The sequence below is a fragment of the Streptomyces sp. NPDC055025 genome, assembly GCF_053608565.1.
In genome coordinates this window covers 1-57,671 of sequence record NZ_JBSGVS010000025.1, presented here as the reverse complement: position 1 = coordinate 57,671, position 57,671 = coordinate 1, and the positions used below count along the sequence as shown (strand labels likewise).

Genomic DNA, 57,671 nt, shown 5'->3' with positions numbered 1-57,671 from the left:
TACCGACGCGATCACCGCGCGGACATCGAAGACCGCATCCGCGACCGCTACAAGAACGGGCACAAGGAGAGGAAGGGCGGCATCCTCGTAGCAACGCAGACCGTCGAAGTCTCCCTCGACGTCAACTTCGACAGCATCCACACCGCCTGCGCCCCCATGGACGCCCTCTGCCAGCGCTTCGGCCGCGTCAACCGCAGCGGCTCCAGGCCACCCGCCGACGTCATCATCCACGCCCCCCAGTACATGCCCCGGAGCAACGAACCCGGCCTCTTCGCGGACGGCGTCTACCCGAAAACACCGGTCGCACTGGCCTGGAACATCCTCCAGCGCCACCACAACGAAGTCATCGACGAAGCGCTCATCACCACCTGGCTCAACGAGATCTACGCCGACACCCTCGGCTCCTGGGGCAAAGACTGGCGCGCCAAACTCGAACTGTCCAAGGAGCGATTCAGCGAAGCCTTCCTGACCTGGACCGAACCCTTCCGTGACCGCTCCGAACTCAAGGACGACTTCGACGCCATGTTCGACGGCAAAGAAGCCGTACTCGAAGCCGACCGAGACGAATACGCCCGCCGTCTCGCCACCGACAACGGCCGACGACCAGGCCGCCTTCTCGCAGAAGACCTCCTGATCCCTATCGCCGCCAAGACCGCGACAACCTGGGACGACAAGCTCAAGGTCAAGGTCATCGACGCCGAATACGACTCGGAGAACGGCCTCGGAAAAATCCACCAGTAAGCCCAGGGATCCGATTAAGCCCCAACCGGGGCACGAAACTTGAAACCTCCATAACCTTCATACCCCCGCAAGGGGTAACAACGTACGCGCTTTGCCTTGCACGCAATACGCCTCATCACCCCACCAGGGTCAACAACGTAATACTGAATTGCCAGTCCTCATCAACCCAGGAGGATTCGCAATGCCAGCGCCTGCTGGCCTGCGTAGTAGGTCCGGAAGGCCGTCATCAACCCAGGAGGGTTCGCAACCCCCGGTGGGCGGAGCTGAAGCTCGCGGCCGTCGGGTCCTTGCCAGGTCGTCATCAACCCTGGAGGGTTCGCAACAGCCATAGGCCCGTGCGTCCGGAGAGAATGGCGCGGGTCATCATCACCCCAGGAAGGTTCGCAACAGCCCCGCGACCTCCGTACCGCAGCGGCGGCATTCCAAGTCGTCGTCAACCCAGGAGGGTTTTACAGCCGGTCTCTAAAGCCGACCGACTGAGAGACCAACATGGCCGAGCCCTGAAAAGGGTTACGACACTCGAAAAGGAGGAACTCGCCACGACCGTCCACCACCGCACGCTCAAGCGCAATGTCAGCTACGAGGAACTCGTCCACCTCGAAGCCCTCAAGATCGTCCGCATGTGCCTCGAAGACAAGCCGTACAAGCCCTTCCGCCCCTGGTGGTGACCAGCCATCTTCGTGATCCTCGTCTACGACACCGCTGTCGAACGCAACCCGAAAGTCCTCAAGACCTGCCGTAAATACCTCCACTGGACCCAGCGCAGCGTCTTCCAGGGCGAACTCACCACAGCCCAGTACCGCGCCCTCATGGCCGCCCTGAACACCACCATCGACCCGGAATACGACAGCATCGTGACCTACACCACTCGCTCCCCCGACGTGATCGAATCCACCACGCTCGGAATCGACCTCGGCGGCCCAGGAGACATCCTCTGAACCGCTCTGACCTGCACAGATGCACTACCGCCGGACCGCTGCAAAACGGCTCACGAAGCAGCCAATCATCGCCGCTCTGACCTGCGGTTTTACCGTCGGGGTCGTCATCAACCCAGGAGGGTTCGCAACGGCATGGGTGCCTCCTGTGGCGGTCGCCCACCAGGGGGGTCGTCATCAGCCCTGGAGGGCTAGCAACTTGAGAGCCTTGAGTGCGCTGCGTAGTCCATCGGCGGTCGTCATCAGCCCTGCAGGGCTAGCAATATGGACAGGGCGAGTTGCTCGGGCCCGTGCTCGCCGGTCGTCATCAGCCCTGGAGGGCTCGCAACGCGGCTACCGGGGCGCCCGCCTGTGGTCCGGGCAGCCGTCATCAGCCCTGGAGGGCTCGCAACATGTGCGCCAGCGCCAGGCCGAGGAGCCGCTCCAGGTCGTCATCAGCTCTGGAGGGCTCACAACCCGGACCCGAGTACGGGCCCGGCGGCCACGGCCGCGTCGTCATTAGCCCTGGAGGGCTCGCAACGTCTCCGTGTAGGTGGGGAATGTCACCGCGGACACCTGTCGTCATCAGCTTTGGAGGGCTCGCAACGAGGGAGCCACCACGAAGTCCGCGACGCCGGCGCCGGTCGTCATCAGCCCTGGAGGGCTCGCAAGACCTGGCCCTCGAAGTCTGGGCACGCTGCAATGGAGGTCGTCATCAACCCAGGAGGGTTCGCAACAGCACTCCGCGACCGCCCTCATGCAGTCGCCCGCCGAGGTCGTCACCAACCCAGGAGGGTTCGCAACGGGCGAGGCGCGTGCTCACCCCGGGGCGTGGACGACGGTCGTCATCAACCCAGGAGGGTTCGCAACCTGCTGTGGCACGGGCCGCACAGCCCTCTGCCGTGGGGTCGTCATCAACCCAGGAAAGTTCGCAACCAGGGTCACCGGTCCGGGGTGTCCTGCTCGGATGCTGCCCTAATCGCCTCAGAAGGATTCGTGCACCGGTCCGGGAGCGGTATGGCGCCGCTTCGAGCGGCCTCAGCCGACAGCCGCTACGTAACACTGATCCGCCGGCCCAAAGAACATGCCCGACACCGATACTCTCTGTCACCTCCGCGACGGCGACAGAGAAGGGGCACCTGACTCGCACCACTGCCGCACCAGTAGAAGCGGTAAGCCATGGCCAATTGCAGCACGTGGCGGCTGCTCCACAGGTCACGCCCAAGAGGCAATTAATTCGCTGACCTGCAAGGGAGCGAACGGGGCGCCTGTGATTCCCAAGCTCAGAGCGCGAGTTCGATTCTCGTCACCCGCTCCACGTGAGAGCCCCAGGCCAGCGGCCCGGGGCTTCATTGTTGTCTGGACCAGTTCAGGCGTCGCACACCAGATCCGCACTACAGGGCCCACGGGGAAGCACGGCAACGAACCGCAGGCCCAAACGAATTCGGCCCCTGCCCAAACTTGCGGAGTCAGGGGCCGATTCCCACTTGCGTGGCGGTGTCAGGATGCGAACCCGGGTAGGACTTAGCCGACAGTTTTCAAGCCTTTTGCGAGAGCGAAGCTAGAACCGTCCGCGGATCTGCTTACCGGTGTCGCTCTCAGGGTGATTCAGCGCGTCGTAGACCTTGTGGCCGGAGTCACGGGCGCCGCCGGCCCAGGAGACGGCGCCCCTGTCGGTTACCTTGGCCGCGATGCCGCCCCAGTACTTCGCCTCTCGCTCCCACTCGATACCCTCCAACATCCGCTCCAGGGTGACGCCCTCGGGCATGGGGTCGGCGCTCCAGGACATGGTGCGGTTCATGGTCGCACCGAGGCCTGCCATGACGGCCGGGGCGGTAACGGCAGTCTTGGCGTGGAAGAGCGCGGCGTTCTCCTGGAGAAACGCGCCCACCGTCTCCATGACCTCGCGCTGGACGACGGCCCTGTCCGGACGGTCGCCGTTCTCGTTGGCGGGGATATCCTCGTGCTCGATACCGGTTGACGCCGCGTGGATACCGGCCTTACCGAGCATAGCCGTAGCGACTAGAGTCCGCAGGACCGACATCGTCATCCACTCCACGGCCTTGTCCGACACCTGGCGCTTGCCGGTAAGGATCAGGCTGGACAGCGGAACCGTCGTCTCACCGGTCGGCACCTTCAGCGACTCCATCAGCTTGCGCGTCACGGTGGTACCGAAGTCGCGGCCATCCATGGACATGGCCAAGGACTTGTCGACCGGAACGCCCTTTAGGTTGCGGTCGTGGAAGATCTGGCGGGCGGCCATGACGCTGATACCGTGGAAGATCTCGAACGACAGCGGGATCGCGCCAAAGTCGAAGTCCTCCAGGTCGTACGCAGCCGGGTTCAACTTAATCCGGTGCCAGGCAGTGACCTGAGTCTCGCTATCGAGAGCGTAGAGGCCGTCCTTGATCGGCAGGGCCGACGAGCCGTCCTCAGAGATGACCAGCGGACGCGGTGACCACAGGGTAATCTGCGGCAGCGACCAAGCGTTGTCGTAGTCCCCTCGCAGACCGGCCGCAATGTAGTCAGCGTACTCGCCGACGTTTTTAGCCTTCTTGCTGCCCGCAGTGCCAAGGAGCCGCTGGATCTCGGCGCGCGTACTGGCGTACTCACTGATCGGCCGTCCGGCCTTCTGGGCACGCTTGGTGGCGTCCTCGACCTCCTGGGGATCGTTGACGATGGCCAGCAAGTTCTCGCAGTCGATGACGCCGTTCGCCATAACCCCTTTGCGGATCTCCCGGAGGTTGACGGGCAGGCCGGTGGTCACCGGCTTCAAGAACGTGGGCATGCTCAAGATCTCCCCCCATGGGCGCCACTTTGACGCGTCGTCACATTTAGACGCTATAGGTCGCATCATCAGCAGGTCAACTGAGGTGGCGAGAATCCTCGATGAACCGTGCCGCAGTCGATGATTATTGGCTGCGGCAGAGCTTATGACCCCGCAAGCGCACTAGCGGCGAGCTATCCTCACCACATCAGTTGTCCGCGGCCATGGTGGAGGCCCCCGCAGAAGCGAGCTTTGATCGGCTCAGGCCGGGGAGGGCCCCGTCGTCGTGGTCAACACCAGTGACTTCCGCTGCGACGCGCTGATCCTGGATCATGACCGGATCCAGGTGGTGCCGCTGGCTGGCCTCACCGAGGCAGCGGCCCGCACCCGCGCGGAGTCCTTCGCAGATGCCGTCGCCGCAAGCCAGGACCCGGCGCGTACGGCGGTGTGGCGCTTGGCGGCCCAGGAGTCGGTGCACGAGACCCCGGGCTGGCTGTGGGACGTCGCTGCCGAGCACGTCCTGGACGCTCTGGGCCTGGTCGCGGTAGCAGCCCCCGACCAGCTCTGGCCCCGGATCTGGCGGTCGCCGAGGGGGGTTCTGGGCACCCTTCCCCTGCACGCCGCCAGCCATCATGGGGAGGACGCCGAGATCGCCCGCACGGTCCTGGGCCGAGCTGTCTCCTCCTACACCCCGACCATCCGGGCGCTTGCCCACTCTCGCGCGCGGTCACATCGTGGCAGCGGCAGGGTTCTCGCGGTCGCGATGGCTCAGACGCCTGAGGCCGCCGCGCTGGAAGGGGCTCTGCGCGAGCTCCGGCAGCTGGTCGCCGGCTACCCGTACACGCTCGCGCTCACCGGACCGGAGGCCACCGGCTCCCGTGTCCTCGCCGAGCTGGCGCACTACTCCGTCGCGCACTTCGCCTGCCACGCGGTGAACGACCCTGCCGGCCCCTCGGCCGGCCGCTTCCTCGTCCACGACCACCTCGAACGTCCGCTGAGCATGCGGGACATCGCCCACCTGGACCTTACCGCCGACCTGGCCTATCTATCCGCCTGCGAGACCGCCCGGACCGGACCCCGGTTCGTCGCCGAGGCGATCCATCTGACCTCGGCCTTCCAGATCGCGGGCTACTGCCATGTAATCGGCACCCTCTGGCCCGTAGCTGACGACGCTGCCGCCGACATCGCCGTCGACGTGTACGACCACTTGCCGCAGCGCCCCGACGGTACCCCCGACTCCGACGACGTCGCGCTCGCACTGCACCATGCTCCACGTAGGCTCCGCCAGACCTACCGCAGAGTTCCGACGCGCTGGGCGTCTCCTCTCCACGTCGGCAGGTGAGGGAGCACTCATCAACCCAGGAGGGTTCGCAACATAGTGGCGAAGCGGGCGGGCTTGGCCTCGGGCTCGGTCCTCATCAACCCAGGAGGGTCGCACACCGGTCCGAGAGCGAGATGGCGCCGCTTCGTGCAGCCTCGGCCAACGGCCGCTACGAACACTGATCCGCCGGCCGAAAGAGCATGCCCGGCACCGACGCCCTCTGTCACCTCCGCTGCGGCGACAGAGAAGTGGCACCTGTCTGGCACCACTGCCGCACCAGTAGAAGCGGTAAACCACGGCCAATTGCAGCACGTGGCGGCTGCTCCACAGGTCACGCCCAAGAGGCGCGAGTTCGATTCTCGTCACCCCCTCCACGACGAATAAACGGGGCCGGGTCCTTGACGGACACGGCCCCGCTGAATCCGACGGAGCGTCAGCCCGCCCAGACCGCGGCCTCGTCGGCCGGAACGGTGGTGGCCAGGCCCAGTTCCTTGCGGGCGGCGACCGACTTGTTCGGGTCGATGTCGGTGAACGCCGGATCGTAGGCGATGTAGAACGCGTCGGCGCCGGCGGCGTTCGCGGCCTTCTTCCAGTTCCCCGCTGCCTTCGTCAGCGTCGCACGGAGCTTGCCGACCTCGGCGCCCTCGATGCCGTCCAGGCCCTTGACGTGTGCGTCGAGGGCAGCCGCGACGGCCTTGGCCTGCGCCTTGTAACCGGCCAGGTCGTCCTCGACGCTGTCCTTCTCGGGCTGGGTCGCCCACAGGGCCTCGTAGACCGCGTTCGAACCCTTGAGGTACGTGGTCTGCTCGAGCTTGAGGGACTTCGCGGTGTCCAGCGAGCCGCTGAACGTGCTCTTCTCCGCGGTGTAGGTGCAGCTCACCGCGCGGTCGCCGGTCGCCCAGCTCTCCTTGGTCGGGGTGTAGTAGAAGAGGGCGACGCCCTTGGGGAGCGCCCAGGTGTCCGGGGCGTGCCTCTGCGCCTCACCCGGGCAGCGGTTGTCCGCGATCGCCGAGACCCCGTCGTCGCCGGGGTACTCCGTGCCCTTGCCCTTGTCGATCGCGAACTCGCCGATGACCTGGCCCTCGTGCGCCTCGTCGCAGGGCACGATCTCGACGGTGTACGCCATCCCCTCGGCCTTGCTGTTCGGGTTGTAGCAGTCGCCGATGTCCAGCGAGAACACCGAGCGCTGGCGAGCCACCTTCTTCGCGCCGTCCTTGGCGCTGTCGACGGCATCGGAGACGTCCGAGCATCCCACCGCACCGATCGCGAGTAGGGCGACAACGGCAGATATGCCGCGAAGAGAACGGTATGGAGCACGGATGGTCATGACGCGTACATCCTCTTATGTGATCTTTATGAGGGGCACGCGCATCGTACGCCCTTCCTGTGGCCCAGCTGTGCGAAGGCCCTCACTTCACCGCGGCGTCTCTGACTCGCGACAGGCCGCGAAGGTTGTATCCGGGCTGCTCGCAGGTGGGAGTCATGAGGGCCCCGTGCCACCGCTGTGGAACTGGGTACTGTTGAGCGTGGAGGGACGCGGGCAAGGGCGGGCGTACCGCGAAGGACAGGTCCTCCGAGCCAAATGCGGCACGCGCACCGTCATACCGCGAACCCGGCCACTGACGAATCGAGGTTCATGACGATCGCCGGGGCGGTCTATACGGCTGGACCGGCGCCGTCGTCCCACTGCCTCGACTCCTCGGTTTGCCGAGTACCCAACAGAGGGAAAGCGTGCCGACGCGCGCACGCGCGAGCGGACGGAGTACTCCACATCCTTCGCGCAAGCGCACCGACCCCGTGATTTTGTGCGTGAAGTGCCTCGCCGTGCTGATCCAGCCACCCAAGCCGTCTTCGCGATCGCCCAGTCGCGGGCCCAACCCCCATCCCAGCCCTTCAGAGCGGTACACCAGGGTCAGAAACGGTCAACGCAACCGGCTCCAGCACCCCTCGCAGACCCGAGTAATCCCTGGTCAGAGCACTGCGGTGCTTCTAGGCGCCGTTGATTCCCAAGCTCAGAGCGCGAGTTCGATTCTCGTCACCCGCTCCACGACAAGCCCCCAGGTCAACGACCCGGGGGCTATCTGTTGTCTAGACCATTTCAAGGCCGCGTGCCATTCGCGTGCCATAAGAGGCCCACTACCGCACTGAATTGCGAAGCGCGATCCCTTGGACGACGACCTCGCCCCTGCACATCTCATGTAGCGAGATCCATTTCGAGTGATGCGCGCCACACGGCAATCAGGTCAGAGTCCAGGGCCACGGCCGAAGACCGGAGTGTGCCCCAAGCGGGCCAGTCTTCACGGAGAACGGCTACCCCTGTCGGCCGGAAATCAGGTCCTGGAGCGATGCTGTCGACGTCCCGCCCCCCACCCCATCGGCACTTCCGCGCTGGCGCTGGGGGCTCGTGCGTGGGGTGTCACATGTGACTGCGATCATCGCGCTGGCCGACGTGAGTACGTTGGTATGGCGAAGCAGGGGTGGGTTCGAATGGATACATGGCGGAGGCTTTCCGCGCTGGTCGAGGAGCGGCTGACAGCAGCGCCGTCCGGTGAGCAGGGCGTTTTCGCAGCTGGAGTCGCGGAGCGCCTGATGGGCTGGCACGAGGCACTGCCAGCGGACGAGCAGGCCCCGTTCACCGTGGGCCTGCGGCCGCTGCTTGATTCGGTTTGGCAGGGGGTTCTTGGCGACTCGACGGCTTTCTCCGCCGTCAAGCGCGGCGTCGCCGAGTACATGCTCAGCGAGTACTGCCACAACGACGGCCAGGACGGCCCTGACGACGCCGACGAGTCGGCTGCTGCGGCAGCGTTGCATGCCGCGCACGCCTACCTGTTCGCCTGTCGGGAGTTCGCCATCTGGACCAGCAGTCGGGCAGTGGAGGCCGTCGACCAGCGTCTTCAGTATGTGGCTGAGCAGGAGACAGACGAACTTCCCGTCGACCCGGATGAGGCACTGGTCTCCGAGTTGCAACGGCAGCTACAGGATCTCGACCTCATCGCGCGCTTCTCGAACGATCTTCGATTCGTCCGGATGGGACTGCCAATCGACACGTCCATCCGGCTCCGCGTCGAACTGCGCACCCCTCTCTCAAGGCGGGATTAACCTCGCGGGAGGGGTGGGCCGGCCACAAGCATCGAAAAGCATTCCAGTTGCGACAAGCGCCCTCGATAGCGGCTCAGGCACGCCAACTGCGGCCTCGCACCACGGCTTGCCGCATCGGAGGGCTGACTCCGACCAGTCGTCGAGACGGTGTGGCGCATTGAAGCGCCGGACCAGCGGGTTGCCGGTCCGGCGCTCCGTGCAGGGTCACACCTCCCGCAAGGCTGGCCCCATGGAGTCACGCGGACGCAGGACGAACGGGTGCACAGTCGCACCCTCGCCGGTGCCCTCCGCCGCCTTCACCTGCTGACGGCGTACGTCGATGTCGGCGGCGAGCTTGCGCTGGTGCTCCTTGGTGGAGTGCTGGTACATCAACTGCGCCTTCTCGGACGACTGACCCGCGCGGACCATCAGGTCCTTCAGCTTGGTGCCGGTGCGGCGGCGAGGGTGTTGCCTGTGTGCCGCAGGTCGTAGAAGCGGAAATCCCCGGGCAGGCCGACCTTGTCGCGCGCCCTGCGCCACTTGCGGCCGAAGGTGGTCCCCCGCAACGCGGCCCCCTTCTCACCGACGAACACCAGCCCGTCGGGGCCGGGCTGGGCGAACCAGTCCAGGTGCCGCCGCACGTCGACGTGCACGAAGGCGGGCAGTACGATCTCCCGCTTACCCGCACGGGACTTGGGGTCCCCCACGACGCGATGACCGGTGTTCAGCTCGGGCGCGGCACGGCGCACCCATACCGATCCGGCGTCCAGGTCGATGTCGCCCTGCCCCAGCTCGGCCAGTTCCTCCGGGCGCATCGAGGCGAAAGCGCCGAGCAGCACCATCAGGCGCCAGCGCAGCCCGATCACATCGGCCAGGGCGAAGACCTGCGCGACCGTGGCGACGGGGCGCTCGTCCGCCTCCTCACAACCCGCGCCGCGGATCCGGCACGGGTTCTTGCGGATCATGTCGTCCTCGACCGCCGTCTCCATGACGGCCTTGAGCAGCCGGTACGACTTGGCGACCGTCGTCGCCCCCGTGGCCTTCAGCCGCTCCGCGCGCCAAGTCCTCACCCTGGACGGGCTGATTACGTTGACGTACAGCTGCCCGAACGTCGGCTCCAGGTGCAGCCGCAGCAGCCTGCGGTACAGCTCCTCCGTGGTGGGCGCGACGCCCCGCTCGTCGATCCACCGCGTGGCGTACTCACCGAACGTCACCTCGCCTGCGGTCGGGTCAATCCAGTCGCCGCGCGTCTGGTCGGCCTGGACCTGGGCGAGGAAGACCTCGGCGTCACGTTTCGTCTCGTACGTCTCCGGAGCCGGACGCAGCACCCCGTCCGAGCCGGGATAGCGCGCTTGGTACCGCCCGGAGGGCAGCTTGCGGACCGCACCGAAGCTGCGGCGAGGCGCCCTCTTCTGCGCGCCTGCCATCAAGCCGCCTTCCCGTACCGGAAACGGCCGCTGCGTACAGGTTCAACGGTGCGTTCTTCCACGTACGCGGCCAGAACGCTCTCCAGGATACGGACGGGCTTGCCGAGCTTGACATACTCGCGGAGGACATGGAGCTGATCGTCAGCGAACTCGTCGGCAACGCCGTCCGACACGGATCAGGGCTCGGAGTGGGAGTACTGCTCGTCGCGCAAGACGATCTCGTACTGCTGGAGGTCTCCGACGGCACCGCCGGACAACCAGCGGAGCGGCAGGCCAAGGCCGAGGATGAAGACGGCCGTGGACTACTGATCGTGCGAGCCCGCGCCAAGGACTGCGGCTGGCGAACCAACGACCGGGGCGGTACGACCGTCTGGGCGACCATGCCACTCCCCGCCAGGAGGGCGGCCTCGTGAAGCCCCGGTTCGCGTGTGAGGGTTTCGCGCTGCGCGAGGCTCCCGGCGGTGGGAACGCGTACGTCCGGCCCGTGCACTGGATTAGCAGGACCACGGCCAACGACACACGTACGGCCGCGCCCTGGGTCGTCGACCGCCCCACCACAGCCGTCGTAAAGGTCGTTGCGGAACTGGGGTCCCAGACCTCCGACGGTTTCGCGGTGGCGTTCCCCCCGGACAAAACGCGCGTTGCCCGCATGCGCCGTATCACTGCGGCCCACCTGCGGCTGGGGAAGGTCCCCGATCCTCAGGCCGAGAACATCGTGCTCGCCGTCTCTGAGCCGGTCATCGATGGCAATCCGACCTGGGCGGTGCTGCGCTGCGCGGACGCCGTGGACGAGACGGGCCGCGGCCTGTTCCTCGTCGCCGTCTTCGCGCGGGACTGGGGCGTCAGCCACGACGGCACGACGACGTGGTGCACATTCCGCGTCCCCGAAAGGAAGCCGTAATGGTCACCCTCGCGGACATCACCCCTGTGGTCTGCGGGCCCGTCTCCACCCAAGAGACGACGATGCACAGGCTCGTTGACACCCTGACCCGCTCGCTCGCGGACGACGGGATCAGCGACGACCTCTACGACGTCCTGAACAAGGTCCTCTGCGAGCAGGCCGGCCCCGCCCCAGCGGCCCCCGGCTGCGAGGAACGAGCTGATGGTTCCTGTGCCCACCGCGGCCGCGCCAAGTCCGTCGCAAGGCTGTTCCGTGAGCTCCGGCGAGCTGGACAATGCCCCTTCTTACGGCGGCTGTGGTTCGGTCGGGTGGACGGGGGGCCATGAAAACCTTTCGACCACGCAGTCTGTGGTGGGTGGAGTTCTCGCCACGCGGGCCTGTGCCGTTCCAGACGGGAACGGCACAGGCCCGAAGTGATGGCGGATCGCCTTCTCAGATGATTCGGCTGGGATACCGCGATCGGTGTGGGGCCGGTACTGCCGGGATCAGACGGTGCTGCCGGTCAGCGCCACGGTTTCGGGGGTGCCGGGGTAGCCGACGACCTGTTCGGTGGCGTCCCACTTGCCGTCGGCGTGGCGGAGGGTGTGCTTGATCTTTCCGTCGGCGGTGACGACGGCTGCCTGGAATTCGCCGTTGACCGCGGTGGCGTCGACGCCGACGGTGGTGTCGCGGCCGAGTTCGTCGCCGAGGTCGCCGAAGTTGCTCCAGGTGCCGTCGGCCTTGCGGATGGCGTGCTTCTTGTTGCCATCGACGGCGGTGAGCACGATCTGGAGGTCGCCTGCGACGCCGGCGAAGGACATGCCGTTGACCTTGGCAGTGAGTCCCGTCTCCAGGCCGCTGACGGAGCCCCAGTGGTCGCTCCACGTTCCGTCGGAGTTGCGGATGCCGTGGTACGCCTTCCCGTCGGCGGCCACGCCCACCTGGGTCTGGCCGCTGGAGGTGTGGGCGACGGTGACCTGGGTGGCGTTGCCGAGAGAGCCGATCTTGGCGGTGACGTCGCCCCACTTCGACCAGACCTCGCCGGCGTCCTGGGTGGCGTGGTAGACCCGCCCGTCGGCCAGGCCGATCAGGGCGAGCCCGGTACCGGTGGAGGTGACCGCGACGCGGGTGAGGCCGGGCTTGTCGCCGAGTTCGGCGGTCAGGTCGCGGAAGGCTTCCCAGCCGCCGGTGGCACGCCGGTTGGCCTGGTAGAGGTGCCCGTTGCCGCCGACGGCGAAGACGTAGTTCTTGCCCTTGATGGCGGCGTCGGCGGCGAACTCGATGTCCTCGATGGTGCCGGCGACGTTCTGCACGTTGCCGAAGCCGGTCCAGTCGCCGTTGCTGTTGCGCATGGCGTGGTACAGGCCTGTGGTGGTCTTGGTGAGCATCTGAAGGTTCCAGACGTTCAGGGTGGAGGCGGTGTTCTCCGTGATCCAGGCTCGGATGTCGTCCACCCGGCCGGCGGTTGCGCCGGTGCGGGTCTCGTCCGACCCGAGACAGCCTGCCTGCCAGGACGTACTGGCGATGGCGGCGAGTTCGGGGCGGCCGTTCGTCTCGCGGAAGACGGGCGCGCCGGTGTCACCCTTGCAGATGGGGGTGCCGTCGATGCCCACGGTGGTGGCCTCGACCCCTCCCACGGTGAAGGTGCCTGTGTGGAGGGTGTCGGGAACCCAGGTGTTCTGAGTCCGGCCGTACCCCGCGCCCTTCAGAGCTTCGCCTGCGGTGGGCGCTGTCGTCGCGGGGTGCAGGAAAGTGAGGCCGTAGACCGGGGCGGCGAGTTTGGCCAGCACCAAGTCACGGTCGGTCCGGGGGACAAGCTGCGTGATCTCCCGGACCTGACCTGTGGTCGTGGTGAGATCGGGGCGGCCGATGGTCGCGGTGGACTTGAGTTCCGGCGCTCCTGCTCCGAGCGACGTGGCCTGAGCCGGGTCGTCGACGAAGCAGCTGGCAGCAGTGATCATCCACTGGTTGTTGATGAGCGTGCCAGAACACGCACGCACTCCGCCGATATCAAATCTTTGCGGTGAAGTTGCTAGCGCCGCTAGCGGCGGCGTCTCCATCCAAAGCTTGCGCTGGGAGACCGGTGAGCGTGCCGGCGGAGATGGCTGCGGTGAGCAACGCGGCAGCCCACGCCGAACGTGAACCCATTCCGGGCATGTTTGTCCTACTTTTCTTTATGTGGGTCCGAGCTGGTCATTCGTAAGATCGGTGTCTTGAACGGGTTCCTCTGGGCTGTTGGTTGCCTGATGTGATGTCCACGGGCAGGTGCGCGTAGAGGGTTGCCGGTGTCAGCCGGTCACGCGGATCTCGACGAGCGTGGATCGCGCACCACCGATGGTGCCCTCACCCACGGATGCGAAGCCGTCTTTGGCAACTGAGACGGTCTGGGTCTTTCCGTCCGCGGTGAGGTCCGCGGTGAAGGGGTGGTCTGTTGCCTCCAGGTAGAAGACGCGGGGCACTTCGAGTGTGAGATACCCGGTCTTGGCAGTCGCCTTGAAGCAGTAGATGCCGTCCCGGTTGGCGGTCTCGTCCTTCACCGTCATGACGGTGATCTGACTCGCCGACTGGTCGCACTCCGTCAGCACGATGTGGCCGTCTCCTCGTATCAGCTTGATGCCCTTTGTCGCTTCAATGTTCGCGGCATCCGGATAGGAATAGTCCTCGACCGCGTAAGGGGCCGTATCGGCCAGCTTCGCCGGAGATTCAGAAGCTGATGCAAGCGGAATTCCAATAAGCGCAGCAAGTGCGCCAGTCGCTCCAAACGCAAGGAGTATGCGGGAACGGGAAATCACAGGATCACCCTCCTGGTAATGGATGGCCCACGCATCTGAAGGTCCATCAAAGAATAATGAAAACGCAAAGGATGCTGACGGAAAGTAACTTGATCCTCAACGGAAAGTCAACGTGATCAAGGTCACGAAGCCGTCTTCGTTGTCCCAAATTAGGACTTATGACACCAAGCGACCAGGCGCCACCTGGGGCAATTGGAGGTAATTCCCTCTGCGGGCTTTTTCGAGATCGAGTCAAATATGTAGAAAAATGAAAAAGTGGGATTATTTATTTGATTTTTTTCAATGTGGACTTATTCCCGAAAGTCGCAGTGCGGATTCGGTGATTCGGCAGTTAAGGTTTCAGCTCCCTATTCAAAACCGGCAGTTGGCATTGTCGGTATTTGTGAGATGAGTGCTGTGAGTCGAAGAATCGATAGGCAGGGTAAGTTGTGGAGGTTCTTGCGCGCCGTACGCGTGCTGAGCTTCGTTCTTTCGTCTTTTCCTCGTGTGAGAGGCAGGGTCGGCAGGCCGTCTCCTGTGATACTCGGCCTGTGTTCGGGCCTGTTGCCCCTGACGCTTCTGGTGGGGCTGCTGGCAGGACCGGCAACTGCGGCTGCATCGGCTGGGGACGTTGGGGCTGACGCCTTGCGAGTCGCTGCCGCTGAGGAGGTGACTCCGACCGACCGGGGCTTGGTTGTCGACTTCTGGGAGGCGGGCGGCCCTGGCGTCAAAGCAGCCGCCGAGGCGGCCCTGACCGGCAGCGACGCCGATGTACAGACATTCCTGGCCACCGTGGACAACCTGTCGTTCCAGGACGAGCGGGTGAGCGCTGCCCAGCTCGCCAGTGTGGGCGGCACGGAACTGATTGCCGCTGCCCGCCAGGCGCTGCGTGGAACACGGGAAGAGTTGGAGGACTTCCTGGATGACGGCTGGGAAGACCCGATGGAGCAGGATGACCGGGTCCGGGTGGCTCAGGTCATCTCCGTGGGCGGGCCGATCGTGCAGGACGCCGGGCGTGCGGCGTTGAACGGGACTGCTGACGACATCCGGAAGTTCCTCGCGGACGGGCAGTACGACCAGCGTGAGCAGGATGAGCGGGTCCAGCTCGTTCAGATCCTCAGTGCGGGCGGCCCCAACGTGCAGGCGGCCGGGCGTATCGCGCTGAGGGGTGGCGCCGAGGAGATCCGGGAGTTCCTGGAGATCGGTCAGTTCGTCGCGCGTGACAAGGACCAGGAACACGCCACGGTCGCGCAGCTGGCTGCGCAGGCGAAGGAAGCGGGTCGGCAGGCGGCCAAGGAGACCGAGTCCGCCAAAACGGAGTCCGCCAAGGCGGTCGAAGCGGCGCAGCTCGCGAAGGAGGCTGCGCTCAAGGCGGCGTCCGAGGCTGAGGCGGCCAAGGACGATACTGAGGAGGCCGCGCGCGCGGCGGGTCGTGCGGCCACGGCGGCGTCCCAGGCGGCCGCGTCCGCGCGGCAGGCGATCAACGCGTCCCGTGCCGCGAACAACTCGGCTCGTGTCGCGGCGAACGCCGCCTCACAGGCGGCCGCTGCCGCGGCCGGTGCGTCGCAGGCCGCGTCCCGGGCCCGCTCTGCGGCGGCTGACGCGGCGGTGGATGCGGGGAACGCGGCTGCCGCGCGTGAGGCCGCGGTCAACGCCCGTGCCGCCGCCAAGGGTGCCAACCTTGCCGCCGACGCTGCCGACCAGGCGTTTGAGGCCGCCACCGCCGCCGGAGTGGCAGCCCGTTCAGCGGCGAGCGCGGGCGCGAATGCGGCCCTCGCCGCCAACGCGGCGATCGAGGCCAGCAACTACGCGGACGGCTCCAGCGCGGCAGCCGCCGAGGCACGTGCCGCGGCCGCCGCCACCCAGCGTCACGCCGCCGAGGCCAATCGTGCCGCGGCCGCTGCCGAGGCCCTGGCCCGCAAGGCCGCGACGGCAGCGGGCGATGCACGGGACGCGGCCCGGTCAGCCGCGGCGCACGCCAACAACGCGGCCGACGCGGCCGATGAGGCGGCCGATCACGCGGGCGAGGCTGCCACCGCTGCTGACAGGTCCACCGCGCACGCCAACGCGGCCACCGAAGCCGCGAACGAGGCCACCGACGCCGTACTCAAGGCCCATCAGGTCTACACCCTCGCCCGTGAGGTGGAGGCCGAGGAACTGCTCGGCCGCACCAACGCCGGTATTGAGCTCGCCAAGGACCAGAGAGCGGCCGACACCGCCAGGACCGCGGCGGTCGCCAAGTTGGAGCAGGGGGTCAAGGACCGCGACGCCGAACGGAGCCGGCTGGCGGCCCAGGCTGCCGAGTCCGGAGCCGACCTGACGGCCGTCGCCGGCGAGGGCCGCAAGCTGGCCGTGGAAACGATGAAGAACGGCACAGCGTGGGGACGTGCCGCAGCCGAGGCCGCTCTGGCCGGCCCCGACGAAGTCGTCCTCGACTACCTGCGCAACGGCTGGACCACCGCGAAGGAACAGGACGACCGCTCCTACGTCGAGCGGCTCGCCGAAGAAAGCGACACCGAAGAACTGCGCGAGGCAGCCGAGGCCGCCCTCGACGGTGACGCCGCCACCATCACCGAATTCCTCGACAACGGCCAGTACCAGGTCGTCTCCGAGATCATGCGGGTCGGCATCGCGCAGGTCATCTCCGAAGCCGGACCGATCCTGGCCGAAGCCGGCCGCAACGCCCTGAACTCCGGCGACCCGAAGGAATACAGCGAGTTCCTGGGCAGGACGCAGGTTACCGCGCGGACACAGGACGAGCGGGTCAGGGCAGCGCAGCTCGTTGACAGCGGCGGGCCCGAGGTGCAGTCGGCGGCCCGCATCGCGTTGGCGGGCCCCCCACAGACGCTCCATGCCTTCATCGCCTCCGGCCAGTACATCGCCCAGCGCAAAGATCACCTCACCGCCACCCACGTGGCCCAGATCCAGAAACTGATCGCGGACGCGGCGAAGATCGCGGCCACCGCCCAGCAGAACGCCGCCACCGCACAAAAGGTCGCCGCGACCGCCCGCAAGGCCGCCGCCGAAGCCAACCAGTGGGCACAAAAGGCCAACGCCTCGGCCGCAGAGGCACAGCAGTACGCCGACCAGGCAGCCCAGCACGCCCAGGACGCCCAGGAATCGGCGGCCAGCGCGGCAGCATCCGCCACCACCGCACGCAACGCTGCGAACCAGGCCAACCTTGCCGCCGAAGACGCGGCCCTGTCCGCCTCGGACGCCACCCTCTCCTCGGAGACTGCCCAGGCGGCGGCATCCACCGCATGGGTCGCCGCCGACCAGGCACGCCAGTCGGCCATCGCCGCGGGCAAGGACAAAGAGGCAGCTCTCACCGCCGCCACCGAAGCATTCACCATCGCGGTCAAGAAATATCGAGAGGAGGAGGAAGCCAGACGCCAGGCCGCGGTCAAGGCAAAACAGGAAGCGATGAACGACCCGGGGGCACGCGCCCGCGCCCTCTACCGCTGCCCAACCCTGCAATTCGGAGTCCCTTGCGGCTCGGGAGAATTCGCCCGCTGGTGCACGCACAACGAAATCTATTGCGAAATCCTCGCCGAGGGACCCGCGTTCGAAGCGGCCATGAAACAGATATGGGACTTCGAAAAAGAGCTGCTAGGCCTCAGCAACCTCGAAGCATGCCTCGACAAGAAGGACTTCGAGAACTGCGGCAGCCTCGCAGCCGACGCCCTCATCGGCGCCAAACTCAAAGCACTGGACAAAGCCTTTGACGGCCTGAAGCTTCTTAAGCGAGGCTGTAAGATCATTGGCGGGACTTCGGTTGCATCGACTGCGGCGTTCACAGCCTCGGCGGCGGGTGCCTCCGACTACGGTTGCCTGGAAGGCAAGCAAAACCATGTTGTCCATGATCCTGTCACCGGCAACATCATTACTGACATCGATCTCTTCGAGTATGGTGTGATGTGGGAGGAGAAAACCGCCATTTATGGCGATACCGACTGGATCGGTAAGCACATCGACAAAAAACTGGCCAACTATCTGAAGTGCCGGGAACTGTTGCCAGGCTATGAGAACGCGCCGATCGGGTTCCGGTTTACCAAGTCTGGAATGGACCCAAGGTTCCGGGCGGCGCTGCATGAACGGTTCGAAGAGCTCAGGCGGGAGCACCCGGGCCTCGACTTCAGGCTGGAGATCGCTGATTAAGCTGACCTCGAATCCAGCGCGAATCGCACCGAGACATCCCACGAAGGCATCGGAAGACAGCGCATGAAGCACCCCTGTCATTTCTGATGTCGGCTACGGCGATGTTACGGCCGTCGCCGCAGGTGGACCTGGTGTGGGTAAGTAAGAAGTAAAACAAGATCGACTAAAAGGTACCGAGATGAGCCAGTACTTCGACATAGGTGAAAAAACCCTGTGGAACCCATCCAGCGGAGTCTCGCATCTATTTCAACGACAGGTAGAAATTTTCGAGGCGGAGTTGAAACTCTCATCGGGTATCGAGCCGATGAGGAATGACGAGTGTCAGATCGACCCGGCCACCTTCGAAACATTCGTCAACGCCCTACTGGTGCACCGACGGACGAGCCATACTGTGCTGGTTGCGCTCTCGGAAGGCTTCACTGCCACCGTGCTAGTACTCGCAGAACGCGCTGGGATCAGAGTGGACTGGACCCAGCTCAGCGCTACCCCGGAAGACGCTGCCGAAAGAGTACAGGTTTCCGCTGCCGTAGGGGTTCGCGCTCCCTCTGTTGGTCGATCATGGGGTGCGGGACTGCGCGAGAAAGTACAGGAGCTTGGGGGCAAAATGCCTTGCTGAATAAATCAACCGTTATGATCGGTTGCGAGTAGCAGAGTCTCGGTGTACACGAAGTTCCATGCTGAACTGGACAGCCAGATATTGGGACGGGTCGTCCCGGAGAAAGCAGTCCAAATAGAGTTGCAAGAAGCAACATGAGCAAGCGGCAAGCGGGAAACGTTCGCCTTGCCTCGAACTTCGCGAGGGGTCGTCAGTTCGCTGACGGCCCCTCTCCGGGGTTGAGGAGCCGCCGCTCTCGTCGTAGTGCAGCAGGAGTACGCGCTCATCGTCGTCCAGGGCGATGACGCGGGCGGCTTCCCGCAGCGGTGGGACCGTCATGCTGTCCAGTGTGGCAGTTCAGGCCGGCTCGACCAGGTGGTTCCCGATGCACGCGGCGTCCAGATCACATGCCTGGACGGTGGCGAGGTGCAGGTCAGTGTCCAGCGGGGAGACCCGTGCTCGGGATTCTGGCAGCTCGGCGGCGGCTTGAGTCTCAGCGGTGGGGGAACGCAGTGGCGAACTCGTCGGCGAGGTCTTTGACCCGGGGGTGGGCGGCGTACGGCTGGAGCCGTGTAAGAACGTCGTTGACGCTGTCGCTGACGCGTTCGGACATGACCTGGGCGGCGCAGTGCAGTGCTTTGCGGCCGTGGTCACAGGCGAGTTCGACGTCGTTTTCCTGGAGTGCCGTGGTGGCCAGGAGTGAGTGGTTGAAGCCGTGGACGCGGAGCATGGTGGCCGGGTGGGTGGCGGCTTCTGTGGCGTAGCGGCGGGTCTGGCGGGACATGCCGAGGTCGCGGTAGGTCCAGGCGATCTCGCCGGCGAGTTCGGCCCGGGTGTAGTTGCGTGACCAGGTGGGTTCGTCGTCGGGCCGGGCGCGGGCGAAGTGCTTCTCGGCCTGGCGGATCGCGGTTTCGGCGGAGGTGGTGTCTCCGGTGCCGGAGTGGGCGCGGGCTTCGAAGACGTGGAAGATCGCGGTGGCTGCGGGGGTGGCTTGGGGGGCTCCGTGGCGGGCGCGGCGTGCGAGATCGATGGCTTGGGTGGGGTGGCCGAGGTGGAGGGCCTGGTGGCTGAGCATGGTGAAGGCGCGGGCGCCCAGTGGCTGGTCGTGGGCGGCTTGGGCCATGCGGGCGCTTTGGATCATGTAGCTCTGGGCTGCTTGGTGGTGGCCGATGTCGTAGGACATCGGGCCGATGGAGAGAAGGAGTTCGGCGCTGGTCTGGCGCAGGGTGCGTCCGACCCTCTCGCTGTAGCTACCGTTGAGCAGGTCAAGGACGTCGCTGAGGTAGTGCACGGCCAGTGGCCGGGTGTGGCCGCCGCCGTGGGTGACATCCAGGTTCTGCAGCGCGGTGAGGGTGTCGCGCACCCGGGTGACGTCCGTGGCTCCTACGCGCCTTGCCGCGGCTGTGGTGGCCGGTGCGTCGGGGTGCTGGTCGAGCCAGCGGCCGCTGGCGGCCATGACTGCGGCACTGGTGTAGGCGGAGGAGCGTAGGAAGTCGCGGCGGTCCACGTCGTACCTCCTGCGTAGCTCGATTTCGATTCTCAGTGGCGGCCATCGACAGCCAAACCCTTCCCTCATCAAGATCAATGGCGGTCACCTCCGTGGTAATCCGCCGGCCGACCTCCACAGCCGCAGCCGAAAACTGAACCCAGGACAAATCCAACCGTCCGACCGCCCCAAGCGGCCGCGCGGAGAACCCGTCCAAGGTCACCATCACCAGGGATCGCGTGACCTCGGTTACGGTCCCACCGCAGACGTCACCGACACGGATCGCTGCCAGAAACTCCCGGGAAGCCTGACCGTCCGACATACCGCCCATGCCGTCCAGCCTCTCATTGGGAAGCCGCACACCGACCCGGAGGTGGTGTGCCGCCGCCCCTCATCAACCGAAGAAGGCTCGCAATCCGGCGCCGAGTGCAATAACGACTCAGGCGTACTCCGCCCTCCTGACTGGTGCGCGCGGGAGCAGACGAGGCTCTGGTCCATCGCGAGAACTCACCGCCCCGTGCTGCCGAGCCCGGAGCCCGTCGTCGTGCCGGCCCAGGGCCACCCAAGCCGGTCCTCGTAGTCGCCCCCTCGCAGGCCAGCCCCATCCCAGCCCTTCAGAGCGGTACACCAGGGTCAGAAACGGTCAACGCAACCGGCTCCAGCACCCCTCGCAGACCCGAGTAATCCCTGGTCAGAGCACTGCGGTGCTTCTAGGCGCCGTTGATTCCCACGCTCAGAGCGCGAGTTCGATTCTCGTCACCCGCTCCACGACAAAGGCCCAGGTCAGCGATCGGGGCCTTTCTTGTTGTCTAGACCTCTTGAGGTACCGCGTGCCCTCCACGTGCCCCAGTCGCGCGATGGGGCTCCACGGAAAGGACCAGAGCGCGCCTCGCGGCATCCGCGCCAGTCCACTGGACCAGGCAACCGCCTGCCCTCCACGAGGGAGCGGGCGCCAAACAGGCTCGGGTGGCATCCCCAGCCCGACTCTTCCGCACCGAAGTAACCGTCCAAGAGCAAAGCAGTGGATGCTCACGCAACGACTGAGGGGCCACGCGTCTTCCGGACAGCTGTGAAGCCATCGGAATTCGCACCTTGGGCTGCATCGTCTCGGGATGCGGCAGCGTCGCTGGTCGCCATGCCCGCCTCGAGTATCGATGACATGGTGAAGCCCCCGGCGACCGGGTGCGCGCCGCGCCGTGCAACGAACCTCGAAGGGCCCCACCGCGAGCGGTAGAGCCCTTCACCAAACATCGGCTCCGTGAAGTGATCCGGACGGAACGGCCTAGTTGGAGAAGTACAGGTATTTCCAAGAGCCATACGTCGTGGAGTTCACGGTGTCGCCGGACGACCCGTTGACGTACACCGACCGCATCCGCGCCTTGATCCCGGACTTCCCCGGCGCTTCAAGGGACACGGCCGACTTTCCGTTCGTGCCGAGCGCGAAGTACTCCGAGGCGGCGGAATACCACTTTTCCGCCCGAGTAGACCTGCAGGTCGAAACGTTGCTTACGCCCCTTGTAGTAAGACATGGTCGTAGTCAGCAGCGGATCGGTGCTCTTGTGGAACCAGTAGTACGACGTCGAGCCGATCTTGGCCGTCTTGTAGTGCTTGGAAACGGCGGTGGAGGCATTGACCCGGGCGTACGCCGTGGACTTGACCGTCCTGGGCGCGATGCGGGTGTCCCCCTTGAAGACCGCGGTGACTTCCGTGTCCCGCGTCATGTCCACCGTCGCGGAGATGTTGCCGCTGGAGTTGACCGTCCCGGTCTTCAGCAGCTTGTTGGGCTTGTCGCCGCCGAAAGGGTTCGCCCAGATCTCGACCGTGCGGTTCTTGTACGTCGAACCGAGGTGCGCGGTAAAGGAGACATCGGTGCCGTAGTTGTAGACGCTGCCGTTCTTGTTCAGGGTCAGCGTCGGCTTTGTGAGAGGAACCGTGACCTTGTCGGACGCGCTGACCGCCATGTGCGCGGCGTCGCCCGCGTAGGCGACCTTGTACGTGACCGTGCCGCCGGCCAGCGGGGTGTCCGTGAAGGTGTACGAGCCGTCCGCCTTCGGCGTGAGAGCGGGCAGCGACTTGCCCTGGGGGCTCTCCAGGTCGGAGCGGGTGAGCTGCAGTTTGGCGCCACTCGGCAGCGGCACTGTCGCCGACAGCTTCCCGGTCACGGTGAGCTTACTGCCGCGTGTGGCGGTCGACGGTGCGTTCACCGTCAGGCTCGGGACGTTGAGCGTGGGGTCGGTGAGCGCCTTGAGGGTGTAGCCGCCGGGCGAGCTCACGAGCGCGAAGATCCGGGAGGCGTCCGGGGCCCAGGCGAGGACGGAGGTGTCGGCGGCGTATGTGCGGATCGGCTTGGTCGCGCCGGGCCGGTAGACCGACACCTTCGCGTCGCTGATCTGGGCAACCAGACCGTTCGGAGCAATGTCCGCGCGCTGCCCGGCCGGGTAAGCGCCGGCAGCGGTGAACTTCTCGTCTGCATAGGCGTGCCGGTCCGTGCCGTCGACCAACACCTGCGGGGAACCGGGCACGAGGTCGATGTCGCTGACGTAGTTCAGCGAGTAGTCGCCGTTGTGCCAGGCGGTCACCTGGGGCGTGGCGCCGGAGACGTCGACGACGGCCATCAGGTCCTTGGTCATGTCGAAGAAGTCGGTCGCGCCGACGGCCAGCAGTCCGGGTGCGGACAGGTCGGAGTCGAGGAACGGCCCGCCCCCGACTCCGGAATCACGGGAGAGCTGTCCGAGCGTCACCGGATCCGTCCCATCGGCCGGGTCGACCGAGCCCAGGTTGCCGTGGCCGTTCAACTGGTCTTCGTAGGTGAACCAGGCCTTGCCCCCCGTGAATTCGACGTACAGCGGGCCGATACTGGTGGCCACCGGGTATCGGGCCTTGATGTCGAGGGTGGCCGCGTCGAGTGCCACGATCTCGTGGCTGACCCGCGCCGCCGCGTACAGGGTGGTGCCGTCGTCGGAAAGAGCCAGGTCGAAGATCCCGTCGATGCCGCTCACCGAGTCGAGAAGTTTGCCGCTGTAGTCGGCGGCGATGATCCTGTCGTTCGTGTCGTCGCCGACGAAGACCCGTTGTCCGATGCCGTCGACGACGATGCCTGCGGGCGAGCCGATGGTCGCGGTGACCGCCGACGCGGGACCGGCCGCGGCGACACTCAGTACCACCGAGCTGAAGAAGACCGCTAGCGCTGTCGCGGTCGAGATGCTGCGCGTACGCACAGTCGTTTTACCCCCACGAGAAACCCCGGTGGATGACCGGGAGATGAGAGCACCGCGCAGCACCCGGATGTATCCCCGGAGCGGGTGACGCGGGGTGCGCGGCTGCTACCGGGCAGCGTATGACATGCAAGTGACAGATGAGGGGGGAGTTTCCCGCGCGGAGAAGGCGCGCTCACCCGAGGGGGTCAGGCGAGGGCGCCCGGAGCGGCCACCGTGGGAGGTCGTCGCCGCGTCTCGGGCCGGCCTCCCCCATGGTCAAGGCCGCGCTCTGCACTTGAGCCTTCCCAAGTGCAGTGGGCCACGCATTCTCGGCGGGCGACGGCGGCCCCTCGACGCCAGCACCATCACCGCATTCGAGCCTCTGATCAACCGTCTCACCCTGCCCCCTCGCAGGAGGCTGTGCCACAGCGTGCCGGTAGGGGCGGTAAACAGCGGTCACCAAAGGAGCCCACGCGCCCAGTCAGGCTGAACGTTGACGCACATCCTCACAGGTCAGCGGCTGTACACGCATTTCAGTATCGGGTGATTCCCAAGCTCAGAACGCGAGTTCGATTCTCGTCACCCGCTCCGAAGAAGCCCCAGGTCAGAGACCTGGGGTTCGGTTTTTTGGCCAGATCTCTCAAAAACCTGCGCGTCGTTCCGCCCGCCATAAGTGCCCTTCGGGGGAGCCAGGTTGGCCGCTGGGCAGCGCGTCGGGAGCCGGGTGGGGAGCACGAGTCGGCGGGCGGCGCCGGCCGAGCCCGTGCCGAACGCGCGCCTGCTGGCATGCGGCGCAGCGGAAGGCTGCGTCATTGGCGCCGGCGCCTGCGTCGGCGCTGCGGTGGAGTGCCGGTAGATCGGCTGAGCCCGCTCGGACGACTGGACCCCGCGAGCCATCAGGTCCTTCAGCTTGGCGCCGCTGTCGGCGGCGAGATTCCCGGGGTGCCGCAGGTCGTAGAAGCGAAACTCCTTCGGCATGCCGATCGCGGCGCGGGCAGCAGGCCACTCCCGGCTGATGCCGGCGCCGCGGAGGGCCGCACCCCGCTCACCCACGTCGACGAGACCGTACGGCCCCCATGGCCGGCCCTTCGTGGTTTTTCTCCTGTCGGCCCCGGCGAACTGGCCCCTGGAACCGCCGTACGGTTTCACACTTCGTGTCGGAATCTCACAGCGGGTGCGGGACGGAAGTCGGACCCGATGTGGCGCTGAGACGTGCAGGTCGTGTTTGTACCTGGTTCGCGTAGACACATCGGCGCCTGGAAAGCCGAGGTAGCCGCGCCGGGAACAGCCGGCCCGGTCGACACGGTTGCATCGACCGAGGGACCGGCGCCGCACGGGCGGGGAACGCGGAGACCACGAGGTCGTCCGCCCCACCTGGATCCGGGTTCTCGGGGTCGCGGTACGCCCGCCGCGCACTCGGACCAAGACGTATTTCCGCGGGAGGACTTGTTTCATGACTGACCGGCCCCTGACGCTCATGGCAGTACACGCCCACCCTGACGACGAGGCCACCGGAACCGGTGGGGTCCTCGCGCGGTACGCGGCGGAAGGCATCCGCACGGTTCTCGTGACGTGTACCGATGGCAGCTGCGGTGACGGACCGGGAGGTGTCAAGCCGGGCGATCCCGGTCACGATCCGGCAGCCGTCGCCTTGCTGCGCCGCCAAGAACTCGAGGCGAGCTGCGACGTCCTGAAGGTCAGCGATCTGGAGATGCTGGACTATGCCGACTCCGGGATGATGGGTTGGCCGAGCAACGACGCCCCCGGATCCTTCTGGCAGACCCCCGTGGAGAAAGGCGCCGCCCGGCTTGCGGACCTCATGCGGCATTACCGACCCGATGTGGTCGTCACCTACGACGAGAACGGCTTCTACGGTCACCCCGACCACATCCAGGCGCACCGCATCACCATGGCGGCGCTGGAGATGACCGCGCTGACTCCGAAGGTGTACTGGACGACGATGCCCCGCTCGATGATGCAGCGGTTCGGGGAGACAATGCGCGAGTTTCATCCGGACATGCCGGAGCCGGATCCTGCCGAGGCCGCCGCGATGGCCAAGATCGGCCTCCCCGACGATGAGGTCACCACGTGGGTGGACACCACCGCGTTCAGCGGTCAGAAGTTCGACGCGCTGGCCGCGCACGCCAGTCAGGGCGAGAACATCTTCTTCCTCAAGATGGGCAAGGAGAGGTTCGGCGAGCTGATGGGCCTGGAGACCTTCGTACGCGTCCAGGACACCACCGAGGCGGCCGTACCCGAGAACGATCTCTTCGCCGGACTACGCTGATCCGCCCGCCCGACCGGCCGGGAAAGCACATCAGCCTCAGCGGACCTACCCTCCCCCCTCTCACTCCGAGGAGCCGCCGCATCCAGGTGGGCCAGCGCCCAGTTCCCCGACCAGACTGACCGTCTCCCAAGACCCAGCCCAACGGGGCCGTGCCACAACGTGCCAGTACCGTCGGTACACAGCGGCCACCAGGGGCTTCACCGAAGCCTCGAATGAACGGCCACAAACAAACATCACCCCAGGCCAGAGGCCGTTGTCTAGCCGAAAGTTCGGGGTGATTCCCAAGCTCAGAGCGCGAGTTCGATTCTCGTCACCCGCTCCATGACAAACCCCCAGGTCAATGACCCGGGGGTTACTTGTTGTCTAGTCCAATTCGAGGACCGCGCACCACTGGCGCACCACATCTGATGGTCAATCGGTGCAACGAACCACACTTCGGAGACCTGTCGAATATTCATTCGGACGCGTTCTCGAATCCTGAGACCGAGTTTGCGTGACGCGCGCCATAGCCCTGGCCGTCCCGAAACTACTGACCGTCGCTACTGTTGATCGCTGCACAAGCATCGGCATGCAGCAAACACTGCTGCTGGGAAACCGTTTTGGCGCCACGCCAGACCCCCGCTGAGCGGACAGGATCGAGCACCCTACGTGACGATACGCCGTTTCGGAGGGCTGACGCCGTGTCACGTCAGCCCCCGAACGGTCGGTCAATCCAGCGTCGGGCCCGGCGCACCACTTGTGCACCACTTGCCTCGCCGTCGGCCACGTCATGCCGTTCCGCGCGCACGCGGGCGTCCAACCCGGCCGCGACCTCCTTCTGCCGCTCCAGCGTCGAGTGCTGCTAGATCAGGGCCGCCTTCTCCGAGGACTGGCCGGCGCGGACCATGGCGTCCTTCAACGTGCCGCCCGACTGGGTGACGAGGGTGTTCCCGGTGTGGCGGAGGTCGTAGAAGCGGAAGCCCTCAGGCAGGCCGACTTCCGCGCGAGACCCGAAAGTTGCGGTCACTCAGGCCCGTCCGCCACTGAACTTGAACTCGTGATGTCGGTTGAATCGCGGTGAGGTCCTGATTCGAGAGAGCTGGACGCCGGCGTTCCGTGATCACGGGGCTGGCTGGGCCACCGACGCGCGGCGCCCAGGTTCACTTCGATCTCGTCGTTCGATGAGCAGACTTCCAGCCACGACGGGTAGCCGCCTTGCGCGAGCGCCAGGACCTCACCAGGGCACTCGCCGGTTTCGGTGAAGAGTTGTACATCTGCGGCCACGATGGTGCGCGGGCCGGTCGCTGCGGGCACAACCTCGCGGGCCGGTATGCGGCCTGCTCACAGGTGGGCGTCCAGGAACTCCCCGAGCGCGGTCCTGGACATCGGACCGCTCCTGTCCGCCATCGGCTCGCCCCGATCGATCAGCACGAAGGAGGGCGCGCCGGTGACGCCGTACCGCCGTACGGGGCCGGGGCACCTTGCGATGTCGGCCCGCACGACGATCAGTCGGCCCTCGTAGGCGTCGGCCACCTCCCGCACCAGGGGATCCACTTCCTTGCATGCTGCCGCGGCCTTGGGCCACACCCCGTGGAAGTACGCGAGCACCGGCACGTCCACCCTCGCCAGGATGAAATCGAACTCGGCGTCCTCATGGGGTTGTTGGACCCTGTTTGCCATCGGTACTCCTTGACGCTCGACTCGATGCGAGGCAGTGGGTGCCTCCTTGTGTCTCCCGACCGCGACGGCCGTACCGCCCGTCAGTGGGCCCTGCGCGCTCGGGCGGCCTCGCGGGCCTCCGCCATCGTGCGTGCCTCCGCGGCCTTGCGGGATTCCTTCGGCGGGCGGCCCGCGCGGGTACCCAGACCCCGGAACGCCGCGTTGCCGGTCTTCGCCCCGTCCTGCACCGGCGGGCGCTTCGCGCCTGTGATGCTGGTCAGCCTCTCCTCGCCGGAGCGAACCTGAGCGACCGTGGGCCGGATCCCGGTGTCCGACATCATCCGGTTCACGTCCCGGCGCTGGCCGGGCGTGACCAGTGTGACTACGCTGCCGGACTCCCCGGCACGCGCGGTGCGCCCGCCGCGGTGGAGGTAGTCCTTGGGGTCGGAGGGCGGATCCACGTTGACGACGAGGTCCAGGTGCTCGACGTGGATGCCACGGGCAGCGACGTCGGTGGCCACCAGCACCGTGATCCCGCCGTCCTTGAACTGGGCCAGCGTGTGCGTGCGCTGCGGCTGCGACTTCCCGCTGTGCGGAGCACCCGCCTGTATGCCGCTGCTCCGCAAGTGGCGGGTGAACTGGTCCACACCGTGCTTGGTGTCCAGGAACATCAGCGCCCGCCCGTCCCGAGCCGCGATCTCGGTGGCTGTCGCGTACGTGTCTTCGGGATGGACGTTCAGTACGTGGTGGTCCATCGTCGCGACCGAGCCCTCCGCCCGGTCGACCGCGGCGAGCACCGGCTCACTCAGATATTGCCTGACCAGTTGATCGACGTTGCGGTCGAGCGTCGCGGAGAACAGCATCCGCTGCCCGCCGGGGGGCATCCGGTCCAGGGTCTCCGAGACCTGCGGCAGGAAACCCATGTCGCACATCTGGTCCGCCTCGTCCAGCACCGCGATCCGCACCCGGTCCAGGTGACAGTCCCGCCGGGCGACGAGATCGACCAGCCGTCCCGGCGTCGCCACCGCGACCTCGGCACCCGCCCGGAGCGCCGCCACCTGCCGGCCGATCGCCAGCCCGCCGACCACAGTCACCGAGCGTAGTCCGAGCGCCTCCGCGTAGGGAGCCAGCGCCTCGCTCACCTGCTGCGCGAGTTCCCTTGTCGGCACCAGGACCAGCGCGAGAGGGCGCTTCGGTTCGGCGCGCCGGCCCGCCGTACGTGCGAGGAGCGCAAGCCCGAAGGCGAGGGTCTTTCCCGAGCCGGTCCGCGCGCGGCCGAGGACATCCCGGCCGGCCAGCGCGCTCGGCAGGGTGGCCGCCTGGATCGGGAACGGCTCCCGTATCCCGAGCCCCGCCAGCACCCCCATCAGCTCGACCGGCAGTTCCAGCTCCGCGAAGGAACCGGCCGGCGGGAGGCCAGGCGCCAGTGTCCCCGGCACCGAGAGCTCGCCCCGCGGGGCCCTCCCCTGGTCGGACCTGCCGGCTCCGGAGCGACCGGAGGCCGGCTGCTGCGCCTTCATGGGGGTTCCTCGTTTCGGCGCCCTGAACGGACCTGGGCCCGTACCTTGTCCGGCACGGGCCCAGGCTCTCTGCAAGCGTGACCCGACCTTACCAGCGCGGGCCTCGCGCCGGCCGTCCCGCTCCCCGGCCGGGCAACCGCCCCGGCACCCGCCCCCGGGGATCGTCACGCGCTGAAGGCCGGTAAGCCCCTCGACATCCGGGATGCTCTTGCCGAGCGGCACAAGGGTTCCTGCCGTAGGTGGCCCGGCGCTGGACGCGATCGCCCCGCGGCTGGAGACCATGGCGGGCGCGGGCAGGCGCGGGCAGGCGCGGGCAGGCGCGGGCGATCGGGGAATTCGGAATCGATGTCTCGCGCTTGCACTGATACGTGACCAGCATGTCCGTGCACGGCGCATACTCGGCCGAAGGCCAGGACGCCGATTGACGAGTGAGAGCGTGATGGGCCCCTGCTGACACCCCTCGGCGCCGCTGCGCTCGTCCCCACCGATGAATCCGTAGATCACTTCACATCATTCCGGGAGAACCTATGACCGTGAGCAAGAACATCAACAACCCTGTGGGCATGGGCGGCGGCCAGCGCAAGAGGCTGTCCCGCGCCGAACGGCAGAACAACGGTCCGCACCGCAACCTCGACCGCAAGAACGCCGCCGACCGGAAGGCGGAGCTGGTACGCAAGATCCGCGAGAAGGCAGGCGCAGCCGAGGACGCCGGGCAGACGGGCGACGACACCGAACAGAGCTGACGCACCACTGTCGCAGGGCGGCACCGCACGGGGCAGGGCCAGGGCCGCGACGCACGGTCCAGGCCCCGCCGTACCGGGTCTGCGGCCGTACCGAACGCGGCCACTCCCGCTCAGCTCTCGGCCGACCACCAGCGTCTCACCCGACCACCCAAGGACGGGCGTGCCACTACCTGCCGGTCAGGACGGTGAACAGCGGTCAGCAGGGGCCCGAACGAAGCCACTGCGGCACGCTCCCAGGGACGCGTTTCCCCAGGTCAGAGGCGGGCAAGCCTACGCAGTACAGGTGATTCCCAAGCTCAGAGCGCGAGTTCGATTCTCGTCACCCGCTTCACATACAAACCCCAGCGTCGAGGCCATTGAAGAAGTCCACATCGGCCCAGCCACCACGAAACAGAACCACTGACAGCGAAGCCTCCGCCGAACCGGAGATGATCAATCCGAGCGAATCGGGATCATTCACCCGAGCCCTGTCGGTCTCCAGAGGCTGGGGCCACTCAGCCTCCCAAGCCCTCCAGGTCATCTCTCCCACCGCAAGGCCGACTGACCTCCAGCGCGCGACACGAGCAGCCCATCGTTCCTGCTTCTCAGCAACACTTCCAGGGCTACACCTACGGACTCGATCCCCAATCCGCCAACAACCGTTCCCGCTTGTGACCTATGCAGCCACCCCGAGGATTCGGTGGACGATCTCAGCGGCCTGTTCCGGGTGTTCCTTGAGCCAGTTGCCGAGGTGTTCCCGCACGGCCTCCTCGACGCAGTCCCGCACGTCGGTGTTGCCCAGCTGCTCGCGTGTGGAGCCGAGGAATTCGGGTTGGTCGAGTGTCACGGACACGACTGCCGTGAGACCTTCGCTGATCTGGTCGGCGCGGGGATCGGGGTCCGCCGCTGCCAGCAGTCCCTGCTCCCGCGCGTACCCGATGACCGCGGTTGCCACTCCGTCGCGGAAGCCATCCACGTGCGTGCCGCCCTGGGAGGTGGCCAGACTGTTGGCGAAACTGCGCAGCCGCTCCTCGTGAGCGTCGTTCCACAGCAGGGCCACCTCCATCGTCCCCGCGATGCGCGGGTCCTGCCGCTCGAATCCGATGACGTCCGGATGGAGGAACGGCCCGGTCTCGGCGTTGAGGGCGGCCACGAAATCCCGTACCCCGTCCGGGAACCGGAAGCTCACCGCCCTCGGCCCGGCCACGGGGCGTTCATCGGTCAGCGAGATCTCAAGGCCCCGGTTGAGGAAGGCAACCTGCCGGAAGCGCTCCGCCAGGACAGCGAACGAGCATCGCGTCGTCGTGAAGATCTCGGTGTCGGGCCAGAACGCGATGGTCGTACCGCTACGGGTGGCCAACCCCACGGCGGTGGGCGGGGCGACCGGGACTCCGCGCGCGTATTCCTGGACCACCCGGCCGGCCCCCGCGCCCTGCGCCTCGGCCGTCAGCCGGCTCGACAGGGCGTTGGCGACGAAAAGCCCCGCACTGAAGTGACTTACGGCCCCGATGTACCAGCCTGCGGGCTGGGGCCCGGCAGGCATGCGGGTCAGCAGCGCTTCGAGATCCGGGCGGTCGGCGTCCCCGGTGGCGTCGAAGGGGACCCCCGGCCCGTCGTCGGCCACCCGCACGCAGCCGTCGAGCGTGAGCGTGACGTCGACGCGGCCTCCGCCCCCTGACAGAACCTGGTTCACCGCCCGGCCGACGACCTCGAACACCAAGCCGTGCAGTCCGCGTTCGCCGGTCGAGCCGATCCACATCCCGGGCCGCTTCCGAACGGCTTCCCGCCCCTGAAGCACCTCGATCCGGGCAGCGTCGTGCCCTGTGCCGTCCCCACTCACAAAGACCCCTCCCATCGCGTCCAGTAGACCTCCCCAGCCTAGGAGGAATCAAAGAAAACACCAGGTCAGGGCCACTTCGCCAAAGTTACAGCCCGGCGGGTCAGGACGTGCCCGGCAGCAGGCGGCCCAGCCGTCGCGCACCACGCCCAAAACGTGTCAACAGGCCCGCCAAAGCCGCGTACGACCCCGTTCCGGACGCCTCTCATGCCCCCAAATCAGTTACGCGGCGAGTCATCGGGGAAGTCCGATCACGGCGGACACCTTGCCGCGGCCCCTCGCCCAGATTGAGCAACCCGTCAATGCGGCTTTCACCGGGTCAACTTCGTCCGCGGCAGTCAACCCGACCGTGCCAACGTGCCAGTCAGAGCGGTAAACAGCGGTCACCAGCAGTACCCACAAGGCAACCCCAAGCTGCTCTCGGACCGACTGTTTCAGCAGCTCAGAGGGCCTTCCGATCGGGCCGTACGCGCCGAGGTAGACCATCAGTCGCCAGCGGGGGCCGATCGCATCAGCGAGTGCGTGGCCACCTCCTTGCCCGGGGCCCCTCATCCGGCACGGGTTTGACGCGCGTACTCATGAGGATCTGGTGAAAGGGGCCTCGGGTGATCCGATGGACAGTAGCCTCCTCACTCAACTGCCGCCGTACCGGCGGCGAGCGGGGGACACAAGGAGCGACGTACATGCAGGACCTTGCACGGATTCCGCTGGAGGGCGGGGGCACGATCCTGGTGGAGGCATCGCCGGCTGTGGACGGGCCGGTGAAGGCGGGACGCTTCGCCGAGGCCGTCCAGGACCTGCCCGCCAGCCTCCAGACAACCTTGATCCCGGTCAGGGACGCCGCCCGAACGGTGCTGGACCACTTGCGGCAGGCCGGCCCCGACGAGGTCGAAGTCGAGTTCGGGGTGAACCTCGCGGCACAGGCCGGAGCCGTCATCACCAAGGGCGAAGCGTCCACCCACCTGAAAGTCCGAGTCCTTTGGAAAAGGGACGAGCCTGAGCAGAATGGAATCTGAGGGGGAGCCATGACAGGGGAGAATCCTGTTCCTTTAATCACCGGCGGGGCGCTTCGCAGTAGCGTGCCCGCCGCGATCGTCCAGGTCCTCGCCCCTGACGGCAGTGTCGCCGGGGCCGGATTCATGGTCGGCGAGAGTACAGCCGTCACCTGCGCGCACGTCGTGCGCGGCGCGGAACGGGGGCCCGGTGACCTCGTGCAGCTCGCCTTTCCCCACGTACCGGACGTGCCGCGGGTCCGGGCACTGGTGCTCGCCGAGGAATGGCGTGCTCCCGAGGACCAGGACATCGCCGTGCTGCGATTGAGTAGTACCCCCACCGGGGCCTGGCCGCTGGCACTGGGTTCCGCCGAAGGCTGCCAGGGGCACCGGGTGTCCTCCTACGGATTCCCCGACCAGGCGCCGCCGGGCGGCCACTTCGGCTACGGCACGGCCGGCGATCTGCTCCCGGCCACGGGCGGCCAGGGCCCGCTGCTCCAGCTGACCGGTGCGAATGATCTGACCACCGGGTTCAGCGGCGGGCCCGTCGTGGACGAGGTGACCGGCCTGGTGATCGGCATGATCACCGCGATCAGCGCTCCGGACCGGCACCGCAGGGGACTGGGCATCGCCTACGCCACACCCACCCAGCTTCTCCGCGAGGTGTGGCCGGCTCTCGTCGAGCACCAGGTGAGCCCCTACCGCGGTCTGGAGCCGTTCACCACGGACCACGCCGGATGGTTTCACGGCCGCGGGGCCGCGGTGGAACAGGTGCTGGCCGCCCTGAGCGGTCGGCGCCGGGTGGTACTGCTGCTCGGGCCCTCCGGGGCCGGTAAGTCCTCCCTCGTCATGGCGGGCGTCCTGCCCGCCTTGGCCGCGGGCGCGCTGCCGGGCAGTGACCAGTGGCAGCCGGTGCTCGCCCGCCCCGGGCAGGACCTGCCGGCGGAACTGGAGTCCGCCGGACTGCCCGGGGCAGCGACCGAGGGGATCACGGCGGCGGTCGAACGCAGACTGGCCGCCGGGCCCGGCGGCCGGCGCATGGTTCTGGTCATCGACCAGTTCGAGGAACTGTTCACCCAGCGGCCCCCCGGCGACCCGCCCCCCGGCCATGCCCACCTCACCGCCGCGGATCAACTCGCGGCCCTCATCGGTTCACCGGCCGATGTCAGCCTGATCCTGGTCATGCGGGACGATTTCTATCCACGGCTGGCGGCCCTCGCCCCCACGCTGCTGGAAGCCGCCTCGCCCGGCCTGCTCAATGTGCCCGCCACCCTGAGCACGCCGGATCTGAACGCCATCATCACCCAGCCCGCCCAGGCGGTGGGCGCTCGATTCGAAGACGGGTTGCCGGAGCGGATCATCACCGATGTGCTGGCCGCCGACCCCGCCGGGGCCACCGCCCGACGAGCCCCCGTCACCCTGCTCGCCCCCTTGGAGCTGGCACTGAGCCAGCTGTGGGAGCGCCGCCGCGACGGCTACCTCACCCACCAGGCGTATCAGCAGATCGGCGAGGTCACGGGTGCCCTTGCCACCTGGTGCAACACCGCCCTCGGCCAACTGCCCGCCCATCACCGGCCCACCGCCCAGCGGATCCTCACCGCGTTGATACGGCCGGCCGACGAGGCCCACGCTGTCCCCGCCACCCGCCAGCAGGTACCGCTGACCGCCCTGCGGGCCCTCGCTGCCGACACCGATGCCGAAAGGGCCCCCGATTCCTCGTCCATCGACGAGGTTCTGGCCGCACTGGCCCACCACCGGATCATCACCACCCGCACCACCGCCGTCGCGGGCCGGCCCGAGCAGGCCCTGGGCGAACCGACGGCCGAACTCATCCATGACGCGCTCATCCGCGACTGGGCCGAACTCCGCGACTGGGCCGTGGAAGACCACCGGTTCCAGGACTGGCTGCGCCGCGTCGGCGACCGCCACGCCCGCTGGAGCACCAGCCAGGACTCGGGGGATCTGCTCGACGGCACCGATCTGGCCGAAGGCACGGCATGGGCGGAGCAGCGCGGCCTCCCCGGGAACGTCACCGTGTTCCTGGAGGCGAGCCAGTCACGGCAGCGGGCGCGGACGCGACGTGCCAGACGCATCAACGTCGGTCTCGCCTGCCTGCTCGCCCTGGCCCTTGTTGCCGGTGGCGTGGCGCTCTGGCAACAGCGGATCGCCGTGGCGGCGGAGCGGTTGGCTCAGTCCCGGCAGCTTGCGGCCGAATCGACGGCGTTGCTGGACACCAACCCCGACCTGGCCTCACTGCTCGCCGTGAAGTCGTATCAGACCGAACACACCGAAGAGGCTACGGCCAGTCTCTACGCGGCTGCCGCTCTTCCGCTGCGCAGTCGCCTCGCCGGCAAAGCCGATGCCGCGTATGCCGTGGCCTTCACCGCCGACGGCAAAACCATCGCCACCGGCAACGACGAGGGCACCGTGGAACTCCTCGACGCGACGACGGGGGCATCGCGAGGCGCCATCAAGGACGAGATCCAGAGCGGACGGGTGATGGCGTTCAGCCCGGAGGGAGACATCCTTGCCATCGGCGGCAGCTACGACGACACGGTCCAGCTGTGGGACGTAGCCAGCCGCACGCTGAAGGAGACACTCACCGGGCACAGCGCCAGGGTGAGCGCGATCGCGTTCAGCCCGGACGGCGACATGCTCGCCACCGCCACCAATACGTCCCTGGAGACCGGCTCCTCCAGACCGGTGATCGTCGGCGACGGCGACGGCACGGTGCGTTTGTGGAACACGGCCGATGGCGCGGACAAAGGCACGATCAACATCGCTGGTCAAGTCGGCCCTCTCGATTTCATGCAGGCGATGGCGTTCAGCCCGGACGGTGAGACCCTCGCCACCGGGCACAGCAACGACGGCGCCGTGCGGCTGTGGGATGTGGCCACTCGCAAGGTCAAGGACACCCTGACCGGCCACACCGGTGGTGTGAACGCGGTGGCGTTCAGCCCCAACGGCGACTTCCTCGCCACGGGCAGCGGTGACAGATCGGTGCGCGTATGGAACGGGGACACAGGCGCTCCCATGGGTGTCTTCAACCATCCTGACGCCGTGTACGAAGTGGCGTTCGCCCCTGACGGCACCACCATCGCCACCGGCACGACAGGCGGAACGGTGCGGCTGTGGGACGGATACACCCGGGAAATCCAATCCATCCTGATCGGTCACACCGGTGACCTCGACGAGATGATCTACTCCTCGGACGGTGCCACTCTCATCACCGGCAGCTGGGACGGTACGGTCCGGGTGTGGGACACCGCGTCCGGTAAGAACCGGGACACCCTTACCGGTCACACGGGCAATGTCCGGTCTGTGGCGTTCAGCTCGGACGGCCGCACCATTGCCAGCGGGAGCAGCGACGAGACGGTGCGCTTGTGGGATGCGGCGAGTGGTGAACCCCGGCCCGTCAGCCTGCCCCGCCACACCAGCACCGTGACGTCCGTGGCGTTCAGCCCGACCGACGCCACTGTGGTCACCGGCACTCTGGACGGGAAACTACAGCTGTGGGACTCCGCCACGGGCAAGGCCAAGACCAAGCCCCTGACCAGCGACTCCAAGTACGACGACTCCGTGGACGCGGTCGCGTTCAGTCCGAACGGCGAGGTGCTCGCCAGCAGCGTAGGCCTGGACGGCACGGTGAAACTGCGGGACGCGGTCGATGGCAAGACATGGAAGACCATCGAAGCTCATGACGTCCTGAATTCCATGGCGTTCAGCCCCGATGGCAAAACACTGGCCACTGGCGGGGCCGACCAGGACGGTGCGGTGCGGCTGTGGGAGGCAGCCACCGGCGAACCCCAGGGCAGTCTGCCCGGACACTCGGGAAGCGTGGAGTCCGTGGCCTTCAGCCCGGATGGCGACACGCTCGCCGTCGGCGGCTCCGAAGGCGGCATGGTGCGGTTGTGGGATGTCGCCTCGAAAGAGATCAAGAGCATTCTGCACAGCCAGTATGGCGTGACGGCCCTGAAATTCAGCCCGGACGGCGCCACCCTGGCGACAGCCAGTTCGACGAGCGCCAGCGTGCAGATGTGGGATGTCGCCACCAGCCGCGCTCGTGATGTTCTCACCGGCCACGCCGGCGGGGTGAACGCGTTGGCGTTCAGTCCCGACGGTTCCACCTTGGCCACCGGCAGTGTGGATGCCACGGTCCGGGTGTGGGACGTGGCCCTCCCCAGGCCCGACGAGGCGATCGAGAAGATCTGCCAGGCCGTCAACCGGGAACTCACGGCCCAGGAACGGTCGGAGTATCTACCGGATCAAGCCGCCAGTCCGGCGTGCCCATAGCGGGCGACCGGGCGTCGGACTCAGCACGCCCCCACGACGGCGAAATGCCTCCGAGGCCCCGAGTGAGCCCGTCCTGAGCCCGGCGTCGGCGAGATCGCCGGGTTCTGCCGGCTCGGGTTGGACCGCGTAGTCCTCCCAGAACCATGAACACCTGGTACTCCAGTTGTGCTTCTCCATTTGCCCTGGTGCGCTTGGCCGCTGCTTCGAGTCTGGTCAACTGACGCGGCATCAGGGCGGCGGTGGTCCGCGACCCACCCGATCGGGGTGCGCGCGGCCCGATCGGCCGACGGGCCGCCGCAAGCGCCATTGGTCGGCACGTGAGGGCGGACGGGTGCGCTCATGGTCAGGGGCCGGCGTCCTCCGCACGCCGCACGCCGCACGTCGAGGGTGAGCGGGGTGGGGGTGGGCGGCGCGGTGGCCATATGGCGGGCCGCGTTGGTCCCCCGGGGGCGGTCTATCGTGGCGCGTGTCGTGTTCCACCGGGCGATGGCGAGTGGCTGGAGGATCTGTGCGGACGGACGGGGACGGCACGACGGGTCAAGGGCTTCCGCGGTTGCGGCTGGACGAGTTGCTGGAGGAGCTCCAGGTCCGGATCGAAGCCGTACGCGGCACGCGTGACCGTGTGCACAGCCTCCTCGAAGCGGTGCTCTCGGTCGGCCGCGAGCTGGACCTCCCGCAGGTGCTGAAGGGCATAGTCGAGGCGGCCGTGGTACTCGTGGACGCCGAGTACGGCGCGCTCGGGGTGATCGGCGGCGAGCAGCGGTTGTCGGCGTTCATCACCGTGGGCATCGACGACGAACTGCGCTCCCGGATCGGCGAGTTGCCCAGCGGGCACGGCCTGCTGGGTGAGCTGATCCGCCACCCGCAGCCGTTGCGCCTGGCGGAGCTGGGCGACCACGAGTCGTCCTCCGGCCTTCCCGCCAACCATCCGCCGATGCGCTCGTTCCTCGGTGTGCCCATCCGGGTGCGGGACGAGGTGTTCGGGAATCTGTACCTGACGGAGAAGCGCAGCGCCCGCGAGTTCGACGCGGAGGACCAGTCGGTCCTGTCGACCCTGGCGGTCGCGGCCGGTGTGGCGATCGAGAACGCGCGCCTCTACGAGGAGGGACGCAATCGGGAACAGTGGCTGACAGCCAGCGCCGAGGTCACCAACAGCCTGCTCTCCGGTGCCCCGCGTGCGCAGGTGCTGGAGCTGATCGTCGAACGCGCCGGACAGATACTCTCCGCCGACCTGGGGCTGGTGGCCGAACCCCTCGCGGGCACCGGCGACCTCCGCACCGCCCTGGTGGTCGGGCAGGACGCCCGGATCCACAGGGGCCCCGCGCCAGAGGTCCAGGACGGTTTCATCAGCGCGGCTTTCACCAGTGCGGAACCCGTCCTCAGCATGAACATCGCCACGGACGAGCGGGTCATCGGCTCCGAGTCCCGCTGGGCGGGCATGGGGCCGGCCGTGGCGGTCCCGCTGGGCACCGGGAACCGGGTACGCGGGGTGCTGCTGCTGGCCCGCACCACGGGGCGCGAACCGTTCGCGCGTACGCAGTCGGCACCGCTGCTCGGCTTTGCCGGACAGGCCGCGCTCGCCATGGAACTGGCCGAACGCCGCAGCGACGCCGAGCAGATCGCCCTGCTGGAGGACCGCGACCGTATCGCCCGTGACCTCCACGACCTCGCCATCCAACGGCTGTTCGCCACCGGTATGACCCTCCAGAGCATCCAGAAGTTCGACCAGCACCCCGGAGCCGCCGAACGCATCGAGCGCGCCGTCAACGACCTCGACGACACCATCAAGATCATCCGCTCGACCATCTTCGGCCTGCGCGTCCAGCGGTCGGGCGGGGCGGACGACGGCGTACGCGCCCGGATGGCCGTCGCGGTGGACGGAGCGGCCGCCGCGCTGGGCTTCAGCCCGGCGGTGCGTATCGAAGGGCTCGTCGACACCGAGGTCCCGCACCACATCGCCGATCACCTGATCGCGGTGCTGGTGGAGGCCCTCAGCAACGCAGCGCGCCACGCTGCGGCGCGCACGGTGGACGTCCATGTCGCCGTGAGGGAGGGCCGGTTGGCGCTGAGCGTGGCGGACGACGGCATCGGCATCCCGCCGGGGGCGGCGCGCAGCGGACTGAAGAACATCGCGCGGCGGGCAAAGGAACTGGGCGGCACCTTCACCCACGACACCCCGTCGGCCGGCGGCGCCCGACTGGTGTGGCAGGTGCCGCTGCGGGACGCTTCGGCCGGCTGACGGTTGGGCGGTTCGGCCGTCCCTGGTCCTCCGGAGCTGTGCCAGGGGCTGTCCGTGCCAGGAGCTGTGCCAGGGGCTGTCCGTGCCAGGGGCTGTCCGTACGGTCCCCCTCGGAGCGGCAGGACCGGCTGCCGGGCGGTCCGGCATCGAGTGGCCGGCGGCGAGCCCCTGCCGGACGTCGGCTCAGGGGGCGGGTCCGCTGCCGTAGGGGCCGTACAGGTCGAGCAGCCGGGTCCTGGTGGTGTGCAGCCGGAGGGAGACCACCTGGCCCACCCACAGGGCCACGGCAGCGCCGAGGACCGGGTCGTCCTGGCAGAGGAGACGTGCGGCGACGGCGTCGAACTCCCAGGCGCGTACGGGGGTCATGGCCTCCGCGCCCAGATGCCACACGAACGGCGCGAACAGCCAGGACCACCCGACGAGCTGCCCCGCGCCCAAGGTCTCGATCACGGGGGAGCGACGGCCCGGCACACGTATGTCGAGGGTGACACAGCCGGTACGCACGACCCAGAAGCGATCGGCACGGTGCCCCTCCTCGAAGAGCCGGGTGCCCTGGGGGATGTTGACCTCGCGGGCGACGTGCATGAGCCGCTCACGATGGGCGGCGGGCAAGGAGCCCACCAGGGTGGTGGCCTTCGTCGTCATCGCTTGTGTCTCCTTGTCGCGGATTCCCGGCACGGTGGGAGTCCCACCAGATTCCGACCCGCGGTCATATCCCTTCCAGGGCTGTCCGGGTACGGCCTGAGGGCCGAACGGCCCTCATGTGCCGGCCGGGATCAACGGACCGGCGCACCAGGTCCAGCGGGCCCAACCGGGCCTCGGCGCAGGGACGTTCGGCCCTGCGGAGACGACCCGAGCGGCAGCGGCGCCACCCGTGCCCGCCGCGGGAGATTGAGGACACGCACCGGATCGGACACGCACCGGATCGGACACGACAGGCCAACGCACGACGGACACCCGTTCACCGCGCCGCTCGCCCCTGAAAGGGATGACAGACATGGCCGTTCACCAGAGCCCCCGTCACACCGGATTCCGCCTCCTCTCGCTGAAGGGGGCCGCACACTCCACCACGACGGACCACACCGCCGAGCCCCTGGCCGCCGGCGGAACGTTCGCGCGGATCGCCGCCACCGCACGCATCCTGCTCGGGTCCGTCTTCCTCTGGGCCTTCTTCGACAAGGCGTTCGGCTGGGGGTACGCCACCCCGCCCAAGGGCGCCTGGATCAACGGCGGTTCCCCGACGAAGGGCTTCCTGAGCGGTGTCGCCGCGGGACCGTTCGAGTCGACGTTCCACTCCTGGGCCGGCGCGACCTGGGCCGACTGGCTCTTCATGCTGGGGCTCCTGGGCATCGGCCTCGCGCTCACCAGCGGTATCGCCCTGCGCCTGACCGCCGCCGCCGGCACGGTGATGATGGCACTGATGTGGGCGGCCGAATGGCCCCCCGCCAAGAGCCTGTCCGACGGCGCGCCGAGCATGTCCTCGAACCCGGTCGTCGACTACCACCTCGTGTACGCGGTCGTCATGATCGCCCTGGCCGTCGCCGCGGCGGGCCGTACGTGGGGGCTGGGCGGTGTATGGCAGAACCTCCCGGTCGTACGGGACCACCGCTGGCTGGTCTGACGGCCCGACCGCACGCGTTCACCGTGAAATCCACCAGGAGGTACACCATGCTCCGCCCCGTAGTCGCAGGCGTCGACGCATCCCCGGAGAGTCTCGCAGCGGCCGAATGGGCCGCCGCCGAAGCCGCGTTGAGCGGCCTTCCCCTGCGGCTGGTACGTGCCTGGGAGGGAGTCCTGTACCCGTCGAGCCCGCACCCGTCGAGCTCCGCGGCTGACCTGGCCGCCCGGCAGGACGGGGCGGGCCGCTCCCTGCGGGAGGCCGAGGAACACCTCACGACACGGTTCCCCGGCACCCGTCCGACCGGTGAGCTGATCCAAGGACCCCCGGTCCCCACCCTGCTGAAAGCGGCCGAGGAGGCCGAGACACTGGTGCTCGGGTCGCGGGGCCTGAGCGGTGCGGCCGGATTTCTCGCCGGCTCCGTCGCCTCGGACGTCGTGGCCCACGCCACGCGTCCGGTGGTTCTCGTACGGCCGGCGCCCCACCCGGGCACCACGGCGGACCCGCCCCCCGGCGCCGGCTCGCCGGGCCGGGTCGTCCTCGGAATCGACCTGGCGCATCCCTGTGACGAGGTGATCAGGTTCGCCTTCGAAGCGGCCCGCCGCCGCGGCGCGTCCCTCTACGCCCTGCATGGCTACGGTCTGCCCTTGGCCTACTCGATCGCCGCCGCCCAAATGCCGCTGTCCCAGGACTTGTTGGCCGCGCAGCGTGCCGATGACCTGGCGGCCGTACTGCGGCCGTGGCAGGAGAAGTACCCGGATGTCCCCGTCATGGCCGACGCGGTCATGGCCCGGTCCGCGGACCAGCTGGTGAAGGCGGCTTCGGGCACGGCTCTGCTCGTACTCGGCCGGCGGGAGCGCACGTCCCGCCTCGGGGCCCGTCTCGGCCATGTGGCCCATTCGGTGATCGCTCACGCCGCGTGCCCGGTGGCGGTGGTTCCACACGGCTGAGGTCTTCGGCGACGGCCCGTCGGTGGATGGACCCCGACGGGCCGTCACCGACCGAGGGGTCGCCACCGACGGAGGAGCCGTCGCCGACAAAGGAATCGTCACCGGCGGAGGAGCCGCCACCGACGGAGAGGCCGTCGCCGACGCCTTCACGCACCCGACGCCTTCACGCACCCGCGGAACCGCCGATGACGGACTGCCGTGGACGGACGCCCTGGTCGGCCGCCGCGGGACGGTCCACTATGGGCAGTGCCGGGGAACGTACTCCCGAGACCGCGAAGGGCCACGATGACAGACAGTCAGGACTCTCCACCGCAGGAGCCGATCCGGGTCTTCCTGCTCGACGACCACGAGGTGGTCCGGCGAGGTGTGCACGACCTGCTGGACGCGGAGGCCGGCATCGAGGTGGTCGGCGAGGCGGGGACGGCGGAACAGGCCCTGGCGCGGGGGCCGGCGCTCCGCCCCGATGTCGCCGTGCTGGACATACGGCTGCCCGACGGCGACGGCATCACGGTCTGCCGGGAGTTGCGGTCGAGAATGCCCCGGCTCGCCTGCCTGATGCTGACGTCCTTCGACGACGACGATGCCCTCCTCGACGCGATCATGGCCGGGGCCTCGGGCTACGTCCTCAAGGAGATCAAGGGCAACGACCTGGTCGCCGCGATCCGTACCGTCGCCTCCGGCCAGTCGATGCTCGACCCGGCCACCACGACCCGCCTGATGAGCAGCCTGCGCGGGAAGGAGCCCGCTCAGGGAGACAAGGCGTCGGCACTGGCCGGTCTCACCCCACGGGAGCGGGAGATCCTGGACCTGATCGGCGAAGGCTTGACCAACGCCGCGATCGGCAAACGTCTCTTCCTGTCGGAGAAGACGGTCAAGAACAACATCTCCCGGCTCCTCGCCAAACTCGGCGTGGAGCGGCGCGTCCAGGCAGCCGTCCTGGCGACGCAGACCGCTCCGCGGCACCCCGCACACGGATAGTTCCGGCGGTAGCCGCAATTCGGCGGCGTCCGGGGCCCTGGCGAAAGTTCCTGAGCGGGTTCACCCGGTGGGTGAGATCATCCCCGGATGGCGAACGCGCAGCTCCCCGAGGGGTGGACTCTCGACCGGATCCGCGAAGTGTCCGGCGACTACGAGGCCGTCGCCCTGGATCCCGACCGAACGGTGAAGTGGGTCGACGTCACCGGAGCCGACGAGGCGATGCAGCCGGAGATCGTTCTCGGCTTCCACGACCTGTGCCTCGTGAAGCCCGTCCACGACGACAATTGGTACATGGGCAGCCTGTACGACGACGGAAGCGTCGACTGCTGGACTCCCTACGGCGATCTGTATGAGGCGCTACGTGGCCTCTAGTAGTGCCTGGTCAGGTTCACTCGCCGGTGGCGTGTCCGTTTGATTGCTTGCTCCGTTGACCTGTTGTGATGGGTGGGGAGCTGGCTGCGGTCCGGTGTGATCTGGAGGACTTCGCGGCGGAGGTGTTCGAGCCGTTCGCGCGGGCGGATCAACGCCGGTGGGGAACGGTCTATCTGCGGGGGTTGTTGCTGGAGGGGCGGCGCAAGTCGGTGGAGCCGATGGCCGCCCGCCTGGGCGAGGACGGCAACCGGCAGGCCCTGGCACATTTCATCACCACCAGCCCGTGGGACGCGGCGCATGTCCGCGCCCGTCTGGCCTGGCGGATGCAGCACGTGATCAAGCCGACCGCGCTGATCGTGGACGACACCGGGTTCCTCAAGGACGGTGACGCCTCGGCGTGTGTGGCCCGGCAGTACACAGGCACCGCGGGCAAGGTCACCAACTGCCAGGCCGGGGTGTCCCTGCACCTGGCATCCGACGATGCGTCGGCAGCTGTCGACTGGCGTCTGTTCCTGCCCGAGAGCTGGGATCCCGCCTCACCGAAGGCCGATCCGGCCAGGGTGGCCCGCCGCATCCGGTGCGGTATCCCCGCCGATGTCGGCCATGTGGAGAAGTGGCAGCTGGCCCTGGACATGATCGACGAGACCAGGTCATGGGGCGTCGATGTCCCGCTCGTCGTCGCCGACGGGGGCTACGGCGATACGGCGGTCTTCCGGCTGGGCCTGGAAGAACGCGGCCTGAGTTACGCGGTCGGCATTTCCACCACGACCACCGCCCACCCGGAAGCGGCACGGCCCCGTACCGTGCCTTACGGCGGACGCGGCCCAAGGCCCCGGCCCGTCTACCCCGAGCCGGCCCGGACGGTGAAGGAGCTGGTCATCGCGGCCGGCAGGCAAGCCGCCCGGCCGGTGCAGTGGCGGGAAGGCTCCCGGCCGGGCAGCGGCCGCAGCGGTCTCAAGCGCATGTACTCACGGTTCGTGGCTCTGCGGATCAGGCCCGCCGGCCGAGAGATCCGCAAGAACGCCGACGGGCCCGAACTGCCCGTGCGCTGGCTGCTGGCCGAATGGCCCGCCACCGAGCGCGAACCCGTGCAGTTCCGGCTGTCCAGTCTTCCCGCCGACACCCCACCGGCCACCCTCGTGCGCACCGCGAAACTACGCTGGCGCATCGAAAACGACTACCGCGAGATGAAACAGGCCCTGGGCCTGGCCCACTTCGAAGGCCGCACCTGGCCAGGCTGGCACCACCACGTCACCCTCGTCTCCGCCGCCCACGCCTTCCGCACCCTCCAGCGCATCACCCGGTCCCCAAAAGAGACGGCGCCGGCCTGAGCCTCTACCAGGTCACCCGCGAACTGCAGTTGCTCCTCGCGGTCTGGACCGGCGCCTGCCCCACCTGCCACCGCAACACGCCAGAACCGATACCAACCTGACCAAGCCCTACTAGAGGCACGGCCTGAGTGTCCGACCGCGTGCGGCTACGAAGCCCCTGCGCCAAGGCCGTCCACAGACGCTCACGAACAAGGGCGGGACCCGGGGTGCGGCGTGGCCACGCGAACGGTGAGTCCCCCAAGCAGTCGGAAGACAGCCCAGCAGGACGGCAGCCGGTGCCCCGGCCGCCACCGCCGGAACCTGACTGTCAGCATCGATGTCAGTGCCCGGCAGATGTCAGTGCCCGGCAGTAGCCTCGCGTCGGCCGAGCATCCGCGAGCACCTTGCGAACAGGACGTTCAGAGCATGGTCCTTCCCTCCGACGCCCACGGCGTCGAACTCACCGACCGCGTCATCGCCTCCGTCGAAGCGGACCCGCACCGGCTGGTCCTGGACTACGACACGCGGGCGGGGCCGTGGCTCGCCGCGGCGGCGGACCCGGTGCCCGGCGACGAGCTCGCCTCAATGGTGTTCCCCAGCGGGCGGCCGTTGCCGCCCAGCCTGCGCCGCTGGCTGACGTTCGACTCCAGCCTCCTGCGCCGGTTCGGCTGGTTCGACTCGGACCTGCGTTTCACGCCACGGACCGTCGGACGGCTCGCTCGCGACGAGTTCGGCGACGGCTGGGGAGAGGGATTCGAAGCGCTGTCGGCCCGCCTCGACGAGTGCTTCCTCCTCCCAGGAGGATCCGATTCCCGGCGGGTCCTGGCCACAGGCGAGCCCGATGAATACGGCGAGTATCCGGTCTTCGCCCTCGACGTGGACGACCTGCCGTGCGTCGAGTTGATGTATCCCGGCCTGGACGTCTACCTCGCGGACACGGCCGGCATCATCTCTCGCCGGGAAGACAGCTACTCCTCGCTCATCGATGACGGAACATACGCCTCCCGAATGCGCGCACACGCGCACAACGCCCTCGCCGGAGATCTGCACAGGACATGTCTGCCGGAGCGGCTGTGAGCCTCCCGTTGTGCCGAGGGCCGACCCGCCGAGGACGACCGCCCGGTGCCCGAGCGGGACCGCTGAACGGATTCCTTCCGCAGTACACCGGGGTCCGGTGACGCCCCGGCACCTCGCACAGCGGTCTCCTTCCTGGGGCACGGGGGCTTCGCCCTGGTCGTACGGGCCGACGCCGCCGCACCCGCGGAAATTCCCTCGCGCTCCGGCCGGAACGGGCTGAGACTCGTCACATGGCTGACATGGGGGCGTTCCGGGACGCGGTCACCGCGTGGGCGGCGGGCGGCCCCGGCGAGCCCGCGCACGAGCTGGCCGCGCGGCTGCCCGTCCGGGCGGCCGTCCTGCTCGAAGGGCCGAGCGACGTCGCGGCGGTCGACACACTGGCGAAGAGCCGCGGCCGGAACCTGGCGGCCGAAGGGGTCTGCGTTCTGCCGATCGGCGGTGCGATGAGCGTCGGGCGCTACGCCCGGCTCCTCGGTTCCCCCGGTCTGGACCTCCGCCTCACGGGACTGTGCGACGAGGCGGAGCGTCCCTACTACGCACGCGGCTTCGAACGGGTCGGTGCGCCACAGCAAGGCTTCTTCGTCTGCGCGGCAGATCTGGAAGACGAGCTGATCCGCGTGCTGGGCGTGACACGGGTGGCGGAGCTCGTCCGGGCGGAAGGCGACCTGCGTGCCCTCCAGACCTTCCTGCGTCAGCCCGCGCAGCAGGGCCGCGCCCCGCGGCAGCAGTTCAGGCGCTTCCTCGGAACGAAGAAGGGGCGCAAGATCCACTACGGCCGGGTACTCGTCGAGGCCCTCGACCCCGACCAGGTCCCAGCCCCACTCGACCGCCTGCTCTCCAGCCTCTGACCCCGGCGCCGTCGATCCCGGCCGGCACGACGCGCATCCGTGGGGCTTCGGTGGCTCCCATAACGGTGTGCGTTCCGGCAGGCGATGGGGGACACTCCGAGCCATGCCAAACGTTGAAGTCTCGCCCAAGGTGTCCGTCGAGTACGAGACCTTCGGTGACCCCTCCCACGCGCCTGTCCTGCTGGTGATGGGCTTCGGTGCCCAGATGATCGCCTGGCACGACGACTTCTGCCGTGCGCTGGCTCAGCGTGGCCGCTACGTGATCCGCTACGACAACCGTGACTGCGGGCTGTCCACGAAGTTCGACGATCGCCCCGTCGACATGGGCCAGTTCATCGCCAAGGTGAGTTCGGGCGATATTCCCTCCGCCCTGGGGATGCTCGTGTACACCCTCCGGGACATGGCCGACGACGGCCTCGGTCTGCTCACGGCGCTCGGCATCGAACGGGCGCATGTGGTCGGAACCTCGATGGGGGGCATGATCGCCCAGACGATGGCGGTCACACAGCCCGAGCGGTTGCTGTCCTTGACGTCGATGATGTCCTCGACCGGCGAGACCGAATACGGCCGGTCCAGCCCCGAGGCCCGAGCGGTGCTCTCCAGCCCGAAGCCGTCGGACCGCGAGGGATACATCACAGCGGCGGAACGGGAGCTGGTGTGGGCCTCCAAGCGTTACGGCGACCCCAAAGCCGTTCGCGAACTGGCCGCCAGAAGCTACGATCGCGCCTACTACCCGGCCGGTCTCGCACGCCAACTCGCGGCGATGACCCTCGCCGGCTCACGCGCCGACGCTCTTCGGCGGCTCCGGATCCCGACCCTGGTGGTCCACGGCCTCGACGACACACTCATCGATCCCAGCGGTGGGCGACGCACCGCGGAGCTGGTGCGAGGCTCGGAACTCCTGTTGATTCCCGACATGGGCCATGACCGCCCACGCCAGCTCTGGCCGGAGATCGTCGATGCCTTGGTATCGCACACCGGCTGAGTGCCGAGGGCCGTCCCGCGCCGGGGCTCGACCACCCCGTTCCGCGTGGCCCGCGCGGGGACTGTGCGCGCCGTGAGGGGACTGCGCGCGCCGTGATCAGGTCGGTACGGCCCTACGAGGGCGGCTCGTCACGGAGGCGCGGGCAGTTCATCGTCTCGTCGTCGCCGGCTCCGGTCATCGCGGCCACACCGTGCGGACGCGGGCACCGTGCGCCCGCCCGCGCCGAAGTGGCGGAAACACACGGCACCCTGGCGTCCTCGCAGGTCAACGCGTCGGTGTGAGACCAGCACCGACGCCGCTCGTCGTTCCTTGCCGCGTCCGTCCAAGGGCGGCCAGTCGCCGCAGGGATGTGATGTGCAGTGTGAACAGCAGCGGGACGGCGGCCGTGGGGATCAGGGCGAGCGGTAGTTGGGTGATCGCCTGTGTGGAAGGTGTCACGTCGAGGACGTGATTGCCGATGAGGATCGCCAGGGTCAGCGCCACGACGAGATCCACCATGCCCAGCACGTTGAACCGCACGGCGGTCCGGCGACCGGTGCCCTTCGCGATTCGGCGCGCGATGAAGGGTGCGGCGAGCCCGGTCGCGATGTCGCCCAGTCCGGCGGGCAGGGCGAACAGCGCGGGCAGATGCCCGAGGGCCATCATGATCAGGAACACCACCCCGACCACCCGGAACGTGTGCGGCAGTTCAAGACGGCTGAGCATCCCCGGGGCGGCGAGAGCACGGGCCACCACGGGGATCTGGGTGGCGGCCAGCAGCACGACCAGCGCGGCGGCAAAAGCGATCGGCAGCCCGGGAAGCCGTCCGGGCCTGTTGAGGTACCAGCCGTTCGCGGCGATCACCCCGCTGGTCGTGAACCAGCCGCCGAGCAGCACCACCGCGCCCACACCGAGCCCGACCGCACGGCGGCGGCCGAGACCCGCGAGCTCCGCGCCCCGGTAGAGCACGAGGCCGACCGACCCGACCAGCCCGGCGGTGCCGACGAGGGTGAGTATCCAGACCTGGACGGGCACATCGATCATCACGGTCACCTCATTCATCACGGTCATCTCATCTCGGTGCCGGCGAAGACACCGTTCCGGCGGTCGGCGGAGACGCCGGGTGTCGCTCGTTTCATCGGACCGGGGCCTCTCGGTGGCCGGCGGTGTCGGCCGGGCCGTCCGCGTCGTACGGGTCGGCCGCGTCGGCCAGGTCCGCGGTGTCGGCAGCGTCGGCGGTGTCGTACGGGTCGGCCGCGTCGTCCGGTGCGGGCCGCTGCGGGGGCTGGGCGGGAAGGAAGGCCGCGGCGAGCAGTGCGCCGGCGACTGCGGCGAGTCCGGCTACGACGCAGCCGAGAATGAGGCCGTCGTGGAAGGCGTCACTCGCGGCGCGATGTACGGCCTGGGCCGTGGAGGACTGGCCGAGGGCGGCGAACCGGCCGGAGACCCCGAACGCCGCTCCGACGGACTGATGGGCGAGGTCCGTGAGTCCGGAGGGCAGTGGCGGAAGGGTACTGGTGAGGCGTGAGTCGTACAGGGTGGCGTAGGCGCTGCCGATGACGGCGACACCGAGGGTTCCGCCGAGCAGGCGGGTGGAGTCGTTGATGGCGGAGCCGACGCCGGCCTTGTCGGCCGCGACGGCTCCCATGATGGACTCGGTCGCGGGTGCGGAGGTCAGTCCCATGCCCAGGCCGTAGACGACCATCTGGACGGCGATGATCCCGTAGTCGAGTGTCGGGCTGAGGGTGCCGGCGGCCCAGAAGTAGAAGACCGCCTGGAGGGTCAGCCCTGCCGTGACGATCGCCTTGGTGCCGGCACGGACCGCCAGCCGCGTGCCGAGGGTCGATCCCACGGCGACGGAGATCGCGACCGGCAGCAGGTGGACCCCGGTGGACAGGGCGCTGTAGCCGCGGATGAACTGGAAGTACTGCGTGATCAGGAAGATGAATCCGAGCAGGGTGAAGAACGCGATGGTGACCGCGGCGCTGGCGGCGCTGAAGCGCATGTCCTTGAAGAGCCGTACGTCGAGCATCGGTTCGTCGGCGCGGCGCTCGCTCACGATGAACGCGGTCAGCAGGATCGCGGAGCCGGCGAAGCCGACGAGTGACGCCGGGGATGACCAGCCGTGGTTCGGGGCCTCGATGATGGTGTAGACGAGCAGTCCCATGAAGCCGCCGGACAGGACAAGGCCCGGGTAGTCCAGGCGGTTCGGTGCGCGATCCCGCTCCTTGGGGACGAACAGGGCCACCAGGGCGATGACGGCCGCAGAGATCGGGCCGAGAACGTAGAAGGTGCTGGCCCAGCTGTAGTGCTGGAGCAGGAAGCCGCCCACGATCGGCCCCAGCGCGATGGCGACGCCGGCCGTGGCGCCCCACAGGCCGATGGACAGCGCCCGTTCCTTGCGGCTGGTGAAGACGCCGGTGAGCAGGGCGAGTGTGCCCGGGAAGGTCATCGCGGCCCCCAGGCCCATCACGGCCCGTGCCGCGATCAGCTCCTCCGGTGAGCCGGCGTACCCGCCCACGAAGCCGGCCACGCCGAACACCAGCAGACCGGCCATGAGCATGCCCTTGCGGCCGAAGCGGTCGGACAGGCTCCCCGAGGTCAGCAGCAGGGCGGCGAACACCAGGTTGTAGGCGTCCACGACCCACTGCAACTCGGCGGTGGAGGTGTCCAGTTCGAGCGACAGGGTCGGCAGCGCCACATTGACGAGCGTGGTGTCGAGATTGATCACGAACGACGCCGTGAGGAGGGCGACAAGCATCAGTGGTTTCGATGACGTACGAGTCATGGTGGAAGATTACACCTAGCTAGTTTACTTTTTCTACCAACCACTTTACCTCTCGTAGTAGGCTGGGCGCATGCGGAGCTATGGTCAGTACTGTTCGATCGCCCGCGCCCTGGACGTGGTGGGTGACCGCTGGACGCTGCTGATCGCCCGGGAGCTGCTGTTGCAGGGCCCGTGCCGGTTCACGGACCTCAAGAACGGGCTGCCGGGTGTCGCGGCGAATCTGTTGTCGACGCGCCTGAAGGAACTTGAGGCCGCCGGGCTGATAAGCCGCGAGGACGCACCGCCGCCGATCGCCACCGTCCTCTACCGGCTGACCGAGTCCGGTCTGGAACTGGAACCGGTCCTGAAGGCGCTCGGCCTGTGGGGGCTCCGGTTCATGGCGGAGGAACGGCCGGACGACGCGTTCCAGGCGCAGTGGCTGGCCTACGCCCCGGCGTGGTTCACCACCGACGCCGAGCAGGACGCCCCGCCCGCGGTCATCCAGCTCATCGCGGCCGGCGAACTGGCCGTCATCGAGTTGCGTAACGGCCAGGTCCTCACCCGCCTCGGCCGCGCCACCGACCCGGACCTCGTCCTGGACGGCCCGCCCCGCGCCGTCCTCGGCCTGCTCAGTGGCGTGATCGACCTCGAACGAGCTGTCCAACTCGGCCTCACCACCACCGGCCGACGGGACCTGCTCACCCGCCTCCGCCCGGTCACACGGGACCGGGCGCGTGCTCAGGACGAGGTCCTGGGATGAGCGCCGGCTCCGCCCCGTCGGCGAGGACCTCGTAAGGCCGCGCCCGGTACGTCCGGCCGTCCTCTCCGCGACGCTGGAGAGAAGAGGCGGACTACAGACAGCGTCTTTGAGCGCGTGACCGACGCGGCAGCCCGAATCGGTACCTCGACGGCCTGTCCCTCATCAAGCCCGGTGAGTACGGTCCGTGCTTCCGGTCCGTACTTCCGGTCCGCGCTTCCGGTCGGGTCGATCCGGAACGCCGTCCCGGGGATTGAACGGGGGGCGAACCCGCTTCAGTGAGTGTCGCCCGCGAGGCTCGACGCGGTGGCGGCGGGTGGCATTTCCTGGGCCAGCGCCCGGAGGACGGCGAGGTGGGTTCTGGTGACCTCGATGCCGTAGCGGCTCAGGTGGTTCTTCAGGTGCTTGGCATGGATGTGCTGGCCGGGGCGGTTGCCCGGGAAGAGCCAGGGACTGCTGCGGTTGGCCTCGACGTTGCGGGGACCCCGGTTGAGGGCGTGGTCGCGCAGGACCGGTGCGAAGGGATCGGGCACCAGGCGCGGTTCGTGCGGTCGGTCGATGCTGATCCGGACTTCGTGGTTGCTCAGGGCCATGTCGTCGATGGTGAGCGCGGTGATGTGAGCCAGGGGCTGGGCGAACAGGATCAGGATGATGAAGGCCGCGCGGTCGCGGAGGATGTAGTCGGTCGCGGGATCGAGTATGTCGCGCAGCAGTCGCAGGCGTTGCTCATGGCTGAACGTGCCGCGTGCGGGTTTCCGCCGGCGGGTGACCTGAAGGTTGTACGGCACGCTGAGGTGGCGGGGGAACGCTCCGTCCCCGGCGCCCCATGTGATCAAGGCCCGGGTGCCTTGGCGGCTCGTACTGCCCGTGCTGATCCAGGTGTCGATATGGGCCTGGGTGCATGTGGCCGGGGTGGTGTCGTGGTCCCGCAGCCAGGCCAGGAAGGACTTCGCGGAGTTGATCTCGTGCTGCGGACGGTCGACCAGGCCCGGCGTGAGGGGCTCCCGAGTGGCGCGTTCCCGCAGGCGCAGGGCGTGTCCGGTGGCGAATCGGCCGATGAGTTGCCGGTCTTCCGCCAGCTCGATGGAGGCGAGGGTCCGGGAGAGCCAGGCTTCGAACTGGACCAGATAGCGGTCGCGCTGTTCGAGGATCCTGTGCTGGACGAGCAGATCGCGCAGGTGTGCCGCGGACTGCGGGGAGGGATGGTCGTTGAGGGATTCATGGCTGAGGGGCAGCCGGCCGGTCGCCAGATCGGCCAGCAAGGGGGCGATGTGCCGGTTGCCGACGAGCCAGACCAGCCCGGCGTCCGGACGGGGCTGGGTGCGGATGGCCTCGTGCAGGGGCAGCAGGGCAGGGGAGACCTGGCCGGTGCCGTCGTCGAGGACCTCGGTGATCCGTTCGGTGAGATGGCAACGCGGGCATATCACGCCGTCGTGGCGGTGTGCCCACCAGCGGTGCTGTTGCCCCTGGTGCCGGCAGCGGGGACAGGTGAGTTCGGGCATGGCTCAATCGGTACGTCGGAGTCGCTGGAGGATGAGGTGATGCGCCGCGGTGGAACTCCGGCACAACACTCTCGGGCCAAGCGGCGGGCGGCTGATCGTCATGCGTCGGCGGTCATCGGCAGGCGGAGAGTCTAGGCGCAATCCGCGCTGACCACTTTCCACGAACCACGCGGCAGGGTCCAGCGCTTCGGCACGGAGATCGTCGACCGCCGCATCGGTGACCTGACGGCGGATGGACCAACCCGCCCCACTGGGACATCCGACACAATCGCCTTGATTCAACCGCAAGATGTAGTTTTTCAGGATGACCGAGCACCATGTCGCGCAGGTCGGCAGGTCGGTGATACACGGCGCGTCGAATTGCCCGGCGACGCTCTCACCACCATCCAGCGACGGAACGGCGGTTAATCGTTCTTCGTCTGTTCAACTCGGTTTCCGTCTGAATGCTCCGCCGCCCACCTAGCGTCCGTGAGGGCCGTGAAGGAAGGGACTCATGGAGACACTCAACGCGATCCGGGCTCGTGGGATCACCAAGACATTCGACGATGTCGTCGCACTCGACGGCGTCGATCTGGACGTGACCTCAGGTCAGATTCACGGCCTGGTGGGCCCGAACGGTGCCGGGAAGACAACGCTGCTCGGCCTTCTGCTGGGCCTGGCCGTCGCCGACGCGGGCCGGCTGGAGATCCTGGGTACGCCCGTCGGGCGGGCGCTCGCCGCTCCTGACGGTGTCGCCGGTTTCGTGGATGGACCAGGTCTGTACCCGTCGCTCACCGCAAGACAGAACCTGGCCGCGCTGGCCGCGCTCCGCGGTCACGAGGCACGGGCGGCGGGGGTCGACGACGCCCTCGATCAGGTCGGGCTCACCGCTGTCGCCGACGACAAGACCCGCGGTTTCTCGCTCGGCATGCGTCAGCGGCTCGGTCTCGCGGCGGCCCTGCTCACCAGGCCCCGGCTGCTCGTGCTCGACGAGCCGTCCAACGGTCTGGACCCCGCCGGCAAGAGACATGTGCACCGGGTGCTCACCCGGCTCGCGGCGGAGGGAGTGAGCGTCGTGCTGTCGAGCCACCGTATGGACGACCTGGAGGAGCTCTGCTCGGAGGTCACCATCCTCGCCACCGGGCAGGTCGTCTTCTCCGGCCCGCTGAGCAAGCTGGCGGCCGAGAACCGTGAACTCGACTACCGGCTGATCACCTCCGACGCCCAAGCCGCCCGCCGTGTCGCCGTCGAGACCGCCGGGATTCTGATCGTCCACGACGCCCAGCCGCGCTACGACGCCGAGGCACTCGTCGTACGGGCGCTGGTGCCGGCCGTCGACGAACTGGTGGTGCGGCTCGTCGAGGCGGGCGTCGCGCTGCGCGAGCTCGCACCCGTCGTATCGCCGCTGGAGGCCGCGTTCCTCGCCCTCACCGAGCAGCAGGAGGACTCCCGATGACCGCGACCGCGCCTACGCCTGCACCTGCACCTGCGCCTGCGCCCGCAGCCCTCGTGGACCACCCGTACGGCGGTGCCCGCCGCGTCCCGGTGTTCCGCGCCTACCGCTTCGAACTGGTCAAGCTGGTCTCGCAATGGCGGATCCGCCTGCTGGTCCTCGCCTGCTGGATCGCACCGGCGCTGTTCGTCGTCGCGGTGAGCCAGCAGACCTCGCTGCCGGTCGACACCCTCTTCGGCCGCTGGATGCAGGCCACGGGCTGGGCGGGCCCGCTGGTGACGCTCGGTTTCGCGGGCACCTGGGCCCTTCCGCTGCTGACGTCGGTGGTCGCGGGCGACGTCTTCGCCGCCGAGGACCGCCTCGGCACCTGGCGCCATCTGCTCGTGACCGTGCGGTCGCCTCAGCGGATCTTCGCGGCGAAGGTACTGGCCAGCCTGACCGTCATCCTGCTGCTGGTCGTCGGCCTGGTCACGTCCAGCACCGTCGGCGGGCTCGCGGCGGTGGGCAACCATCCGCTGGTCGGCCTCGACGACCACCTCATGACGCCCGGCGGCGCCGCGGGCACCGTGCTGCTCGCCTGGGCGTGTGTGCTCGCCCCGACGCTGGCCCTCGCCGGGATCGGACTCCTCGGGTCCGTCACACTGGGCCGCTCCCCGATGGGACTGCTGCTGCCCGCGCTCGTCGCGCTCGCGATGCAACTGGCCCAGATGCTGCCGCTGCCCGCGGCCGTGCGCCTGGCCCTGCCCGGCTACGCCTTCATCGCGTGGAACGGTCTGTTCACCAGCCCGGCGCAGCTCGGCCCGCTCCTGATCGGCATCGTGGTGAGCCTGGTGTGGGCCGTGATCGCCACGGCGCTGGCCTATCTGCTCTTCCTGCGGCGCGACTTCACCAATGTGACCGATGACGGCCTGGCGCGCCGCGCGCTCACCGCGGGAGTCCTGCCGCTGGCCGGGCTGCTCGCCGTGACGATCGCGGTCCTTCCCGCGGTGACGACCGCGAGCTACTCGAGCTCGGGCATCCAGCAGGCCAAGGTGGAGCACTCGCTGGCCACGGCGTTCGCGCATCTCTACCGGATGCAGGCCGACGAGCTCCACCGTCCCGCCGTCACCGAGGCGCAGCTGAAGTCCAGCGCCGCGTGCACCAAGGGCAATGTCGACCACGACGCCGAGGGCGCGGGCAACGACTGGCGCTGCGTCGTGTCGTGGCACCTGCCCGGCAGCGAGGCCACCGGCCAGGCCATCTATCAACTCGACCTCACCGCGGACGGGCGGTTCGTCGCCGACGGCGACGGACCGAAGGAAGTCAATGGCTACTTCCTGGTGCGGACCCCTTACGGGGACACGCCGAACCCGCTGTGGCAGTTCGACAGCAACGTCGAACTGCTTTCCACCTCGAAAGGAAAAGTTTGATGCAGGTAGCACGCCGCCGCATTCCGACGGAGAAGGACGACGCCGTCTATCTCGGTAACAGACGGATCGGGCGCCGGGTCCCGCTCATGACCGCCGGGGTCACCGTTCTGGCCGTCGCGGCCGCCGGTACCGCGTTCGCCGCGACCGACTCCTTCGGGACGGTGCACGTCGGGCAGACCACCACCAACGGGCAGCTGATCTCCAGCGACCAGTACCTCGCCCCCTACGGCAAGCGTCTGGTCGTCAACAACGGCAAGATCATGTCGTCCACCATCAGCCCCGACGGCAAGCACATGGCCGCCACCGTCACCGACGGCGGCATGGTGCTGAACATCATCGACCTGAAGAACTACAGGCTTCAGCAGGTCATCGGCAGTGGCGCCGGGGCCGATCTGAAGATCAGCGGTAGTGACGTGGGCCAGGAAGGCCCGACCTACTCGCCCGACGGCAAGCAGTTGTGGCTGGGCCGGGCCGACGGCTACACCAAGTTCACGGTGAACCCGGACGGCAGTCTGTCCAATCCGACCACCGTCTCCATCCCGGCACAGGGCTCCAAGCGCTCCCTGGCGTCCGCCGCGGTGTTCTCCGCCGACGGCTCCACGGTCTACTCCGCGGTCAACGGGCAGAACCGGGTGGTCGCCATCGACGCGGCGACCGGCGCCATCGAGCAGAGCTGGAACACGGGCAACGCCCCACGCGGCATGGTCCGGGTCGGCGACAAGCTCTACATCAGCAACGAGGGCGGGCGTCCGGCGGGTCCCGGTGAGGACACGATCAACTCCTACGGCACGCAGGTGCCGGCCAGCCCGGTGACGGGTGCCACCACCACCGGCACGGTCAGTGTCGTCGACCTGACCGACCCGTCCGCCGCGGCCAGGAGCATCAGTGTGGGTCTGCACCCCACCGCGGTGTACGCCACGAAGAAGACGGTGTTCGTCACCAACACCGCCGACAACAGTGTCTCGGTCATCGACACCGCCAAGGACAAGGTCGTCCAGACCATCTCCACCCAGCCGTGGCCCCAGGCGTCGGTCGGGTACGAGCCCAACGCGGTGACGCTCACCAGCGACAACCACCTGCTGGTGACGCTCGGCCGCGCCAACGCGGTCGCCGTCTACAAGTACAAGTCCGCTCAGGAGCCGGTCAGTTACGTGGGCCTGCTGCCGACCGACTACTTCCCGGCGGAGATCGCGACCGTCGGCAAGGAGATCGTCGTCTCCAACACGCGCGGTATCGACGCGCGCCGTCCCACCACCGCCGCCGGACGTGGTACCCACGACACCACCTCCAGCCTGACGCACTTCACACTCCCGGACGACAAGACCATCAGGTCCCAGACGAAGAAGGTCTTCAAGCAGAACGGCTGGACCGACAACTCCGTCCGGCTGGCCAACGGCAAGAGCAAGGCCAAGCCGGTACCGGTGCCGGTGAAGATCGGCGACCCTTCGACGATCAAGCACGTGTTCCTGATCGTCAAGGAGAACCGGACCTACGACCAGGTCTTCGGCGACATCCCCGAGGGCGACGGCGACGCGTCGCTGGCCCAGTTCGGTGAGAACGTCACCCCGAACCAGCACGCGCTGGCCGGGCAGTTCGGCCTGTACGACAACACCTACGACGTCGGCACGAACTCCGCGGAGGGCCACAACTGGCTGATGCAGGCCGACAACCCCGAGTACACCGAGTCCTCGGCCGGTGAGTACCTGCGCAGCTACGACACCGAGGACGACGCGCTGGGCCACCAGAAGTCCGGCTTCATCTGGACCGGCGCGCAGGCCGCCGGCAGGTCGGTGCGCAACTTCGGCGAGTTCCACCAGTTCCTGTCCAAGCCCGCCGACGCGAGCTGGCAGAACCTGTACTGCGACGCCAAGGACATGAAGGCGTCCGGCAAGCAGTCCGCCTACACGCTCACCTCGACCTCGCCGATACCGTCGCTCAACGACGTGTCGGTGCCCGCCTTCCCGAAGTACGACACCAGCGTCCCGGACGTCTACCGGTCCGAGATCTGGAAGCAGGACTTCAAGAAGAACGGGCCGGCGAACCTGAACATGTTCTGGCTCTCCAGCGACCACACCGGCGGCCCGGTCAGCCCGGCCGCCCAGGTCGCGGACAACGACCTCGCGGTCGGCCGGATCGTCGACGAGATCTCGCACAGCAAGTACTGGAAGGACTCGGCGATCTTCGTCACCGAGGACGACTCCCAGGCCGGCCTCGACCATGTCGACGGTCACCGCGCCCCGGTCCAGATCATCAGCCCGTACGCCCGGCACGGCGTCGTCGACAGCCGCTACTACACCCAGATCACCATGATCCGGACCATCGAGCAGATCCTCGGGATCCGCCCGATGAACCAGAAGGACAGCGCGGCCACCCCGATGGCCTCGGCGTTCACCAAGAAGCCCGACCTCACCCCGTTCACCGCGCTGCCCAACCGCGTCTCGCTGACCGACGGCGTGAAGACCACGCCTTCGTGCGGCGTGGACACCCCGGCCCCGCAGAACTCCCAGGCCGCGGCCGTGCCGGCGGCGAAGGTCCCGGCGGGCATGACGGCGCTCGCGAACGAGTGGAACGACTGGAAGTCGCACCAGCGGCTGACCGGGCCCCATGCCGTGCCCGACTACGCGCCCCCCGCGCAGATGGACCATCTCACCTGGTACGAGACGCACAACTGGGCCAAGCCCTACCCGGGCGAGAACAAGATCCACGCGCCCAACGACGTACCCGGCGCCTACATCCCCTCGTCCGAAACCGACTGACACCGACTGCACCGGCTGACACCGACTGGCACCGGCTGAACTCCCGCCAGTCGCAAGGGCCCCTGGGC

Annotated in this window: 40 protein-coding genes and 4 pseudogenes (1 of these 44 running past the window's edge); 26 read left to right on the top strand and 18 right to left on the bottom strand. The window is 68.0% G+C overall.

All coding sequences use genetic code 11. The features are described from left to right. The 3 genes from cas3 to cas2 form a co-directional block, all read left to right on the top strand. Window positions 1–741, top strand: partial view of a CRISPR-associated helicase Cas3' gene (gene cas3 / locus ACWGDX_RS17380; protein WP_453626423.1) — the end only. 1,644 nt of this gene lie to the left of the window's left edge; only the last 741 of its 2,385 coding nucleotides appear in the window; the start codon falls outside the window, past its left edge; it ends in the stop codon at window positions 739–741. 350 nt (window positions 742–1,091) lie between these two features. Continuing rightward, on the top strand, window positions 1,092–1,409 hold the full coding sequence (locus ACWGDX_RS17375) for a hypothetical protein (protein ID WP_453626421.1): 318 nt from the start codon (window positions 1,092–1,094) through the stop codon (window positions 1,407–1,409). A 12-nt stretch (window positions 1,410–1,421) separates the two neighbouring features. Further along, window positions 1,422–1,679 carry a CRISPR-associated endonuclease Cas2 gene (gene cas2, locus ACWGDX_RS17370; protein WP_453626419.1) on the top strand — a complete coding sequence of 86 codons (258 nt, stop codon included), beginning with the start codon at window positions 1,422–1,424 and terminating at the stop codon, window positions 1,677–1,679. Between the two features lie 1,537 nt (window positions 1,680–3,216). Here the strand turns inward: cas2 and ACWGDX_RS17365 are convergent. Then, window positions 3,217–4,443, bottom strand: a complete 1,227-nt coding sequence (locus ACWGDX_RS17365) for a DNA sulfur modification protein DndB (protein ID WP_453626417.1) — start codon at window positions 4,441–4,443, stop codon at window positions 3,217–3,219. A gap of 265 nt (window positions 4,444–4,708) precedes the next feature. Here ACWGDX_RS17365 and ACWGDX_RS17360 point away from each other — a divergent pair, with 265 nt between their 5' ends. After that, on the top strand, window positions 4,709–5,764 hold the full coding sequence (locus ACWGDX_RS17360) for a CHAT domain-containing protein (protein WP_453626415.1): 1,056 nt from the start codon (window positions 4,709–4,711) through the stop codon (window positions 5,762–5,764). A gap of 412 nt (window positions 5,765–6,176) precedes the next feature. On the opposite strand, the gene ACWGDX_RS17355 is transcribed toward ACWGDX_RS17360, so the two are convergent. Further along, a complete protein-coding gene (locus ACWGDX_RS17355; RefSeq protein WP_453626413.1) occupies window positions 6,177–7,070 on the bottom strand; it encodes a septum formation family protein in 894 nt (297 codons plus the stop codon). Window positions 7,071–8,230: 1,160 nt separating this feature from the next. On the opposite strand from ACWGDX_RS17355, the gene ACWGDX_RS17350 reads away from it, so the two are divergent. Then, window positions 8,231–8,842, top strand: a complete 612-nt coding sequence (locus tag ACWGDX_RS17350; protein WP_453626411.1) for a hypothetical protein — start codon at window positions 8,231–8,233, stop codon at window positions 8,840–8,842. Window positions 8,843–9,046: 204 nt separating this feature from the next. Here the strand turns inward: ACWGDX_RS17350 and ACWGDX_RS17345 are convergent. After that, window positions 9,047–10,248: pseudogene (locus tag ACWGDX_RS17345) on the bottom strand (tyrosine-type recombinase/integrase). After that, window positions 10,248–10,364 (bottom strand): annotated as a pseudogene (locus ACWGDX_RS17340) (excisionase); the annotation flags it as partial. The pseudogenes ACWGDX_RS17345 and ACWGDX_RS17340, both read right to left, overlap by 1 nt. A 12-nt stretch (window positions 10,365–10,376) precedes the next feature. On the opposite strand from ACWGDX_RS17340, the gene ACWGDX_RS17335 reads away from it, so the two are divergent. After that, window positions 10,377–10,661 (top strand): ATP-binding protein, encoded by a 285-nt coding sequence (locus tag ACWGDX_RS17335; RefSeq protein ID WP_453626409.1) that lies wholly within the window; start codon window positions 10,377–10,379, stop codon window positions 10,659–10,661. Then, window positions 10,658–11,149: an ATP-binding protein gene (locus ACWGDX_RS17330; RefSeq protein ID WP_453626408.1), complete on the top strand. Its 492-nt coding sequence runs from the start codon at window positions 10,658–10,660 to the stop codon at window positions 11,147–11,149. The genes ACWGDX_RS17335 and ACWGDX_RS17330 overlap by 4 nt, the downstream gene beginning before the upstream one ends. 485 nt (window positions 11,150–11,634) lie before the next feature. Here the strand turns inward: ACWGDX_RS17330 and ACWGDX_RS17325 are convergent, their stop codons facing one another. Then, window positions 11,635–13,188, bottom strand: coding sequence for a trypsin-like serine protease (locus ACWGDX_RS17325; RefSeq protein ID WP_453626406.1), 1,554 nt, complete (start codon window positions 13,186–13,188; stop codon window positions 11,635–11,637). Between the two features lie 228 nt (window positions 13,189–13,416). Beyond that, on the bottom strand, window positions 13,417–13,920 hold the full coding sequence (locus ACWGDX_RS17320; protein ID WP_453626404.1) for a hypothetical protein: 504 nt from the start codon (window positions 13,918–13,920) through the stop codon (window positions 13,417–13,419). 648 nt (window positions 13,921–14,568) lie between these two features. Here ACWGDX_RS17320 and ACWGDX_RS17315 point away from each other — a divergent pair. Next, the gene (locus ACWGDX_RS17315) at window positions 14,569–18,057 is read left to right on the top strand and encodes an ALF repeat-containing protein (RefSeq protein WP_453626402.1); all 3,489 of its coding nucleotides are present in this window, start codon (window positions 14,569–14,571) and stop codon (window positions 18,055–18,057) included. 178 nt (window positions 18,058–18,235) lie between these two features. Then, window positions 18,236–18,673, top strand: coding sequence for a DUF6086 family protein (locus tag ACWGDX_RS17310; protein WP_453626400.1), 438 nt, complete (start codon window positions 18,236–18,238; stop codon window positions 18,671–18,673). A gap of 472 nt (window positions 18,674–19,145) precedes the next feature. Here the strand turns inward: ACWGDX_RS17310 and ACWGDX_RS17305 are convergent, their stop codons facing one another. The 3 genes from ACWGDX_RS17305 to ACWGDX_RS17295 form a co-directional block, all read right to left on the bottom strand. Further along, a complete protein-coding gene (locus ACWGDX_RS17305; RefSeq protein ID WP_453626399.1) occupies window positions 19,146–20,159 on the bottom strand; it encodes a transcriptional regulator in 1,014 nt (337 codons plus the stop codon). Between the two features lie 1,382 nt (window positions 20,160–21,541). Further along, on the bottom strand, window positions 21,542–23,356 hold the full coding sequence (locus ACWGDX_RS17300) for a YncE family protein (protein ID WP_453626397.1): 1,815 nt from the start codon (window positions 23,354–23,356) through the stop codon (window positions 21,542–21,544). Window positions 23,357–23,914: 558 nt separating this feature from the next. After that, entirely contained in the window at window positions 23,915–24,484 is a 570-nt protein-coding gene (locus ACWGDX_RS17295; protein ID WP_453626396.1) for a hypothetical protein, read from the bottom strand. 304 nt (window positions 24,485–24,788) lie between these two features. On the opposite strand from ACWGDX_RS17295, the gene ACWGDX_RS17290 reads away from it, so the two are divergent. Beyond that, window positions 24,789–25,622, top strand: a complete 834-nt coding sequence (locus ACWGDX_RS17290) for a PIG-L family deacetylase (protein WP_453626394.1) — start codon at window positions 24,789–24,791, stop codon at window positions 25,620–25,622. Window positions 25,623–26,310: 688 nt separating this feature from the next. Here the strand turns inward: ACWGDX_RS17290 and ACWGDX_RS17285 are convergent. From ACWGDX_RS17285 to ACWGDX_RS17275, 3 genes and pseudogenes are all read right to left on the bottom strand, one after another. Then, window positions 26,311–26,610: pseudogene (locus ACWGDX_RS17285) on the bottom strand (tyrosine-type recombinase/integrase); the annotation flags it as partial. 332 nt (window positions 26,611–26,942) lie between these two features. After that, the gene (locus ACWGDX_RS17280; protein ID WP_453626392.1) at window positions 26,943–27,281 is read right to left on the bottom strand and encodes a thioredoxin family protein; all 339 of its coding nucleotides are present in this window, start codon (window positions 27,279–27,281) and stop codon (window positions 26,943–26,945) included. 80 nt (window positions 27,282–27,361) lie between these two features. After that, on the bottom strand, window positions 27,362–28,780 hold the full coding sequence (locus ACWGDX_RS17275) for a DEAD/DEAH box helicase (protein ID WP_453626390.1): 1,419 nt from the start codon (window positions 28,778–28,780) through the stop codon (window positions 27,362–27,364). A gap of 527 nt (window positions 28,781–29,307) precedes the next feature. On the opposite strand from ACWGDX_RS17275, the gene ACWGDX_RS17270 reads away from it, so the two are divergent. Then, window positions 29,308–29,523 (top strand): DUF6243 family protein, encoded by a 216-nt coding sequence (locus ACWGDX_RS17270; protein ID WP_453626388.1) that lies wholly within the window; start codon window positions 29,308–29,310, stop codon window positions 29,521–29,523. Window positions 29,524–30,178: 655 nt separating this feature from the next. Here ACWGDX_RS17270 and ACWGDX_RS17265 read toward each other — a convergent pair. Both ACWGDX_RS17265 and ACWGDX_RS17260 read right to left on the bottom strand, forming a co-directional pair. Beyond that, a complete protein-coding gene (locus ACWGDX_RS17265; RefSeq protein WP_453626387.1) occupies window positions 30,179–31,342 on the bottom strand; it encodes a DNA gyrase subunit B in 1,164 nt (387 codons plus the stop codon). A gap of 438 nt (window positions 31,343–31,780) precedes the next feature. Next, window positions 31,781–31,903, bottom strand: a pseudogene (locus ACWGDX_RS17260) (tyrosine-type recombinase/integrase); the annotation flags it as partial. A gap of 119 nt (window positions 31,904–32,022) precedes the next feature. Here ACWGDX_RS17260 and ACWGDX_RS17255 point away from each other — a divergent pair. The 3 genes from ACWGDX_RS17255 (at window position 32,023) to ACWGDX_RS17245 (ending at window position 38,863) form a co-directional block, all read left to right on the top strand. Continuing rightward, window positions 32,023–32,355: a CU044_2847 family protein gene (locus ACWGDX_RS17255; protein ID WP_453626385.1), complete on the top strand. Its 333-nt coding sequence runs from the start codon at window positions 32,023–32,025 to the stop codon at window positions 32,353–32,355. Window positions 32,356–32,418: 63 nt separating this feature from the next. Beyond that, window positions 32,419–36,624, top strand: a complete 4,206-nt coding sequence (locus ACWGDX_RS17250) for an nSTAND1 domain-containing NTPase (protein ID WP_453626383.1) — start codon at window positions 32,419–32,421, stop codon at window positions 36,622–36,624. Between the two features lie 508 nt (window positions 36,625–37,132). Then, complete coding sequence (locus tag ACWGDX_RS17245; protein ID WP_453626381.1) at window positions 37,133–38,863, top strand: GAF domain-containing protein; 1,731 nt, start codon at window positions 37,133–37,135, stop codon at window positions 38,861–38,863. 183 nt (window positions 38,864–39,046) lie between these two features. Here the strand turns inward: ACWGDX_RS17245 and ACWGDX_RS17240 are convergent, their stop codons facing one another. Beyond that, entirely contained in the window at window positions 39,047–39,508 is a 462-nt protein-coding gene (locus ACWGDX_RS17240) for a Crp/Fnr family transcriptional regulator (protein WP_453626379.1), read from the bottom strand. Between the two features lie 352 nt (window positions 39,509–39,860). Between ACWGDX_RS17240 and ACWGDX_RS17235 the strand changes: the two genes are divergently transcribed. From ACWGDX_RS17235 to ACWGDX_RS17200, 8 genes are all read left to right on the top strand, one after another. Next, window positions 39,861–40,484 (top strand): hypothetical protein, encoded by a 624-nt coding sequence (locus ACWGDX_RS17235; protein ID WP_453626377.1) that lies wholly within the window; start codon window positions 39,861–39,863, stop codon window positions 40,482–40,484. 47 nt (window positions 40,485–40,531) lie between these two features. Then, on the top strand, window positions 40,532–41,431 hold the full coding sequence (locus ACWGDX_RS17230; RefSeq protein ID WP_453626375.1) for a universal stress protein: 900 nt from the start codon (window positions 40,532–40,534) through the stop codon (window positions 41,429–41,431). Window positions 41,432–41,716: 285 nt separating this feature from the next. Further along, window positions 41,717–42,409 (top strand): response regulator, encoded by a 693-nt coding sequence (locus tag ACWGDX_RS17225; protein ID WP_453626373.1) that lies wholly within the window; start codon window positions 41,717–41,719, stop codon window positions 42,407–42,409. An 87-nt stretch (window positions 42,410–42,496) separates the two neighbouring features. Next, window positions 42,497–42,781 carry a hypothetical protein gene (locus ACWGDX_RS17220; RefSeq protein ID WP_453626371.1) on the top strand — a complete coding sequence of 95 codons (285 nt, stop codon included), beginning with the start codon at window positions 42,497–42,499 and terminating at the stop codon, window positions 42,779–42,781. Window positions 42,782–42,849: 68 nt separating this feature from the next. After that, the gene (locus ACWGDX_RS17215) at window positions 42,850–44,112 is read left to right on the top strand and encodes an IS701 family transposase (RefSeq protein ID WP_453626369.1); all 1,263 of its coding nucleotides are present in this window, start codon (window positions 42,850–42,852) and stop codon (window positions 44,110–44,112) included. Between the two features lie 405 nt (window positions 44,113–44,517). Continuing rightward, window positions 44,518–45,168, top strand: coding sequence for a hypothetical protein (locus ACWGDX_RS17210; protein ID WP_453626367.1), 651 nt, complete (start codon window positions 44,518–44,520; stop codon window positions 45,166–45,168). 230 nt (window positions 45,169–45,398) lie between these two features. Next, window positions 45,399–46,016 (top strand): TOPRIM nucleotidyl transferase/hydrolase domain-containing protein, encoded by a 618-nt coding sequence (locus ACWGDX_RS17205; protein ID WP_453626365.1) that lies wholly within the window; start codon window positions 45,399–45,401, stop codon window positions 46,014–46,016. Between the two features lie 103 nt (window positions 46,017–46,119). After that, window positions 46,120–47,001: an alpha/beta fold hydrolase gene (locus ACWGDX_RS17200; protein ID WP_453626363.1), complete on the top strand. Its 882-nt coding sequence runs from the start codon at window positions 46,120–46,122 to the stop codon at window positions 46,999–47,001. 264 nt (window positions 47,002–47,265) lie between these two features. On the opposite strand, the gene ACWGDX_RS17195 is transcribed toward ACWGDX_RS17200, so the two are convergent. Both ACWGDX_RS17195 and ACWGDX_RS17190 read right to left on the bottom strand, forming a co-directional pair. Continuing rightward, on the bottom strand, window positions 47,266–48,051 hold the full coding sequence (locus ACWGDX_RS17195) for a hypothetical protein (protein WP_453626362.1): 786 nt from the start codon (window positions 48,049–48,051) through the stop codon (window positions 47,266–47,268). A 64-nt stretch (window positions 48,052–48,115) separates the two neighbouring features. Beyond that, on the bottom strand, window positions 48,116–49,768 hold the full coding sequence (locus ACWGDX_RS17190) for a DHA2 family efflux MFS transporter permease subunit (protein ID WP_453626360.1): 1,653 nt from the start codon (window positions 49,766–49,768) through the stop codon (window positions 48,116–48,118). Window positions 49,769–49,838: 70 nt separating this feature from the next. Between ACWGDX_RS17190 and ACWGDX_RS17185 the strand changes: the two genes are divergently transcribed. Beyond that, complete coding sequence (locus ACWGDX_RS17185) at window positions 49,839–50,507, top strand: winged helix-turn-helix transcriptional regulator (protein ID WP_453626359.1); 669 nt, start codon at window positions 49,839–49,841, stop codon at window positions 50,505–50,507. Between the two features lie 272 nt (window positions 50,508–50,779). Here ACWGDX_RS17185 and ACWGDX_RS17180 read toward each other — a convergent pair whose 3' ends face one another. After that, the gene (locus ACWGDX_RS17180; RefSeq protein ID WP_453626357.1) at window positions 50,780–52,006 is read right to left on the bottom strand and encodes a hypothetical protein; all 1,227 of its coding nucleotides are present in this window, start codon (window positions 52,004–52,006) and stop codon (window positions 50,780–50,782) included. 493 nt (window positions 52,007–52,499) lie between these two features. Between ACWGDX_RS17180 and ACWGDX_RS17175 the strand changes: the two genes are divergently transcribed. From ACWGDX_RS17175 to ACWGDX_RS17165, 3 genes are read left to right on the top strand one after another with little or no spacing between them, the layout of a single operon-like run. Then, window positions 52,500–53,441 carry an ABC transporter ATP-binding protein gene (locus ACWGDX_RS17175; protein WP_453626356.1) on the top strand — a complete coding sequence of 314 codons (942 nt, stop codon included), beginning with the start codon at window positions 52,500–52,502 and terminating at the stop codon, window positions 53,439–53,441. Beyond that, a complete protein-coding gene (locus ACWGDX_RS17170) occupies window positions 53,438–54,847 on the top strand; it encodes an ABC transporter permease (protein ID WP_453626354.1) in 1,410 nt (469 codons plus the stop codon). Before ACWGDX_RS17175 ends, ACWGDX_RS17170 begins: the two co-directional genes overlap by 4 nt. Then, a complete protein-coding gene (locus ACWGDX_RS17165) occupies window positions 54,847–57,603 on the top strand; it encodes an alkaline phosphatase family protein (RefSeq protein WP_453626352.1) in 2,757 nt (918 codons plus the stop codon). Before ACWGDX_RS17170 ends, ACWGDX_RS17165 begins: the two co-directional genes overlap by 1 nt. The last annotated feature ends 68 nt before the right edge of the window (window positions 57,604–57,671 follow it).

Excerpts from the sequence above, each read along its gene's own strand:
- ACWGDX_RS17375 (WP_453626421.1), top strand. The coding sequence starts at position 1,092 with ATGGCGCGGGTCATCATCACCCCAGGAAGGTTCGCAACAGCCCCGCGA.
- ACWGDX_RS17365 (WP_453626417.1), bottom strand. The coding sequence starts at position 4,443 with ATGCCCACGTTCTTGAAGCCGGTGACCACCGGCCTGCCCGTCAACCTC.
- ACWGDX_RS17355 (WP_453626413.1), bottom strand. The coding sequence starts at position 7,070 with ATGACCATCCGTGCTCCATACCGTTCTCTTCGCGGCATATCTGCCGTT.
- ACWGDX_RS17350 (WP_453626411.1), top strand. The coding sequence starts at position 8,231 with ATGGATACATGGCGGAGGCTTTCCGCGCTGGTCGAGGAGCGGCTGACA.
- ACWGDX_RS17335 (WP_453626409.1), top strand. The coding sequence starts at position 10,377 with ATGGAGCTGATCGTCAGCGAACTCGTCGGCAACGCCGTCCGACACGGA.
- ACWGDX_RS17325 (WP_453626406.1), bottom strand. The coding sequence starts at position 13,188 with ATGGAGACGCCGCCGCTAGCGGCGCTAGCAACTTCACCGCAAAGATTT.
- ACWGDX_RS17310 (WP_453626400.1), top strand. The coding sequence starts at position 18,236 with ATGAGCCAGTACTTCGACATAGGTGAAAAAACCCTGTGGAACCCATCC.
- ACWGDX_RS17290 (WP_453626394.1), top strand. The coding sequence starts at position 24,789 with ATGACTGACCGGCCCCTGACGCTCATGGCAGTACACGCCCACCCTGAC.
- ACWGDX_RS17280 (WP_453626392.1), bottom strand. The coding sequence starts at position 27,281 with ATGGCAAACAGGGTCCAACAACCCCATGAGGACGCCGAGTTCGATTTC.
- ACWGDX_RS17275 (WP_453626390.1), bottom strand. The coding sequence starts at position 28,780 with ATGAAGGCGCAGCAGCCGGCCTCCGGTCGCTCCGGAGCCGGCAGGTCC.
- ACWGDX_RS17270 (WP_453626388.1), top strand. The coding sequence starts at position 29,308 with ATGACCGTGAGCAAGAACATCAACAACCCTGTGGGCATGGGCGGCGGC.
- ACWGDX_RS17255 (WP_453626385.1), top strand. The coding sequence starts at position 32,023 with ATGCAGGACCTTGCACGGATTCCGCTGGAGGGCGGGGGCACGATCCTG.
- ACWGDX_RS17240 (WP_453626379.1), bottom strand. The coding sequence starts at position 39,508 with ATGACGACGAAGGCCACCACCCTGGTGGGCTCCTTGCCCGCCGCCCAT.
- ACWGDX_RS17235 (WP_453626377.1), top strand. The coding sequence starts at position 39,861 with ATGGCCGTTCACCAGAGCCCCCGTCACACCGGATTCCGCCTCCTCTCG.
- ACWGDX_RS17230 (WP_453626375.1), top strand. The coding sequence starts at position 40,532 with ATGCTCCGCCCCGTAGTCGCAGGCGTCGACGCATCCCCGGAGAGTCTC.
- ACWGDX_RS17225 (WP_453626373.1), top strand. The coding sequence starts at position 41,717 with ATGACAGACAGTCAGGACTCTCCACCGCAGGAGCCGATCCGGGTCTTC.
- ACWGDX_RS17220 (WP_453626371.1), top strand. The coding sequence starts at position 42,497 with ATGGCGAACGCGCAGCTCCCCGAGGGGTGGACTCTCGACCGGATCCGC.
- ACWGDX_RS17215 (WP_453626369.1), top strand. The coding sequence starts at position 42,850 with ATGGGTGGGGAGCTGGCTGCGGTCCGGTGTGATCTGGAGGACTTCGCG.
- ACWGDX_RS17210 (WP_453626367.1), top strand. The coding sequence starts at position 44,518 with ATGGTCCTTCCCTCCGACGCCCACGGCGTCGAACTCACCGACCGCGTC.
- ACWGDX_RS17205 (WP_453626365.1), top strand. The coding sequence starts at position 45,399 with ATGGCTGACATGGGGGCGTTCCGGGACGCGGTCACCGCGTGGGCGGCG.
- ACWGDX_RS17200 (WP_453626363.1), top strand. The coding sequence starts at position 46,120 with ATGCCAAACGTTGAAGTCTCGCCCAAGGTGTCCGTCGAGTACGAGACC.
- ACWGDX_RS17195 (WP_453626362.1), bottom strand. The coding sequence starts at position 48,051 with ATGACCGTGATGAATGAGGTGACCGTGATGATCGATGTGCCCGTCCAG.
- ACWGDX_RS17190 (WP_453626360.1), bottom strand. The coding sequence starts at position 49,768 with ATGACTCGTACGTCATCGAAACCACTGATGCTTGTCGCCCTCCTCACG.
- ACWGDX_RS17185 (WP_453626359.1), top strand. The coding sequence starts at position 49,839 with ATGCGGAGCTATGGTCAGTACTGTTCGATCGCCCGCGCCCTGGACGTG.
- ACWGDX_RS17180 (WP_453626357.1), bottom strand. The coding sequence starts at position 52,006 with ATGCCCGAACTCACCTGTCCCCGCTGCCGGCACCAGGGGCAACAGCAC.
- ACWGDX_RS17175 (WP_453626356.1), top strand. The coding sequence starts at position 52,500 with ATGGAGACACTCAACGCGATCCGGGCTCGTGGGATCACCAAGACATTC.
- ACWGDX_RS17170 (WP_453626354.1), top strand. The coding sequence starts at position 53,438 with ATGACCGCGACCGCGCCTACGCCTGCACCTGCACCTGCGCCTGCGCCC.
- ACWGDX_RS17165 (WP_453626352.1), top strand. The coding sequence starts at position 54,847 with ATGCAGGTAGCACGCCGCCGCATTCCGACGGAGAAGGACGACGCCGTC.